Origin of the sequence: Leucobacter sp. G161, assembly GCF_001482305.1 — a bacterium.
Lineage (GTDB): Bacteria > Actinomycetota > Actinomycetes > Actinomycetales > Microbacteriaceae > Leucobacter.
The window spans coordinates 1-56725 of sequence record NZ_LOHP01000063.1 but is presented as its reverse complement, the minus strand read 5'-3'; the positions used below and the strand labels follow the sequence as shown (position 1 = coordinate 56725).

General features: G+C 66.2%; 51 protein-coding genes, 3 tRNA genes and 1 pseudogene (1 of these 55 cut by a window edge). 36 read left to right on the top strand and 19 right to left on the bottom strand.

Annotation, left to right across the window (positions count from 1 at the left end; translation table 11 throughout):
• On the top strand, positions 1-1690 hold the end of the coding sequence (locus tag AUL38_RS09790; RefSeq protein ID WP_059061594.1) for a pyruvate carboxylase. Its footprint begins 1709 nt before the window's first position; 1690 of the gene's 3399 nt are visible here — the last part of the coding sequence; its start codon lies beyond the left edge, outside the window; its stop codon occupies positions 1688-1690.
• A gap of 221 nt (positions 1691-1911) precedes the next feature.
• Here AUL38_RS09790 and AUL38_RS09785 read toward each other — a convergent pair whose 3' ends face one another.
• Together AUL38_RS09785 and AUL38_RS09780 are read right to left on the bottom strand one after the other, a co-directional pair.
• Positions 1912-2751, bottom strand: coding sequence for a Sir2 family NAD-dependent protein deacetylase (locus tag AUL38_RS09785; protein ID WP_059061592.1), 840 nt, complete (start codon positions 2749-2751; stop codon positions 1912-1914).
• A gap of 9 nt (positions 2752-2760) precedes the next feature.
• Positions 2761-4377, bottom strand: a complete 1617-nt coding sequence (locus AUL38_RS09780) for a CdaR family transcriptional regulator (RefSeq protein WP_059061590.1) — start codon at positions 4375-4377, stop codon at positions 2761-2763.
• A gap of 86 nt (positions 4378-4463) precedes the next feature.
• Between AUL38_RS09780 and lysA the strand changes: the two genes are divergently transcribed.
• The 5 genes from lysA (at position 4464) to pyrE (ending at position 9207) form a co-directional block, all read left to right on the top strand.
• Positions 4464-5792: a diaminopimelate decarboxylase gene (gene lysA / locus AUL38_RS09775; protein ID WP_059061588.1), complete on the top strand. Its 1329-nt coding sequence runs from the start codon at positions 4464-4466 to the stop codon at positions 5790-5792.
• 52 nt (positions 5793-5844) lie between these two features.
• Positions 5845-6765 carry a transporter substrate-binding domain-containing protein gene (locus tag AUL38_RS09770; protein ID WP_059061585.1) on the top strand — a complete coding sequence of 307 codons (921 nt, stop codon included), beginning with the start codon at positions 5845-5847 and terminating at the stop codon, positions 6763-6765.
• Positions 6765-7751 (top strand): amino acid ABC transporter permease, encoded by a 987-nt coding sequence (locus AUL38_RS09765; protein WP_059061583.1) that lies wholly within the window; start codon positions 6765-6767, stop codon positions 7749-7751. Before AUL38_RS09770 ends, AUL38_RS09765 begins: the two co-directional genes overlap by 1 nt.
• 2 nt (positions 7752-7753) lie before the next feature.
• Positions 7754-8563, top strand: coding sequence for an amino acid ABC transporter ATP-binding protein (locus AUL38_RS09760; protein ID WP_304438378.1), 810 nt, complete (start codon positions 7754-7756; stop codon positions 8561-8563).
• A gap of 89 nt (positions 8564-8652) precedes the next feature.
• Positions 8653-9207: an orotate phosphoribosyltransferase gene (gene pyrE / locus AUL38_RS09755; protein ID WP_059061581.1), complete on the top strand. Its 555-nt coding sequence runs from the start codon at positions 8653-8655 to the stop codon at positions 9205-9207.
• Between the two features lie 23 nt (positions 9208-9230).
• Here the strand turns inward: pyrE and AUL38_RS09750 are convergent, their stop codons facing one another.
• Together AUL38_RS09750 and AUL38_RS09745 are read right to left on the bottom strand one after the other, a co-directional pair.
• Entirely contained in the window at positions 9231-10178 is a 948-nt protein-coding gene (locus AUL38_RS09750) for an Lrp/AsnC family transcriptional regulator (RefSeq protein ID WP_059061579.1), read from the bottom strand.
• Positions 10179-10227: 49 nt separating this feature from the next.
• Positions 10228-11646, bottom strand: coding sequence for an amidase (locus AUL38_RS09745; protein ID WP_059061577.1), 1419 nt, complete (start codon positions 11644-11646; stop codon positions 10228-10230).
• Between the two features lie 209 nt (positions 11647-11855).
• Between AUL38_RS09745 and AUL38_RS09740 the strand changes: the two genes are divergently transcribed.
• The 5 genes from AUL38_RS09740 to AUL38_RS09720 are packed head-to-tail and all read left to right on the top strand — an operon-like array spanning position 11856 to position 17329.
• A complete protein-coding gene (locus AUL38_RS09740; RefSeq protein ID WP_059061574.1) occupies positions 11856-12605 on the top strand; it encodes a DUF5058 family protein in 750 nt (249 codons plus the stop codon).
• Between the two features lie 16 nt (positions 12606-12621).
• A complete protein-coding gene (locus AUL38_RS09735) occupies positions 12622-13353 on the top strand; it encodes a hypothetical protein (RefSeq protein ID WP_059061572.1) in 732 nt (243 codons plus the stop codon).
• A 21-nt stretch (positions 13354-13374) separates the two neighbouring features.
• Entirely contained in the window at positions 13375-14601 is a 1227-nt protein-coding gene (locus AUL38_RS09730; protein ID WP_059061569.1) for an amidohydrolase, read from the top strand.
• Positions 14598-15821, top strand: coding sequence for a CaiB/BaiF CoA-transferase family protein (locus AUL38_RS09725; protein WP_235590679.1), 1224 nt, complete (start codon positions 14598-14600; stop codon positions 15819-15821). Before AUL38_RS09730 ends, AUL38_RS09725 begins: the two co-directional genes overlap by 4 nt.
• Positions 15818-17329, top strand: coding sequence for a carboxyl transferase domain-containing protein (locus AUL38_RS09720; protein ID WP_059061567.1), 1512 nt, complete (start codon positions 15818-15820; stop codon positions 17327-17329). The genes AUL38_RS09725 and AUL38_RS09720 overlap by 4 nt, the downstream gene beginning before the upstream one ends.
• 23 nt (positions 17330-17352) lie before the next feature.
• Here AUL38_RS09720 and AUL38_RS09715 read toward each other — a convergent pair.
• A pseudogene (locus tag AUL38_RS09715) lies at positions 17353-18128 on the bottom strand (HAD-IIA family hydrolase).
• A gap of 74 nt (positions 18129-18202) precedes the next feature.
• Here AUL38_RS09715 and AUL38_RS09710 point away from each other — a divergent pair.
• Entirely contained in the window at positions 18203-19846 is a 1644-nt protein-coding gene (locus tag AUL38_RS09710; protein ID WP_059061564.1) for an alpha-D-glucose phosphate-specific phosphoglucomutase, read from the top strand.
• 98 nt (positions 19847-19944) lie between these two features.
• The gene (pheA, locus tag AUL38_RS09705) at positions 19945-20898 is read left to right on the top strand and encodes a prephenate dehydratase (RefSeq protein WP_059061562.1); all 954 of its coding nucleotides are present in this window, start codon (positions 19945-19947) and stop codon (positions 20896-20898) included.
• Between the two features lie 247 nt (positions 20899-21145).
• On the opposite strand, the gene AUL38_RS09700 is transcribed toward pheA, so the two are convergent.
• Positions 21146-21559 carry a hypothetical protein gene (locus tag AUL38_RS09700; RefSeq protein ID WP_059061560.1) on the bottom strand — a complete coding sequence of 138 codons (414 nt, stop codon included), beginning with the start codon at positions 21557-21559 and terminating at the stop codon, positions 21146-21148.
• 75 nt (positions 21560-21634) lie between these two features.
• Here AUL38_RS09700 and AUL38_RS09695 point away from each other — a divergent pair, with 75 nt between their 5' ends.
• Entirely contained in the window at positions 21635-22009 is a 375-nt protein-coding gene (locus tag AUL38_RS09695; RefSeq protein ID WP_059061558.1) for a PadR family transcriptional regulator, read from the top strand.
• On the top strand, positions 22006-23097 hold the full coding sequence (locus tag AUL38_RS09690) for a hypothetical protein (RefSeq protein ID WP_059061556.1): 1092 nt from the start codon (positions 22006-22008) through the stop codon (positions 23095-23097). Before AUL38_RS09695 ends, AUL38_RS09690 begins: the two co-directional genes overlap by 4 nt.
• A gap of 2 nt (positions 23098-23099) precedes the next feature.
• Here the strand turns inward: AUL38_RS09690 and AUL38_RS09685 are convergent, their stop codons facing one another.
• A complete protein-coding gene (locus AUL38_RS09685; RefSeq protein WP_059061555.1) occupies positions 23100-24113 on the bottom strand; it encodes a diacylglycerol kinase family protein in 1014 nt (337 codons plus the stop codon).
• 43 nt (positions 24114-24156) lie between these two features.
• Between AUL38_RS09685 and serS the strand changes: the two genes are divergently transcribed.
• The 3 genes from serS to AUL38_RS09670 all read left to right on the top strand — a co-directional run bounded on the left by serS (position 24157) and on the right by AUL38_RS09670 (position 26416).
• The gene (gene serS / locus AUL38_RS09680; protein WP_059061553.1) at positions 24157-25428 is read left to right on the top strand and encodes a serine--tRNA ligase; all 1272 of its coding nucleotides are present in this window, start codon (positions 24157-24159) and stop codon (positions 25426-25428) included.
• Between the two features lie 3 nt (positions 25429-25431).
• Positions 25432-26283, top strand: coding sequence for an HAD family hydrolase (locus AUL38_RS09675; RefSeq protein ID WP_059061551.1), 852 nt, complete (start codon positions 25432-25434; stop codon positions 26281-26283).
• Positions 26284-26325: 42 nt separating this feature from the next.
• A tRNA-Ser gene (locus tag AUL38_RS09670) sits at positions 26326-26416 on the top strand.
• A gap of 83 nt (positions 26417-26499) precedes the next feature.
• On the opposite strand, the gene xerC is transcribed toward AUL38_RS09670, so the two are convergent.
• Together xerC and AUL38_RS09660 are read right to left on the bottom strand one after the other, a co-directional pair.
• On the bottom strand, positions 26500-27717 hold the full coding sequence (gene xerC, locus AUL38_RS09665; protein WP_059061550.1) for a tyrosine recombinase XerC: 1218 nt from the start codon (positions 27715-27717) through the stop codon (positions 26500-26502).
• A complete protein-coding gene (locus tag AUL38_RS09660) occupies positions 27710-28390 on the bottom strand; it encodes a hypothetical protein (protein ID WP_059061548.1) in 681 nt (226 codons plus the stop codon). Before AUL38_RS09660 ends, xerC begins: the two co-directional genes overlap by 8 nt.
• A gap of 109 nt (positions 28391-28499) precedes the next feature.
• Here AUL38_RS09660 and AUL38_RS09655 point away from each other — a divergent pair, with 109 nt between their 5' ends.
• From AUL38_RS09655 to AUL38_RS09590, 14 genes are all read left to right on the top strand, one after another.
• Positions 28500-28715: a helix-turn-helix domain-containing protein gene (locus AUL38_RS09655; protein ID WP_059061545.1), complete on the top strand. Its 216-nt coding sequence runs from the start codon at positions 28500-28502 to the stop codon at positions 28713-28715.
• Between the two features lie 82 nt (positions 28716-28797).
• Complete coding sequence (locus AUL38_RS09650; protein WP_059061543.1) at positions 28798-29007, top strand: hypothetical protein; 210 nt, start codon at positions 28798-28800, stop codon at positions 29005-29007.
• Positions 29007-29348 (top strand): hypothetical protein, encoded by a 342-nt coding sequence (locus AUL38_RS09645; protein ID WP_153006549.1) that lies wholly within the window; start codon positions 29007-29009, stop codon positions 29346-29348. Before AUL38_RS09650 ends, AUL38_RS09645 begins: the two co-directional genes overlap by 1 nt.
• A 20-nt stretch (positions 29349-29368) precedes the next feature.
• On the top strand, positions 29369-29620 hold the full coding sequence (locus AUL38_RS09640; protein WP_153006548.1) for a hypothetical protein: 252 nt from the start codon (positions 29369-29371) through the stop codon (positions 29618-29620).
• Positions 29601-29936 (top strand): hypothetical protein, encoded by a 336-nt coding sequence (locus tag AUL38_RS09635; RefSeq protein ID WP_059061537.1) that lies wholly within the window; start codon positions 29601-29603, stop codon positions 29934-29936. Before AUL38_RS09640 ends, AUL38_RS09635 begins: the two co-directional genes overlap by 20 nt.
• A gap of 97 nt (positions 29937-30033) precedes the next feature.
• Complete coding sequence (locus AUL38_RS09630) at positions 30034-31200, top strand: DUF3987 domain-containing protein (RefSeq protein WP_161937431.1); 1167 nt, start codon at positions 30034-30036, stop codon at positions 31198-31200.
• Between the two features lie 77 nt (positions 31201-31277).
• Complete coding sequence (locus tag AUL38_RS09625) at positions 31278-31475, top strand: hypothetical protein (RefSeq protein WP_059061533.1); 198 nt, start codon at positions 31278-31280, stop codon at positions 31473-31475.
• A complete protein-coding gene (locus AUL38_RS09620; RefSeq protein ID WP_059061532.1) occupies positions 31472-31717 on the top strand; it encodes a hypothetical protein in 246 nt (81 codons plus the stop codon). Before AUL38_RS09625 ends, AUL38_RS09620 begins: the two co-directional genes overlap by 4 nt.
• The gene (locus AUL38_RS09615; RefSeq protein ID WP_059061529.1) at positions 31717-32172 is read left to right on the top strand and encodes a hypothetical protein; all 456 of its coding nucleotides are present in this window, start codon (positions 31717-31719) and stop codon (positions 32170-32172) included. Before AUL38_RS09620 ends, AUL38_RS09615 begins: the two co-directional genes overlap by 1 nt.
• A 177-nt stretch (positions 32173-32349) precedes the next feature.
• Entirely contained in the window at positions 32350-33192 is an 843-nt protein-coding gene (locus AUL38_RS09610) for a phage major capsid protein (protein ID WP_059061527.1), read from the top strand.
• A gap of 239 nt (positions 33193-33431) precedes the next feature.
• Entirely contained in the window at positions 33432-33767 is a 336-nt protein-coding gene (locus AUL38_RS09605; protein WP_059061525.1) for a hypothetical protein, read from the top strand.
• An 889-nt stretch (positions 33768-34656) separates the two neighbouring features.
• Positions 34657-35928 (top strand): LCP family protein, encoded by a 1272-nt coding sequence (locus AUL38_RS09600; protein ID WP_059061523.1) that lies wholly within the window; start codon positions 34657-34659, stop codon positions 35926-35928.
• Positions 35929-35986: 58 nt separating this feature from the next.
• Positions 35987-36078: transfer RNA gene (locus AUL38_RS09595), tRNA-Ser, on the top strand.
• 142 nt (positions 36079-36220) lie between these two features.
• Positions 36221-37336, top strand: coding sequence for a hypothetical protein (locus tag AUL38_RS09590; protein WP_059061521.1), 1116 nt, complete (start codon positions 36221-36223; stop codon positions 37334-37336).
• A 21-nt stretch (positions 37337-37357) separates the two neighbouring features.
• Here the strand turns inward: AUL38_RS09590 and AUL38_RS09585 are convergent, their stop codons facing one another.
• The 3 genes from AUL38_RS09585 to AUL38_RS09575 are packed head-to-tail and all read right to left on the bottom strand — an operon-like array spanning position 37358 to position 41625.
• On the bottom strand, positions 37358-37900 hold the full coding sequence (locus AUL38_RS09585; RefSeq protein ID WP_153006547.1) for an HPP family protein: 543 nt from the start codon (positions 37898-37900) through the stop codon (positions 37358-37360).
• Between the two features lie 9 nt (positions 37901-37909).
• Positions 37910-39736 (bottom strand): ABC transporter ATP-binding protein, encoded by a 1827-nt coding sequence (locus AUL38_RS09580; RefSeq protein WP_059061517.1) that lies wholly within the window; start codon positions 39734-39736, stop codon positions 37910-37912.
• Positions 39733-41625: an ABC transporter ATP-binding protein gene (locus AUL38_RS09575; protein ID WP_083506759.1), complete on the bottom strand. Its 1893-nt coding sequence runs from the start codon at positions 41623-41625 to the stop codon at positions 39733-39735. Before AUL38_RS09575 ends, AUL38_RS09580 begins: the two co-directional genes overlap by 4 nt.
• Before the next feature lie 345 nt (positions 41626-41970).
• Here AUL38_RS09575 and AUL38_RS09570 point away from each other — a divergent pair, with 345 nt between their 5' ends.
• Positions 41971-43287, top strand: a complete 1317-nt coding sequence (locus AUL38_RS09570; protein WP_059061515.1) for an acyltransferase — start codon at positions 41971-41973, stop codon at positions 43285-43287.
• On the opposite strand, the gene AUL38_RS09565 is transcribed toward AUL38_RS09570, so the two are convergent.
• The 4 genes from AUL38_RS09565 to AUL38_RS09550 form a co-directional block, all read right to left on the bottom strand.
• Positions 43251-44204: a 1,4-dihydroxy-2-naphthoate polyprenyltransferase gene (locus AUL38_RS09565; RefSeq protein WP_059061513.1), complete on the bottom strand. Its 954-nt coding sequence runs from the start codon at positions 44202-44204 to the stop codon at positions 43251-43253. The two genes, AUL38_RS09570 and AUL38_RS09565, sit on opposite strands and share 37 nt — an antisense overlap.
• Complete coding sequence (locus AUL38_RS09560) at positions 44201-45445, bottom strand: AMP-binding protein (RefSeq protein ID WP_235590678.1); 1245 nt, start codon at positions 45443-45445, stop codon at positions 44201-44203. Before AUL38_RS09560 ends, AUL38_RS09565 begins: the two co-directional genes overlap by 4 nt.
• 875 nt (positions 45446-46320) lie before the next feature.
• On the bottom strand, positions 46321-47235 hold the full coding sequence (locus tag AUL38_RS09555) for a 1,4-dihydroxy-2-naphthoyl-CoA synthase (RefSeq protein ID WP_059061511.1): 915 nt from the start codon (positions 47233-47235) through the stop codon (positions 46321-46323).
• 14 nt (positions 47236-47249) lie between these two features.
• Positions 47250-48044, bottom strand: a complete 795-nt coding sequence (locus AUL38_RS09550; protein ID WP_083506757.1) for a VIT family protein — start codon at positions 48042-48044, stop codon at positions 47250-47252.
• A 143-nt stretch (positions 48045-48187) separates the two neighbouring features.
• On the opposite strand from AUL38_RS09550, the gene AUL38_RS09545 reads away from it, so the two are divergent.
• Positions 48188-49213, top strand: a complete 1026-nt coding sequence (locus tag AUL38_RS09545; protein WP_059061509.1) for an o-succinylbenzoate synthase — start codon at positions 48188-48190, stop codon at positions 49211-49213.
• Here AUL38_RS09545 and AUL38_RS09540 read toward each other — a convergent pair.
• The 3 genes from AUL38_RS09540 to AUL38_RS09530 form a co-directional block, all read right to left on the bottom strand.
• Complete coding sequence (locus tag AUL38_RS09540) at positions 49210-50952, bottom strand: AMP-binding protein (RefSeq protein WP_235590677.1); 1743 nt, start codon at positions 50950-50952, stop codon at positions 49210-49212. The two genes, AUL38_RS09545 and AUL38_RS09540, sit on opposite strands and share 4 nt — an antisense overlap.
• Before the next feature lie 72 nt (positions 50953-51024).
• Positions 51025-54144 carry a DUF2207 domain-containing protein gene (locus AUL38_RS09535; protein WP_059061508.1) on the bottom strand — a complete coding sequence of 1040 codons (3120 nt, stop codon included), beginning with the start codon at positions 54142-54144 and terminating at the stop codon, positions 51025-51027.
• Positions 54141-54713 carry an adenine phosphoribosyltransferase gene (locus tag AUL38_RS09530; protein ID WP_235590682.1) on the bottom strand — a complete coding sequence of 191 codons (573 nt, stop codon included), beginning with the start codon at positions 54711-54713 and terminating at the stop codon, positions 54141-54143. Before AUL38_RS09530 ends, AUL38_RS09535 begins: the two co-directional genes overlap by 4 nt.
• 116 nt (positions 54714-54829) lie before the next feature.
• Between AUL38_RS09530 and AUL38_RS09525 the strand changes: the two genes are divergently transcribed.
• A complete protein-coding gene (locus AUL38_RS09525; protein WP_059061505.1) occupies positions 54830-56431 on the top strand; it encodes a fatty acyl-CoA synthetase in 1602 nt (533 codons plus the stop codon).
• Positions 56432-56480: 49 nt separating this feature from the next.
• Positions 56481-56554: transfer RNA gene (locus AUL38_RS09520), tRNA-Arg, on the top strand.
• The last annotated feature ends 171 nt before the right edge of the window (positions 56555-56725 follow it).

The following is a 56725-nucleotide window of genomic DNA, read 5'->3' as shown; positions in this document are numbered from 1 at the left end:
CGAGGCGTGGGGCGGTGCGACGTACGATGTCGCGCTCCGGTTCCTCGGCGAAGATCCCTGGGAGCGGCTCGCTGCGATGCGCGAGGCGCTGCCAAATGTGCCGATTCAGATGCTGCTCCGCGGCCAGAACACCGTCGGCTACACGCCGTACCCGCCGAAGGTCGCCCAGGCCTTCGTGCGTGAGGCTGCCGATACCGGCGTCGACGTGTTCCGCATCTTCGACGCGCTCAACGACGTGAACCAGATGCGCGTCGCGATCGACGCCGTGCGCGAGACCGGCTCAGCCGTCGCCGAGGTCGCCTTCTGCTACACCGGCGATCTACTCTCGCCAGCCGAGGACAAGTTCACGCTCGACTATTACCTGTCGCTCGCCGAGCGCATCGTTGACGCCGGCGCGCACGTGCTCGCGATCAAGGACATGGCTGGGCTGCTCCGCCCGGCCGCGGCAGCAAAGCTCGTCACCGCGCTGCGCGAACGCTTCGACCTGCCCGTGCACCTGCACACGCACGACACCCCGGGCGGCCAGCTCGCGACCCTCCTCGCAGCATCGGCCGCGGGCGTTGACGCGGTCGACGCGGCTTCGGCCCCGATGTCGGGCACCACGAGCCAACCGTCGCTCTCGGGCCTCGTCGCCTCGCTCGCCAACACCGAGCGCGACACCGGCATCGACCCCGACGCCGTGTACGAGCTCGAGCCGTACTGGGACGCCGTGCGCACCCTGTACAAGCCGTTCGAGTCTGGCCTCACCGCGCCGACGGGTCGCGTGTACACGCACGAGATCCCGGGCGGCCAGCTGTCGAACCTGCGCCAGCAGGCGATCGCGCTCGGCCTCTCCGAGAACTTCGAGAAGATCGAGGATATGTACGCCGCGGCGGATCGCATCCTCGGCCGCATCCCGAAGGTCACCCCATCGTCAAAGGTCGTCGGTGACCTCGCGCTGCACCTCGCAGCAGTCGACGCCGACCCGGCCGACTTCGAGGCGAACCCCGAGAAGTACGACGTACCTGATTCGGTCGTGGGCTTCCTCGCGGGCGAGCTCGGCGAGATCCCGGGTGGCTGGCCCGAGCCGTTCCGTTCACGCGTGCTCGAGGGCCGCGAGGTCTCTATCGAGGTCGCGCCCGTCGCGCCCGAGGACGAGGCGAAGCTCGACGGCGACAGCGCGTCACGCCGCAGCACGCTCAACCGGCTACTCTTCCCGGCGCCCACCGCGCAGTTCGAGGAGGCACGCGAGCGCTTCGGTGACCTCTCGGTCGTCGACACCGGCGACTACCTGTACGGGCTCGACCCCGCCGCGGAGCACGCGATCGACCTCAGCCGCGGCGTGCGCCTCTACGTTGGCCTCGAAGCCATCGGTGCCGCAGATGAGAAGGGCGTGCGCACCGTGATGGTGCGCGTCAACGGCCAGCTGCGTCCCGTGTTCGTGAAGGACGAGCGGATCACCGTCACGGCTGTCACCGCTGAGAAGGCAGACCGTACCGCGGCCGGCCAGATCGCCGCGCCCTTCTCGGGCACCGTCACCGTGAAGGTCGCCGAGGGCGACTCGGTCGCTGCGGGCCAGGCAATCGCGACGATCGAGGCAATGAAGATGGAGGCCGCGATCACCAGCCCCGTCGCCGGCGTCGTCAAGCGCCTCGCGTTCGACGGCACCCGCGGTGTCGAGGCAGGCGACCTCGTCCTCGTCATCGAGTAACGCGCGTGAGGGTGGTTGCCTGGGCTAGCCCAGGCAACCACCCTCTGTGCTGTCCCCGCAGGCAGGCCGCGCCCGCCTGTCTGCGCCCGCGCTTGCCTCCGCCCGCGCCTCGCTCAACTGCCATGTCGTCAGCGAAGTCAGGAGTTTTTTACCGTTAAAAGCTCCTGACTTCGCTGAGGTTATGGCACTTCGGCGGGGAGTTGCGCGAGAACGCCAGCCCGCTACGCTCCGAGTGCTGCGGCGAGCGCCGTGAGCGTTTCGGTGGTGCCGGCGTCGATGCGGACGGCGAGGGCGGGGCGACGGTCAACGGCGGTCGGCCCGCGGTTGATCACCGCGAGCGGGTTTCCCCGCCGTTCGGTCTTGTGCACGAGTCGCATCCCCGTGTTGACGGCGAGGGATGACCCGGCGATGAGCAGCGCCGTCGATCGCTCGACCAGCGATGCTGCGGCCTCAAACACGGGTACGGGGACGGTCTCCCCGAAGTACACGACGTCGGGCCGGAGCATGCCGCCGCAGCCCGGGCAGAGCGGTACCCGTACCGATTCCACTTCACCCACGAGTGCGTCGCCGTCGGGGGCGATCTCTGCGTCGGCGTTCCGCTCCGCGTAGCCGGGGTTGAGCGTGTCGAACCAGCTGAGGGTTTCCGCACGCGTCCATCGTTCGCCACACTGGAGGCAGCGCATGGTGCCGCCCCCTCCGTGGAGTTCGACGACGGTGCGGGTTCCGCCTCGCTTGTGCAGGCCGTCAACGTTTTGCGTAATGACGCCCTCGATGTGCCCGGCGGCTTCGAGCCGCGCGAGGGCGCGATGCCCGTCGTTGGGTTCGATTGTGCTCATGCTGTTCTGCCCGATCCGGGCTCCGGCCCAGAAGCGGCGCCGGTAATGGGCGTCCTCGGTGAACTGCGCGATGTTCATGGGCGTGCGCGGCGGCGTGCCAGCTCCGCGATAGTCGGGAATGCCTGAGTCGGTACTCATTCCGGCGCCGGTGAGCACCGCGACGGTGCCGCGCTCGAACAACGAGATGAGTTCGGCGAGCTGGGTTTCAGGGAGTGCTGCGTTCACGCCCCCAGCTTACGTTGGCGCCCCTGAGCGGGCCGCCCGCAGTTGCAGCCACACGGCGAGGAGGGTGTCGGGGTCTCCAAGAGAAACCCCAGTGAGCTCTTCCGCTTTCCGCAGTCGGTATCGGATGGTGTTTTCGTGCACTCCAGCTCCTGCCGCGGCGCGCGTGACGTTTCCAAAGGATTCGCACCACCAGAGCACGGCATCGGCTACGGACGCATGCTCCCTCGCGAGCCGGTCGAGCCGGGGGTCGACGAGTGTGGCGTCGGCAGCAAACAGGTCGCTCACCCGCGAGAGCAGGAGTTGTGGGCGGAGCGCTTCGACGGTGAGGACACGGTCGCCTGCTCGGAATGGCGACTGGGCGGCGGTGTCGAACAGCCAATCGGCTCGCTCGCGCAACTCTGCGACTCCACCCACCCTGTGCGTCCTGCCGGGCACTGCGATGACGATCCCCGCGCCGTCGTCGGTGCCGATGAGCCTATCGAGGATCGGTAGCAGTGGGTCGATGATGCGTGCGAGCGCTGCGGGCTCTTCAAACGAGATGAGGGCGTAGACGCGGCCGCGACGCACCACGGTCGCGGTCTCGGGGCGGTGAAGGGCGAGATGCCGCTGCACGGTCGTCCGGAGCTGTGCGAGCGTGGTCGGGTGTTCGTTGGCTCCGGGGGCGAACGCGAGCAGCTGCGCGCCGCGTTCCTCGGGGATGCCGAGCTCGACCAGTTCGGAACCCGCGACGCCCCTGCCCGAGAGCATGGTGCGCAGCAGCTCTTCGCGAGGCGCCTGCCCCGCCTCACGGACACGAATATCGTCGAGCATGTGTCCGGCAGCAAGCCCCGCCGCCCGTTTCACGTGCTCCACCTGCGTTGGTGTGAGTGCCTCCTCCCCCGAGGCGTCGATGGCCCAGATCGTACCGAGCGGTAGCGCGCCCGCGCGGATCGCACAGGCAATTCGCGGGAGTTCGTCGTCGAGCTGCGGATACTTGATGGGCTCATCGGAGCGGATCACTGAACGGTACTGGTCGTCATTGAACGGCGATTCGGGCACCCGACGCGCGAGAATACCGCGTGTGCGGAGGGAGTCAATGAGCTGGCCTGGGACGGATGAGTACGCGACGATTCTGCGCCCCAGGTCCTCGATCGCGACCGAACCCCCGAAGTGGCCCGCGAGTTCGTTGGCGAGCGCGAACAGGGGTTCCGAACCGTGATCTGGGCGCGCGCTCTCGGTGCTGCGCTGCTCACCCAGCAGGCCGCCGACAAGCGCCTCGAAGAGTCGCCAGCCAACGCGTTCAACCACGCGCAGGATCGGGATCCCGCTGGTCTCCGCGATCGCGGCAATGGTCGGAGCAGTGTCGTCAGCGCACTTGAGCGCAAGTGCCGCGTAGCGCAGTTCTGCTGCCTGGGCAGCGAGAGCGGACAGTGCGACGACGTCGAGGGTCGACCCCGAGGGCACGATGAGCAGCACGCCCGCCTGGTCGGGGAGCTCGTCCATCGCGTCATAGAACTCGGTGCCGAGCACGGGCACGTTGACGTTCAACGCGCCGAGGGCGGTCACTGTGCGTGGCCCTAGATGGTCGACGAGTTCCCCGAGCCGGAGCGACCTCGAGAGCAGTGTTGGCGGTTCTCCTGCATTCATTCGGCAAATCTATCCGATTTCCACAAAAAATGACCACGCACTCCGTCCTAGGCTGGCTTCGCAACGACGCGAACTGGAGGACACCTTTGTCGAACGAACTCACGACGGCTCAGCCCGCCCCGGCCAATACACGGCTCGGAGAACTGTGGAGCATACTCCCTGAGGAGTCCAGCAGGGTCGTAGGGCCCGAGGGTGGCGAGCTCGCCATCGGCGGTGTCGCGGTCAGCGAACTCGCCGAAGAATTCGGCACCCCACTGCACGTCATGGACGACGCGGGGCTGCGTCGCCAGATCCGCCGCTTCATCGATGGGCTGCGCGAGCGCTGGCCGAACTCCGAGGTGCTGTACGCATCGAAGTCGCTCCCCGCGGTCGGCATGTACCGCGTTGCGCAGGAGGAAGGCCTGTCGGTCGACGTGGCCGGCGGCGGTGAGATCAAGCTTGCCCTCGCTGCGGGCGTTGACCCCGAGCGGATTCACTTCCACGGAAACGCCAAAACCGACGCTGAGCTCCAGCTCGCGATCGACGCAGGCATCGGCACAATCATCGTCGATAACGAGGACGAGATCGATCGCCTCGAGCGACTCCTCACCTCACCTCAGAAGGTGCTGCTTCGCGTCATCCCCGGCGTTGAGGCCGAAACACACGCTTCGCAGGCCACGGGCGGCGCGCGGTCGAAGTTCGGGCTGCCCATGGACCAGGCCAAGTCCGCGATCGAACGCATGCGGGCGATGCCCCTCATCGATTTCGAGGGCGTTCACCTCCACATCGGCTCACAGATCTTGAACACGACCCAGTTCGCGCAGGCCGTTGAGAACATCTCCTCGACTGGCACCTTCCGTACCTACGATGTTGGCGGCGGACTCGGCGTGAAGTACACGTACGGGGAAGAAGCGCCCAGCGTCGAGGCGTACCTCGACGCTGTCGTCGCTGCGGCGAAGGCCCACCTTCCAGCCGACGCGAAGCTCATGATCGAGCCCGGGCGATCCGTCGTGGCGCGCGCCGGCGTGACGATCTACCGCGTCGTGTCCGTGAAGCGCACCGGCGAGGTCTTCGTCGCGGTCGACGGTGGGCTCGCGGACCAGATGGACATCGCGCTCACGCAGCAACGCTACGAGGCGGTCCTCGCGAACCGGATCGACGAGCCCTGGACCGACAGCGCTCAGGTCGTCGGGCGACAGTGCGAGTCGGGCGATCTGCTCGTCGACGGCGCCCCGATGCCGGCGCCGCGAGTCGGCGACCTCATCGTCATGCCCGTCACCGGCGCATACGCCTACACCATGTCAAACAACTACAACGGCGCACTCAAACCCGCGATCGTGTTCGTGCGTGACGGGGTTGCCCGCCTGGCGGCCCGCCGCGAAACCTACGACGACCTCCTCGCCACTCACGCACCCGTGCTCGCCTTCACCCGCTGACCCGCACTCGCGTCGGCAACACCCCCACCCTCCAATGATGAAGGACCCCCACATGAAGAAGACACCGATCATTGTCGCTGCAGTCGCAGCATTCACGCTACTGCTCGCCGGCTGCTCGCCCGCCGCTGACGCGGATGACGCTGCGGCCCAGACGGGCCCCAACGTGCCCACCGCCGATGAGGTCTCCACGACAGCGGACCCTGCGCTCACCGAACTCCTTCCCGCCGCAATCGCAGAAAAAGGCAAGCTGTCGATCGCCGTCGACATCCCGTTCCCGCCCATGGCGATGTACGACGACAAGAACCGGGAGGTCGGTTTCGATCCCGAACTCGGTCGGCTGCTCGGTCAGAAGCTCGGCGTCGACGTCGTCATCAACAAACAGGCATTCGACTCAGTGATCCCGGCGCTGCAAGCAGGCAAGAGCGACATGATCATGAGCGGGATGAACGACACGGAGGAACGCCAGCAGACGCTCTCCTTCGTTGACTACTCGCACGGTGGCTTCGCGATCGCGGTGAAGGCCGGAAATGAGGCTGGAATCGCCGAGCAGCAGGACCTGTGCGGCAAGACAGTGTCCGTGCAGAAGGCGACGATCCAGGGCGACCTGCTCCGCGCCATGAACTGCGACGTCTCGGTGATGGAGCTCCCCAGCGATCTTGATGCACAAACCGCGCTGCGCGCGGGCAAGAGCCAGGCGTATGTAGCCGACGCGGTGGTCGCCGAGTACGTGGTCGCGACGACCGACGACGGCAACGCATTCGAGATCGTACGCGACCCCAACAACCCGGCCGGTTTCAACCCGGTCTACTCGGGCATCGGCATCCTCAAGGACAACACCGAACTCGTTGCTGCGATCCAGGCTGCGCTGCAGGCACTCATCGACGAGGGCACGTACGAGCAGGTCCTCGAACGCAACCACATCGGCGCCTACGCGGTTGACGCTGCCGACGTGAACCAGGGTAAGGACGCCTGATGACCGCGTCTACCCTCGCGCCTCCCGCACCGCCCGTTGAGCAGCACACCGATGATGACGTGACGGCAGTTCCGCTGCGCAGGCCGTGGCGATGGATCAGCGCCGTCATCGTGCTCGCGCTTCTCGTCTGGTTCGTCACGACCATCGCGACCAACCCGAATCTCGACTTCACCACCGTTGGGGCGTTTCTGTTCGACGCCCGCATCCTCAGCGGCGTCTGGCTCACGATCCTCATCACCGTGATTTCGATGGTCGTCTCGACGGTCCTCTCGATCGTCATCGCGGCCATGCGGCTCTCCTCGAACCCAGTGCTCTCAAGCGTCGCCTGGTTTTACGTGTGGGCCTTCCGCGGCACCCCGCTGCTGGTGCAGATCGTGCTCTGGGGCTACCTCGGACTGCTCTTTGACCGGATCCGTGTCGGGATCCCGTTTACCGGCGTCGAGTTCTGGTCGGTCGACACGAACACGCTCGTCACGCCGCTCATCGCTGGCTTGCTCGCGCTCACCCTCAACCAGGCCGCCTACTCGTCTGAAATCGTGCGGGCTGGCATGGTGTCTGTCGATGAGGGCCAGCGCGAGGCCGCATACTCGCTCGGCATGTCGCCCCTGTACACGTTTAGGCGGGTACTGCTGCCGCAGGCGATGCGCGTCATCATTCCACCCATGGGCAACGAGCTCATCTCGATGCTGAAGAACACCTCGCTGCTCTCAGTGATCGCCGTGCTTGAGCTCTACACGCAAGCCTCGATTATCTCCTCGTCGAACCTCAAGCAGGTCGAGCTGCTCATCGTTGTGAGCGTCTGGTACCTCTTCATGACGAGCCTGCTCTCGATCCCGCAGTACTACCTTGAGCGCCGCTTCGGTCGCGGCAGCTCACGCAATATACCGCCGACCCCGTTTGAGCGGCTCCGCGCTGCGATGCACAAGCGGAAGCCAGGCCCCGCCCCTGCGCCACCCACACAGATGACAGAGGTGATCGGAGAATGACAATGATGACCGATGCAAGCCCGACCGCTCCTGCAGCGGAGCCCATCGCCTCCGACGCGCTCGTGCAGATCCGTCGCGTCCGCAAGAGCTTCGGCAACCACCAGGTGCTCCGCGACATCTCCCTCGCGGTTCCCGCGGGTACGGTGACCGTGCTCCTCGGACCGTCTGGCTCGGGAAAATCGACGCTGCTGCGTTGCGTGAACCACCTCGAGACCATTGACGGCGGGCGCATTCTCGTCGATGGTGATCTCATCGGTTACCGGCAGGCCGGGAACAAAACGCACGAGATGACGCCGCGCCAGATCGCGAAACAGCGTGCCAACATCGGGATGGTGTTTCAGAAGTTCAACCTGTTCCCGCACCTGACCGCTGTCGAGAATATCTGTGAGGCGCCCATCGGTGTCGCCGGACGGGCTCGCGGGGCTGCGAAGGCACGGGCCCTCGAACTGCTCGACCGTGTCGGGCTCACCGAGTTCGCGAATCACTACCCGGCGCAGCTCTCCGGCGGGCAGCAGCAGCGCGTCGCGATCGCGCGCGCACTCGCGATGGACCCGAAGCTCATGTTGTTTGACGAGCCGACGAGCGCGCTCGACCCCGAGCTCGTTGGCGACGTGCTCGACGTGATGCGGGAGCTCGCGAACGACGGCATGACGATGATCGTCGTCACCCACGAGATCGGGTTCGCCCGGGGCGTCGCAGATCAGGTCGCGTTCATGGACGGCGGCGTTGTCGTTGAGGTGGGCCCGCCGAGCGAGGTACTCGACAACCCGCAGCGACAGCGCACGCGGAACTTCTTGGAGAGCGTGCAATAGTTCGCTTCGGCGCGCAACCGCGGGCGGGGTGGGGCTTCGGCGCCACCCCGCCCGCTGCGTGGCACCGGCCTTCTCACTAGAATCAAAGCATGACCACCGCGCGCGAACAGCTCATCGAACTCATCAAATCGGAGGCCGTCTTCCACGGCGACTTCACGCTCACGAGCGGTAAGAAGGCCACGTACTACATCGATCTGCGCAAGCTGTCGCTCGACCACCGTGCGGCCCCGCTCATCGGACAGGTCATGCTTGACCTCATCGAGGATATTGACGGCGTCGTCGCCGTCGGCGGGCTGACGATGGGCGCGGACCCGATCGCGTCGGCGATCATGCACCAGGGCGTCGCCCGCGGTCAGGTCTATGACTCGTTCGTCGTGCGCAAGGAGCCGAAGGATCACGGCCGCGGCCGACAGGTCGAGGGCCCGGATCTCGACGGCAAGCGCGTCGTCGTCGTCGAGGACACCTCGACGACCGGCGGCTCGCCACTCGCCGCGATCGAGGCGCTGAAGAAGGTGGGCGCTGAGGTCGTCGCGGTCGCCGTCGTGGTGGATCGACAGGCCCCCGCGAAGGCGCGCATCGAGGAGGCGGGCTACGAGTACCGTTTCGCGATCGGCCTCGAGGATCTCGGGCTCGCCCCGCAGTAGCGACTGCGACGCTAGCCGCTGCGCTACATCGATCTCCCGCCGCGCTTGCGTGACTCGAAGATGAGGTCGGTGCTCACGTGCGTGCCGTGCTCCTCCCAGAGGGCGCGTGACAGCAACCGGTACAGCTCGAGGTGCGTGGTGACCGTCACGTTGACGATGAGTTGCGCGTCGCCGGCGATCGCCGCCGCGTAGCGCACCTCGGGCCACTGTCGCAGCTCACGCCCGAGCGCCTCGACGCTGTGTGAGGGCGCGCGCACCCAGAGCAGGGCCTCGACGTCAAAGCCCACGAGCGCCGGGTCGACGAGCGCCCTGATTGAAAATTGGCCGGAGCCGAGCAACCATTCGACGCGGCGAGCGACTGACGTTTCGCTCATCTTGGTGCGCCGCGCGAGCGCCTCAACGCTGACCCGACCGTCCTCCTGCAGCGCGCCGATGATGTCGTCGTCTTTGGGCCCGCGCGTCTCCGGGATGGTCCACTCGGTACGGTCGGGGCCGGTGCGCGAGAGCATCGCCTGCTCCTCGGCTTCGGTGAGTGCGCCGGTGCGCCACCCGCGGATCGTCTTGAAGTACTTCAAGATCGGGAACGCGGTGAGGCTCTGCAGGCCCGCCGTTGCCGGGAGCTGCAGGGTGAGCAGCTCCTTCAGGTTCTCGCGATAGCCGATCTCAGCGACAACATCTGCCGAGCCCGTAGTGAGGTAGCAGAAGGTCACGTCGGGGCGCTGCGCGAGCGCCTCGCCGTTCAGCCGGGCCGTTCCCGAGGCGCTCTTGCAGGCGAGCACCATCGAATGCTCAGAGTGGCTCACCGCGGCCACCACGACCCGGCCGTTCTCGATCAGACCGGTGCCGTAGCGGGCGACAGTGCGCTCAGGTTCGCCGAGGGTGTCGGCGATCTTCCGCCACGGAGCTCTCCCGTCGACCTGCAACGCGGCAGCGATGCGCCGCTGCAGGTCGTTCAAGCTGTCTGCGGGCATCAGGGCGTCCTCTCTGACTGGCGGCCGAGCGAGAGGCGCCGCTCGTATTCTACCGGCTGGCGGCGATGAGCTGCGGGGGCTGCTTCGCGAACCCGGTTGCCTGCTCGTAAGCTGCAGCCCAGCGCAGCAGGTCGGGATCGCGGTAGTGGTTCGCGGCAAGCTGCCAGCCGACAGGCAACCCCGCTGGCGTAAAGCCGCCCGGCATCGCGAGCACGGGGAGGCTCGTCGCCGAGAGCACGCACGCCGACCGCATCCAGTCGAGGTAGGTTTCTGCGGGCGTGCCCGCGATATCCTTCGGCCAACGCCAGCTCGCGTCGAACGGGAGTACCTGGGCGGCGGGGCTCAGGAACGCGTCGTACTTCGAGAAGAACTGCTGCACGCCGGCTTCAAGTCGCGTGCGCGCGGCCTGGGCGGAGATCATCTTCGCGCCGTCGAGGTCGAGTCCCTTCTGCACGTTCCAGATCACCTCGGGCTTGATGACGTCGCCGAAGTCGGCGAGCAGCGGGCCGATTCCGGTCGCGAAGTCGTATGCCCGCGTCACCTGGAACACCTCGTCGGCGTCACTGAAGTCGATCGTCGCCTCTTCAAGGATCGCGCCGGCGTCCTCGAACACCTGCAGCTGCGCGCGCAGCACCTCGATCACCTCGGGCTCGATCGGCATGTCGATGCCGAAGTCGAAGCTGTACCCGATGCGCACGCCCGCGAGGTCTGGCAGCGGGGTTCCGAAATCCTCAGGGGTGAGCGGGCTCGGGTTCGGCAGACTCGTCGCTCCGGTGCTCGCGCGCATGAACAGCGCGATGTCTTCGACCGTTCGTGCCATCGGTCCGGAGCGCCCGAGCCACGAGTAGGCGTTCGCTGCGCTCTGCATGGGGATCACTCCGTAGGAGGGACGCAGGCCGAACACGTTGCAGAAGGAGGCAGGGATCCGTAGGGAGCCGCCCATGTCCGAGCCGTCGCCGAAGGCCTGAATGCGTGCGGCCACGACCGCGGCGACTCCGCCGGAGGATCCGCCCGCGGAGCGCGTCGGGTCGTAGGGGTTCGTCGTCGTACCGAACAGGTCATTGAACGTATGCGATCCGGCGCCGAACTCGGGGACGTTCGTCTTCCCGGTGCGGATCGCGCCGGCCGCGGCGAGCCGGGCAATCTGCAGGTCATCCTGCTGCGGCACGTTGTGCTCGAGCGCCTTCGATCCCTGTGTGGATCGGAGCCCCGCGGTGTTGAACGTGTCCTTGTGGGTCATGGGCAGCCCGTGCAGGATCCCCGTGGGGGCGCCCTGTGCCGTTCGCTCGTCTGCCGCGGCCGCGAGCTCTGTCGCCCGTTCAAAGTCGGTCGTGATCACGGCGTTGATAGGGCCGTTGTGTGCGTCGATCGCCGCGATGTGGCTCTCGAGTGCCTCCCGAGCTGAGAGGTCGCGTCGCCGGATGAGGTGTGTGACCTCCACTGCGCTGAACTGCTGGATCTCGTCCATAAGCCTGACCTTTCGCCGTTGAAGTGCTTATAAGAGAGCTTCCCCCGCTTCACTGCCCACGAGAAGCGCATTCAAGGCTTCCGCAGGAAAATGGGGGATCTCGCCAGATCCGTGGCGGCATCGCGCAGCCCCTTGTCCGGGGGCCGTCTGTCCCTCAGGGTGAGTGCGAGAGTAGATCTCTCAACGCATGAGATGCAAAGGAGCACGGCATGCAATACACCTCACTCATCCGCGCAGCTAACCCAGCCTCGACTGATATCTGGGCCCTCGCGAATTCCCCCATTCTCTGGCTGTGCGCGCTCGGCGTCTTCGCCGTGATCTTCATCCAGACCATCCTCTATGTCCGCGCCGCCAAACAGGCCGCACCGGGCATCGAGATGCCCATGCGCGAGGTCAAGGAGTCGTTCCGCGCTGGCGCGGTTGCCTCGATTGGCCCCTCGCTTGCTGTGGTCATCGTCGCGATCTCGCTGCTCGCGCTGTTTGGCACCCCCGCGGTGCTCGTGCGGATCGGCCTCATCGGTTCCGCCGCGACCGAGACCGCATCGGCCGGCATCGCAGCCACGTCGATGGGCGCCGAACTCGGTGCTGCCTCGTACACGCAGCAGGTCTTCGCGGTCGCATTCCTTGCGATGAGCCTCTCCGGCGGCATGTGGATGCTCTCCACGCTGATCATGACCCCGCTGCTCAAGCGCGGCAGCGCCACGCTCGCGAAGCGCAACCCGGCAGTGATGGCCCTCATCCCGACCGCCGCCCTCATCGGCGCGTTCTCGATGCTCGCGGTCGCCGAGACCGCGAAGACACCCACCCACCTGATCGTCGTGTTGATCTCGGCAGCAACCATGGGCCTGTGCCTCTTCGCTTCCCACCTCCTCAAGGCGCGCTGGTTGAAGGAGTGGGCGCTGGGCATCGCCATCATCGTCGCCCTCATCTGCGCCTTCCTCATCCACACCGCCTCGTAACCTCACAGGAGTTCTCATGTCTGCAACGACTACCACCCCCTCAGTGAGCACCGCCGACGCTGCCATGCAGCTCTTCGAACGGCAGACCACGCGTTACGGTTCACTCACAATGCTCGCCGGTCTTGTGCTCTCGCTCGCCGGCCCGCTCTACCTGGTGTTCTTCACCGAGCTCTACATCACCCCAACGATGGTCTGGGTCGCCTTCGCCGCCGTCGCAGCCACATTCGCGGTGTTCTGGATCGTCGAGCCCCTCACCTATTTCCCCGTACTCGGATCCGCCGCGATGTACCAGGCGTTCATGATCGGCAACATTTCGAACAAGCTCCTGCCCGCCGCGATCGTCGCGCAGTCAAGCATCAACGCAAAGCCGGGAACCAAGCGCGGCGACATCTCCGCGGTCATGGCGATCGGCGGGGCGGCAACCGTTCACCTCGTGAGCCTGCTCGTCTTCGTTGGTCTCCTCGGCACATGGCTCGTGTCACTCATCCCGGCCGAGTTCGTCGAGGTTGCCCGCCTCTACATCCTGCCCTCGCTCATGGGCGCCGTGCTCGTGCAGTGCATCGTGTCGATGAAGCAGTTCCGCGCGACAGTCGTGGCGATCGCCGTCGCTCTGCTGCTGCAGTTCGTCGTCGTGCCGCTCGTGCCGCAGCTCGCCATCTTTGCGACCGCCCTCGCGGTTATCAGCTCAATCGTCATCTCGTGGTTCGTCCGCGACCGTAGCCAGCGCGACGCCGTGCTGGTCAACTAACGAGCACCAAAGGAGTCCCCCATGCTTTCCGCCACTCTCACCGACTCGGCACTCGACCGGCTGCACGAGACGTACAAGCGCCTCCATCGCACCCCCGAGCTGTCGATGCAAGAGCATCGCACTGCCGAGTTCATCGAGGCCAGGCTCACCGAGCTCGGCATCGAGCACTTCCGCTGCGGCGGCACCGGCGTCGTCGGGGTGCTCCGCAACGGCGACGGCCCGGTTGTCGGGTTCCGCGCGGACACAGACGGGCTCCCGATCCAGGAAGACACCGGGGCAGATTACGCTTCGACGGCGACGGGCACCCTGAAGGACGGCACCGACGTGCCCGTCATGCACGGCTGTGGCCACGACACCCACGTCGCGGCCGCTCTCGCCGCCGCAGAGCTGTTCACCGAGCAGCGGGGCGACTGGGCCGGCACGATCGTGTGGATCTTCCAGCCCGGTGAGGAAACTGCCGAGGGTGCGGTCGCGATGGTCGACGATGGCCTCTGGGATCGCGCGCCGAAACCGCAGGTCGTACTCGGACAACACGTCTTCCCGGCAGCGCCTGCCGGCAGCATTGGGCTCGCCTCCGGCCCGACGATGGCGCTCGCTGATTCGCTCAGGATCACCCTGCACGGCAAGCAGTCGCACGGCTCACAGCCGCAGGACTCGATCGACCCGATCGTGCTCGGCGCGCACATCGTTACGCGACTCCAGACGATCGTGTCGCGCGAGCTGCCCCCGCAGACTCCGGCGGTGGTGACGTGCGGCACCTTCCATGCGGGCCTGAAAGAGAACATCATCCCTGCAAGCGCTGAGATCACGCTGAACATCCGAACGCTCACGCCCGAGGTGCGCGAGCAGGTGCTCGCCGCGATCACTCGCATCGTCAACGCTGAGGCAGCGGCCTCTGCGGCGCCCGCGCCAGAGATCGATGAGCTCACTCGCTTCCCGCGGCTCTACAACGACCCGGAGCACACGACGCTCGTCCGTGCAGCCCTCGTCGCTGAGCTCGGCGACGCCCAGGTTGAGACCATGCCGACCGCGATGGGTTCGGAGGATTTCGGCCACCTTGCCGACAGCATCGGCGTGCCGGGCGTCTATTGGTTCTTCGGGGCCTACCCCGCCGACCATCCCGCGCCGCCAGTCAACCACTCGCCGTTCTTCCTGCCGGACCTCGAGCCCACCCTCACCACCGGCGTACGCGCCGCGGTGAGCACGCTCGGCCACTACCTCTCGAAAGGAGGGAGGAGCACGCCGTGATCCCCCCGACAACACCCCCTTCGCTGCCTGAGGGCGCCCCGCTCACCGGGCTGCTCGTCGTCGATCTGTCCCGAGCGCTCGCGGGCCCACACGCTGGGCAGATGCTCGGCGACCTCGGCGCCCGAGTTACCAAGGTGGAATCCCCCGGAACCGGCGACGATACGCGCTCGTGGGGGCCGCCCTTCGTCACCGGCAACGACGGCGAAAACTACTCGACCTACTTCCTCTCCTGCAACCGGAACAAGGAGTCGATCGCACTCGATCTCAAGAGCGACGACGGGCGTGCGGTGCTCACCGATCTCATCGCGCGGGCCGACATTCTCGTCGAGAACTTCCGCACGGGCGTGATGGACAGGCTCGGCTTCAGCACCACCGCGCTCGCCGAACTCAACCCGCGCCTCATCCAGCTGTCGATCACCGGCTTCGGCCACGACGGCCCGGAGGGCGGCCGAGCCGGCTACGACCAGATCGTGCAGGGTGAGGCTGGACTGATGTCGATCACCGGGCCTGGCCCCGACGATCCGCAGCGCGTCGGCACCCCGATTGCGGATCTCCTCGGCGGGATCCACGGCGTCGTCGGCGTACTCGCAGCACTCCACGAGCGCGCGACCACCGGCAGGGGGCGCGTCGTCCGCGCGTCACTGCTCTCCTCACTCATCGGCGTGCACGCGTTCCAGGGCACCCGGGTCACGGTCGCGGACCAAACCCCGGAGGCGCAGGGTAACCATCATCCGTCGATCGCGCCGTACGGCCTGTTCCGCTGCCGCGACAGCCAGGTGCAGATCTCTGTCGCGAACGACAGGCTCTGGCAGGCCTTCTGCTCTGAGTTTGGTCTCGATCCGCGCACCCCCGGGCTCGAATCGAACCCAGACAGGGTCGCGAACCGGCAGGCAACGATCGCATTCGTCGAACAGGCGTTCGCGAGCGTCGACGCGGCCGAGCTGCTTGCGCGACTCAGCGCCGCGGGCATCCCCGCGGGCAAGGTTCGCAACCTCACTGAAGTCTACGAGTGGGATCAGGTGCGCTCGCAGGGGCTCATCGTCGACGTCGAGCACTCGGCGCTTGGGGAGATTTCACTGCCCGGGCCCGTGCTCAGGTTCTTCGACGTTGACGCAGACGGCGAGCAGGAGCGCGCACGCACCAGCCACGACGCGCCCCCGATGCTCGATGAGCACGGTGCCGCGATCCGCGAGTGGCTGCAGACGGAGGTAGTCCGATGACCGCGACCCGCCGCTACAGCGCCGCCGAACTCATCGAGCTCGTTGCCGACCCACAGAGCTTCCAGTCGTGGGATACGCCGCCCGAGCAGCCGCTCGCGAACCCCGAGTACCTCGCCGAGCTCGCGGCGGCCGCCGAGAAATCGGGCGTCGACGAGTCAATCGTGTCGGGCGAGGCCCTCATCGATGGCCGCCGCGTCGCGCTCATTGCCTGCGAGTTCCGGTTCCTCGCGGGTTCCGTCGGGCTCGCCGCAGCAGAACGCTTCGTGCGGGCCATGGAGCGTGCCACTTCGGAGGGGCTCCCCGTGCTCGCATCCACCGCATCGGGCGGCACCCGCATGCAGGAGGGCACGCTCGCGTTCGTCGCCATGGTGAAGATCGCGGCCGCGGTCGCGGTGCACCAGGCCGAGGGCCTGCCGTACTTCACCTACCTCAGGCACCCGTCAACGGGCGGGGCCCTCGCCTCCTTCGGCTCGCTCGGACAGGTCACCGTCGCCGAGCCGGGCGCACTGGTCGGCTTCCTCGGGCCGCGCGTCTACGAGGCGCTCTACGACGAGCCGTTTCCGGAGGGCGTCCAGTCGGCCGAGAACCTCGCGCATCACGGCATCATCGACGGCGTGCTGCCGCCGGAGGGCCTCAGGGACGTCATCTCGCGCACACTCCGGCTGCTCGAACCGCCAACCCACGCGGACCTCGTCGCCCGTGCCGCGAACCCTGGCACCGCCGACGACCTGCATCGTGGGTCGGCCGACACCTGGGATTCGGTGACCCGGTCGCGCAACCCCCGTCGGCCGGGGCTTCGTGAACTACTCCGTTTCGCCGCGACCGACGTGGTGCCGCTGTCGGGTACCGGCCAGGGCGAGCGCGACCCCGGGTTGTCCCTCTGCCTCGCCCGCTTCGGCGGGGTGCCGGCTGTCGTCGTCGGGCAGGATCGGCGCGCGCAGCGCTCGCACGCGCCCCTCGGGCCGGGCGCACTGCGAGCCGCACGCCGGGCGATGCACCTTGCCGAGGAACTGCGGCTCCCGCTCGTTACCGTCATCGATACGCCGGGCGCCGCGCTCTCCCAGGACGCTGAGGAGGGTGGGCTCGCCCGCGAGATCGCGCACTGCCTCGCCGACCTCACCACGCACCGCGGCGCAACGCTCTCCGTGATCCTCGGCGAAGGCACCGGTGGTGGGGCGCTCGCGATCCTGCCGGCCGATCGCACGATCGCAGCCGAGCACGCCTGGCTGTCGCCGCTGCCGCCCGAGGGCGCTTCAGCGATCGTCTACCGCGACATCGCGCACGCCGCCGAACTCGCCGAGCAGCAGGGCGTCGCCTCGGGCAAGCTGCTCGCGAACGGGATCGTGGATCGCGTCGTCGCGGAGCTGCCAGACGCAACCGACGAGGCGCGCGAGTTCTGCGCACGGATGGGCGATGCGATCTCGCAGGAGCTCGCTACGCTGCAGTTGCAGCGCGCACCGCACCGCCGGTCGCGCCGGTTCGAGCGCTACCGCAAGATCGGGGCGTAGCCCGAGCGGGAGACCCGTTTCGGCTAGTCGAGCAGCTCAGCCACCGAGCCGAGCACCTCGACCGGCCGGAACGGGAACTTCTCGATCTCTGCCTGGTCGGCGATGCCGGTCATCACGAGCACCGTGTGCAGGCCAGCCTCCATGCCCGCGACAATGTCGGTGTCCATCCGGTCGCCGATCATGCCGGTGTTGTGCGAGTGCGCGCCGATCTTGTTCATCGCCGAGCGGAACATCATCGGGTTCGGCTTGCCAACAATGTACGGCTCCTTGCCGGTGACCTTCGTGATGAGTGCGTTGATCGCACCGGTCGCGGGCAGCACCCCGTCGGGGCTCGGGCCCGTCGCGTCCGGGTTCGTCGAGATGAAGCGGGCACCGTTATTGATGAGCCGGATCGCCTTCGTGATCGCGTCGAACGAATAGTTGCGGGTCTCACCGACAACCACGTAGTCAGGGTTCGTCTCGGTCATGACGTAGCCGGCGTCGTGCAGCGCCGTGAGGATCCCCGCCTCGCCGAGCACGAACGCCGATCCGCCTGGCTTCTGCTGCTTGAGGAAGGCGGCCGTCGCGAGCGCGCTCGTCCAGATCCGATCCTCCGGCACCTGATGCCGCTCGCCGCGAGCCTCGCAGACAGGTCGCGGGCGGTGAAAATCGAGTTGTTCGTGAGCACGAGGTACGGCTGGTCCTTCGCCTCCCACTGCGCGATCAGCTCGGCAGCCCCGGGAATGGCACGGTTTTCGTGCACGAGCACTCCGTCCATATCGGTCAGCCAGCACTCAATTGACGGACGGCCCTGCTGCATCTCGCTCATGCCTCACAGACTACTCGTAGTAGGTAAACGAGACGTAGCGTCCCGGCCCTGGCAGACTGAGGGGTATGGACGTTCGCGCTGGTTTGCTTCCCCGCCCCGAAGATCTCATCGATGTGGCGGCCCTCACCCGCGCCTACTCGGAGCTCGTGCCAGACCCCAACGTCGCCGTCCAGCGCGTCGTCTTCGGCACCTCCGGACACCGCGGCTCAGCCCTCACCGCTTCGTTCAACGAAGCGCACATCGCGGCCATCGCCGCCGCAATCGCCGAGCACCGTGCCGCAGCCGGGATCCGCGGCCCGCTGTTCATTGGCGCTGACACGCACGCCCTCTCCGGCCCGGCCGAGCACACGGCGATCGAGGTACTCGCGGCCGCTGGCGTGCACGTGCTCGCAAACGCGGGCAGCGGTGACGAGGCCTTCGTGCCGACGCCCGCGCTGAGCCACGCGATCCTCACCCATAACCGTGGTCGCGCACACGACGACCCGGAGCGCGCCGACGGCATCATCGTCACCCCGAGCCATAACCCGCCCGCTGACGGCGGCATCAAGTACAACCCGCCGCACGGTGGCCCCGCCGACAGCGATGTCACCGGGCGGATCGCTGCCCGTGCGAACGAGCTGCTCGAGAGCGGCGCCTGGCGCGAGCTCGCGCACCACGAGTCGCCCGCCCCGGCAACCCCGGGCGCCTACGACTTCCTCGGCGCCTACGTCGAGGGGCTCGCGAACGTCATCAATGTGGCAGCGATCCGCGACTCCGGTCTGCGCTTCGCAGCGCACCCGCTCGGCGGCGCGAGCGTCGCCTACTGGCCGGCGATCCGCGACCGCTACGAGCTCGATCTCGCGGTGCTCGGCGCTGGCGTCGACCCGCAGTTCGGCTTCTTGCACCTCGATTGGGACGGGAAAATTCGTATGGACCCTTCCTCAGCGCAGGTCATGTCGACCGTCGCCTCGTACCGCGACGAGTACCCGATCGTCACGAGCAACGACGCCGACGCCGACAGGCACGGCATCCTCACGCGCGACGGTGGGCTCATGAACCCGAACCACTTCCTCGCGGTCGCAATCGACTACCTGCTCGAGCACCGCCCCGACTGGCCCGTGAGCGCCGGCATCGGCAAGACCCTCGTATCGTCGGCAATGATCGACCGCGTCGTCGCCGCGCACGGCCGCCGGCTCGACGAGGTGCCCGTGGGCTTCAAGTGGTTCGTGCCCGGTCTCTCCGACGGCACCGTCGTGTTCGGTGGAGAGGAAAGCGCAGGCGCGTCCTTCCAGCGCTTCGATGGCACCGCGTGGAGCACCGACAAGGACGGGATCCTGCTCTGCCTGCTCGCCGCCGAGATCCAGGCCGTCACCGGCCAGTCGCCGTCTGAGCGCTACGCCGCCCTCGTCGAGCGCTTCGGCGAGCCAGCCTACGCGCGCATCGACGCCCCGGCGACCGCCGAACAGAAGGCGCGGCTCGCGGCGCTCTCCGCGGCGGACGTCGCCGAGACCGAGCTCGCCGGTGACCCGATCGTTGCGATCCTCACCGAAGCGTCGAACGGTGCGGCGATCGGCGGACTCAAGGTGGAGACCGCGCGCGCCTGGTTCGCGGCGCGGCCGTCTGGCACCGAAGACGTGATGAAGGTGTACGCAGAGTCGTTCGCGGGCCCCGAGCACCTCGTCGAGGTGCAGTCGGCGGCGCAGGCGCTCGTCGCTCGCGCTCTCGGGTAGCGAGCGTTCCGGGCAGCGGGCGTTCGCTTCGCGGGCTTCGTGCGCGGGTACAGACGTCCGGCTAGGGCACGCTGGTCCACCGCGATACGCTTGGGCACATGTCACAGCGCCCAGAACGTCTCCGCCGGTACTCCTACCTGGGACCCGCGGGGACGTTTACCGAAGCTGCGCTCAAGCAGGTCGAGGAGGCGCGGGGCCAGGACTGGAATCCCGTCACGAACCTCGGCGAGGCGCTGAATGATGTCGTGACCGGCGCGAGCGACGCCGCGATGATCGCGATCGAGAATTCGATCGACGGCGGCGTTACCGTCGCACAAGATCTGCTTGCGACCATCCCGGGGCTCCGCATCATCGGCGAGTATCTCGTGCCCGTCGACTTCGTGCTCGTCGCGCGCCCCGGCGTCACGCTCGAGGACATCTCGGTCGTCGCTGGCCATCCCGTCGCGTATGCGCAGTGCCGCACGTGGCTCGACGGGGCACGCCCCGCGCACCTGCACCTGCCGGCAACCTCGAACGTACAGGCCGCCGCCGATCTCTTCGACGACGCCAAACACATCGACGCCGCGATCGCGCCCCCCGGCATCGAAGACCACTACGACGTTGAGGTGCTCGCCCATAGCCTTGCCGACAATCCTGACGCTGTCACTCGCTTCGTGCTCGTGAGCCGGGTCGTGCCGATTGGCGAACCGACCGGAGCCGACAAGACATCCCTGATCGCTGAGCTCTCCGAGGACCGTTCGGGCGCACTGCTCGACCTCCTCGAACAGTTCGCGACCCGCGGTGTGAACCTCACGCTGCTTGCCTCCAGGCCCATCGGTGATCAGATGGGGCGGTACCGCTTCGTCATTGACGCCGAGGGGCACATTAAGGACGAGCGCGTCGCCGACGCCCTGCTCGGGGTGAAGCGGTCGAGCCCGAACGTCGTATTCCTCGGGTCCTACCCGCGGGCCGACAAGATCTCGGCAGAGTTCCGCCCGGTGCACGACAACGACCGTTTCCGCGACGCCCGCGACTGGCTGCGCGAGGTCATCGAGGGCGTCGAAGAGAGCTGAGGTGTTGAGGTGCTGCGGGGCTGAGGTACTGCGGTGCTGAGGCCCCCGGCCGCACCTCCGCCTGCCCATGCCTCTTGACCGCGCTCTGCGCTGTTGCTCCCCGCGCACGCGCTCAGTCGCTCAGTCGCTCAGTCGCTCAGTCGCCATTGTTTCAGCGAAGTCAGGAGTGATTTACGGCTGAGAACTCCTTGTTTCGTTGAGTTGCCATGACCTGAGCGCCGTGGCGCGGGCGCAGCGGGGCGGGTGCTTAAAAATCGAGACCCGCGACCCGGCGGTTGTGGGCCGCACGCATGCCGACCCAGATCAAGAAGTTGAAAACGAGGAATGGGGCAAGTACCCATTTCTGCGGCTGGTCGAGCAGCGCACCGCCCACAATCACGAGCAGGACCCCGATCACCTGCATCCACCCCGCGTGCGGCGCCACCGGATCGACGTCCCATATCTTGACGGGGGACTCTGGGGCTGCCCGGAGGCTGAGAGCCCCCGAGAACAAACACCCAAAGACGCCCAGCACCGCGAGCGCCCATCCGATGAAGACCATGCCTCCAGTGAACGCTGCAAGCGCCGAATCGTCAAGCGTCGTAACGGCAAGCGCAGCGGCTGACTCGACTCCGTGCGCGGCCCCATCCGTCGTTGGACGATGCTTCGTTCTACGACGCACACGCGGTGTTCTTGACACCGCACTATTACGTAATACACACTAGTGCGTAACAGGGAATGGTGAAGGAGGGTCCGCGTGGACGGGACGCAACTACTGAAGGGCGTGCTTGATGCCGCCGTACTCGCGGTGGTGGACCACGAAGACGGCTACGGCTACGACGTCGTGCGCCGCCTGCGCGACGCCGGGCTTGAGGAAGTCGGTGACGCATCCGTCTACGGCACACTGCGCAGGCTGTACGCGGCTGGTGCACTCTCGACCTACGTCGTCCCCTCGGAGGGCGGCCCGCACCGCAAGTACTACAGCATTACACCGAACGGGCAAGAGCTGCTCGGCGAGCAGCGGATCGGCTGGCAGCGCTTCTCCGAGACGCTCACCGCGCTGATCTCCCCGCAGTCGCAGCCACAGCCAGTACCCGAAAGCCCTACGAGCAGCGAAGGACCCGCAGCATGAACGCCACCGATTCACTCACCAACGCGCAGCGCGCTGAGGGCTTCGCTGCTGAGGTGCGCTCTCACCTTAGCGACCTCCCGGCTGACGAACTCGATGACCTCCTCGACGGCCTCGGCGCGGATCTCACCGAACGGCTCGATGACGGCGGTGAGCTCGGCGATGCTGCGCACTACGCCGAAGAGCTGCGGCAGGCGGCCGGGCTGCCAGAGCGCGCCCCGGGCGATGCACCGCGCGTCACCTTCCGGGAGCGGATCGCGAGTGTCGAGCAGCGCGCCGCGGGCTGGCTTGCCGCCACCCCTGGCCGCCGCGGCTTCCGTGACTTCGCGGTTTCCGTGCGCCCGCTGTGGTGGGTGCTCCGGGCAGTCATCGTCGCCTGGGCTGCCTTCGTCGTGTTCAACCACCCGCTGGTGAACGGCTGGCCGATCTCGTTCTGGTCCCTAGTGTTTACGCTCGCGCTCATCGTGCTCAGCGTGCAGTGGGGCCGGGGCAGGTGGCTGCCACGCCCCTGGATCGAGGTGCTACGGACGATCGGGAACGTCGCGGCCGTGGTGCTCCTGCTCCCGTTTCTCTTCAGCAGCTGGGCAAATGCCACTTCGCCGAGCGTCGAGTACGTCCACGAGGACTTCTCTGCGGACGGCATTGTCCAGAACGGCGAGCAGGTGACGAACATCTTCGCCTACGACTGTGAGGGCAACCCGCTCGAGTCGGTACGCCTCTACGACCAGCGCGGCAATCCGCTCACGACCCTCGGCGAGGATGCATCCGAGCCACCCGAGTCCTGGGAAGAGAACAGCGGGTTCGGCATTCAGCACGATTTCAACCCTCTCGCGAAGGACGCCGAGGCATGGAACGTCTTCCCGCTCTCCGCGGCCGAGGTCGACGGGACCACCGGCGAGCCCGGCAAGATGGAGCCGGCGACGCCACCCTCGGGATACTTTCCACCGCTGTCCCGCGACTGCACGCCAGGAGCAACGGCAGACGGCGCCTCCCCCACCGCCGAAGGCGAGTCGGGAGATGCTACCGAGAAGAAAACAGAAGCCACGGGAGACGCAGAGGCAGCCGACACGAAGGCGACGGATGCGCCGTGACGCTATTCAGGGAGATGCCATCCCGGAAGCACGCGGACGATCAGGGCACCAGGGTCCACCCGCCCGCGGACCTCGACCGCAAGACCGAAATCGTCGCCATCGAGCTGGATCGGCTCCGGGCTCGCAACGGTAAGCGCGTACTTTCGAGCGCGGAGATAGGTGACGTTCTTCGTGTCGTTTACGAGGTCGATGATGCGTCTGCCGGTCTTCGTCTTCCGAAGCACGCCGTTCTCCCACCCAATCTTGTTCCAGATGCGCAGCCACGAGAACGGGCCGAGCGGCCGGAGCGAGACGACGTCGAGTAACCCGTCATCGATCTTCGCGTCGGGGATGAGCAGCACGCCGCCGGGGAGCAGCCCGCAGTTGCCAATCATCACCGTGTAGACGGTGAGCGGCTTCAGCTCGGAACCGTCCATGGAGTAGTGGAGCTCGAGTGGCTTGTCCTTCATCATCGTGCGGACCCCCGCATCGACGTAGGCGAGCCAGCCGAGCCGCTTCTTCAGCGTCGACCGTGTCGAACGGATCACCCGCGCATCGAGCCCCATCCCGGCGAGCACGAGGAACGCGTGCTCGTCTTCGGCGACATGACCGGCCTCATCCGCGGGGCGCACGATCGTCATGAGCCCGAGATCGATGGGCTGGTTCCGCCCGAAAAAGCCCGCCTCGACGGCCTTGCCGAGATCGCCAAGCGGCATGCCAATGTTGCGTGCCAGCAGGTTGCCTGTGCCCTGCGGGACAATTCCGAGCGGGATGCCGCTGCCGCGAATAGACTCGGCGATCGCGCGGATCGTGCCGTCGCCGCCCGAACCAAATACCACGCCTGCCCCGTCGGCGATTGCCTGGCGGGCAGCGCCGGTCCCACGATCCTCCGCTGCGGTCTCGTACCAACGCGTGGCGGCCCAGCCGGCCTTGAGCTCGGCCGCGCGCACGGCCGTGCGCAACCCGGCGAGGTCTGTTTTCAACGGGTGGTACACAACTGCGGCGTGAGGCAGCGCGCGCGTAGGGACCATAGTCATGGGTCAATCGTAGTCGCCAGCTGGGCGCGGTAGGCTTAGCGATGTGATCGATCCAGTACTCCTCCGCAACGATCCCGATGTCGTCAAGCGCTCACAGCGCGCCCGAGGGAACGATGAGTCGGTGGTGGACGAGGCGCTTGCCGCCGACGCCGCCCGCCGCTCAGCGCTCGGTGAGTTCGAACAGTTGCGTGCCTCGCAGAAGTCGATGGGTGACCGCGTGAAGGCGGCCTCGAAAGAAGAGAAGCCCGCACTGATCGCCGAGGCGCAGGAATTTGCTGCCGCGGTGAAGGCCGCTGACGCCCGCGCGAAGGACGCCGGGGCGGAGTTCGACAGGATCGCCTCCCGCATCGAGAACATCGTCATTGAGGGCGTTCCCGAAGGCGGCGAAGAGAACTTCGTCACGCTCCGCACCGTCGGCGATGTGCCCACATTCGACTTCGAGCCCCGCGACCACCTTGAGCTCGGCGAGATGCTCGGCGCGATCGACATGGAGCGCGGCGCGAAGGTCTCTGGCGCACGCTTCTACTTCCTCCGCGGCGTCGGCGCACGCCTCGAGATCGCGCTCATGAACATGGCGCTCGACCTCGCGATGCGCAACGACTTCACCCCGCTCATCACGCCGACGCTCGTGAAGCCCGAGATCATGGCAGGCACCGGCTTCCTCGGCGAGCACGCCGACGAGGTCTACCACCTGCAGGATCAGGATCTGTACCTCACCGGCACGAGCGAGGTCGCCCTCGCGGGCTACCACTCAGACGAGATCCTGAACGTCGAGAAGGGCCCGATCCGCTACGCCGGCTGGTCGACCTGCTACCGCAGCGAGGCCGGCTCGCACGGCAAGGACACCCGCGGCATCCTCCGCGTGCACCAGTTCAACAAGCTCGAAATGTTCGTGTACACCGACCCGGTGAACGCCGAGGCCGAACACGACCGCCTCGTCGGCTGGCAGGAAGAAATGCTGCAGGCCCTCGGTCTGAGCTACCGCGTCATCGACGTCGCCGCCGGTGATCTCGGATCCAGCGCGGCCCGCAAGTTCGATATCGAGGCGTGGGTGCCGACGCAGGGCACGTACCGCGAGCTCACCTCCACCTCGAACTGCACGACCTTCCAGTCGCGCAGGCTCCAGACCCGCTTCCGCACCGAGAGCGGCAAGACCGCGCCCGTTGCGACGCTCAACGGCACGCTCGCCACCACCCGGTGGATCGTCGCCATTCTCGAAACCCATCAGAACGCAGACGGCAGCGTCACCGTACCCGAGGCGCTTCGGCCATACCTCGGCGGACTCGAAGTACTCAGCCCGGTAGAAGGAACATAAACAATGCAGGATCGCCACATCATCGCCCTCGATCTCGACGGAACCGTACTTCGTCACGGATTTGAAGGCGCGGGTGACCATGCCGCGGGAGGGATCATTGATCCCGAACTCGCGGAGGCGATCCGCACGCTGCACGAATCGGGTCACGAGGTCATCGTGTCGACCGGCCGCTCGGTCGACGCGACGCTGCCCATCGTGGAGCGACTCGGGATCCGCCCCGAGTGGGTCGTCACCGCGAACGGCGCGGTCACGCTCAAGCGTGACCCGTTCGGCACCCACGGCTACCGCCGCGAGTACGTCGAGGCCTTCAACCCAGCCGACGCGCTGCTGAAGATCCGACCCCAGCTCACGACAGCGCACTTCTCGGTCGAGCTTGCAGACGGCGCGTTCCTCTACACCAAAGCGATTCCCGCTGGCACGCTGCCGTCAAACCAGCGTCAGGTTGCGTTCGAGGATCTCCTCGGCGTGCAGGCAGCCCGCGTGATCGTGTTCTCCCCCGACTACCGTGTCGAGGAGTTCCTCACCGCAATCGAGTCGCTCGGCCTCACCCATGTCTCGTACGCCGTCGGCACCACCTCGTGGCTCGATATCGCGCCCGACGGCGTCACAAAAGCGAGTGCTCTCGAAGTGCTGCGCGCGAAGCTCGACATTCACCCGTCGAACGTATTTGCCGCGGGTGACGGGCGCAACGACATCGAAATGCTCGAGTGGGCAGGGCGCGTCGGCGTATCCGTCGCGATGGGGCAGGCGGTGCCGGAAGTGAAGGCCGCAGCCACCGATGTGACCGCCTCTGCAGAGGACGGCGGGCTGCTGCTCGCGCTCCGTAAGCGCTTCCCGGAGCTGCTCGGCGCCTAAATTTGGCAAGAACAGCCTCATTTATTTGCTAGGCTCGTTCGCGGAGGGTTGTCCGAGCGGCCGAAGGAACTTGTCTTGAAAACAAGCAGGCGGTGATCCCGTCTCAGGAGTTCAAATCTCCTACCCTCCGCCAGTAAGAACTAGCCCCCGATCAGGTAGTTTACTACCGAGGTCGGGGGCTTTTTCGCGTCTATGGGGCGAAATATGGGGCAGGGGCTATCCGTCGACGTGTTTTGCGAGCCTGTCGATTGCGCTGCGCTGCATCGTCGGGGTGACGTGCGAATAGATATTCATGGTCGTGGCGATGGTCGAATGCCCGAGCCGTTCCTGAACAATCTTCGGATGCTCCCCTAGTTCCAGCAGCACTGTGGCGTGTGTGTGGCGGAGTTCCTTGAGGGTAATGCGCGGAAGTCCTGGAATTGCGCCGGTTGCGTATTTCATGAGTGTCCCCCAACGCTTGCTCACCTTGTCAGGGTTGCGGAGTCCACCATCGAGGCCGGCGAAGATGTACGCCTCCGGCCTCGCGAGATCCAGCGAGATCGAACCGCGCAGCGCCTTGAGTGACTTGAGCGCCTGCAGTGTCTCAGCGTCCAGCTCGAGCGAGCGGGCTGAGCCGGTCTTGGTCTTCTTGGTGTGCTGCCTGTCCGCGATATTGACGGCACGCCGCAAGCTGAGCTTGGCGGTCTTTTGGTGCACGTCTTCCCAGCGCAGCGCGAGCGCTTCTGAACGGCGCAACCCAGTGAACGCGATCACACGCCACAACGTGAAGAGCTCGTCTTCGTGAACATCGCGATCCCACCGGAGGAAGGCATGCAACTGGGCTGCAGTCCAGGTCTGAATATCAGGCTTCGCGGCACGAATATCGCGGCCTGTGGGCGCATTCACGGTGCGCTTCTTCTTGGCAGGGTTTGAAGAGATCAGGCCGTCATCTAGTGCCGCCTCGAGCAGTGCGCCGAGCGCGATGTGAACCTTGTTGACCGTGTTCGCAGACAACCCTTGCCCGAGGCCACGCGCATCCTTGCGTCCGTGCTTCTCAAGATCCCGATAGTGGCGCGCAATGCGTGTTGGCGTGAGCTTGTCGATCGGCAGCGTCTCGAAGTAGGGCGCGATGTGGTTGCGGATCAATCGCCGGTAGCTATCGACTGTCGAGGCTTCGAGGCGCAGTGATTCGAGCCATTGGGTCGCGTACTCGCTGACAGTCGGCACCGACTTGTGGAAGGCCTCTTGAGCGCGTCGCTTCTTGAGCGCGTCCTGCATGGCATCGTCGGCATCGTTGCTCGTCATGAATCCGGCACGGCTGTGCTTCTTGTCTCCGAGTTCGGGCTTCTCGTGATCGACGGGCACCCAGATTTGGAACCGCCAACGCACACCGGCTTTGGTCTGGTAGCTCTGCAGCGAGCCCTTGCCGCGGCGGCGGGAGCGCTTCTCAGTCATTTCGCTTGCCTTGAACTGCCGGAGGCAGCAACCCGCGTTTGCGCGCCCGAGTCACCCATCGTTGCACGCTACTCCGAGCCGCGCTGTTTATTCTCATCATTTCTTCCACAGGCGACAGCTCAGGGTGCTGCCTTTCGATCTCGATGTACTGCCGCGAAACGCGGGCACTAAACACGTCGCTAGATTCCGCCGGAGGGAGGGGTGACATGGGGTCCTCGTCCAGTTCCCCCATGAGCAATAGTGAGCGCATGAGGTTCGCGTTTCCCTCGTCTTCGTGCGCCGAATATGCAGCGGTTATTGCCTGGATGGGGACGCTTCGAAGGTCGGCACCAGTTAGATCCTTGTCCGGGTTGAAGGGGAGCACCACCGAACTCACCCGTACGGAAGGCTGCTCTGGCGTGACGCGTTGTTGCAGCCGGAGAAAGGCGACAGTGCCTGTTTCCGTGTTGCGCACGCGCACCCACCGGCGGCCTAGTACGTAAGCTGCGCGAGGTGTCCTCAGCTCTCCACGCTTCTCGCCCTCAGTCAGATCTTCAATCCAGAGGTCCATGCCCGCGACTGATTCGATGGCGTCGCGTCGTCCGGCGTCCAAGAGCCCTTCCTCGACCCAGGGGTCGGGGAGCTTTGGTTTGGCTCGCTCAAGTTCTTCCGGTGTGAGTATTTGACCCGTCATGCCCCAAGCATAGCAAGGCACCTCGATGTTTGGTGAGGTAGTTGCATGAACCTCACCGACCGTGTACGCTCATGGTGAGGCAGGTCGAAGTGCCTCACGAAAGGAAAAAATGACTAGCCCTAAACCCATCGGGACGCTGGCCGAAGCCCGCGAATCAACCCTCGCCGCGATTACTCGAGCGGAGGCCGGCGCGATTGCGGGGGTGGACCCGCGAACCATCACGGCGGGAATTAAAGACGGGACGATTCCCGCGATCAAGCTAGGTCGGCGCGTGCTAATCCCACGCGAGAAGTTCATCAAGCTTTTCGAGGTCGAAGATGACTAGCCCAGAAATGAAGAAAGCCCCGCGGCCAGGCGGGGCAATCAGAAACCGAAACCAATTCCACTTGCAAGAAGAAGGAGCATCGATGCTTACAACAGTAGCCGTTCAGGCTGAGAAGTTCGATACCGATATTCACGTCGGCAACAAGACCGTGTTCGCCACAGACAACAGTGTCTGGGTACACACCGAGCTCGGAGCACTCGAGTTCAGCCCGGAACAGGCCTGCGCCTTCGCAGCAGCCCTGCAGGCCGTCGCGGTGCACATCCTTGAACAGCAGAGCGAGGTGGCAGCATAATGAGCGCGAACACTTGCCCCGAACGCTCGTGGTGCGAAGAAGACCACACCAACCCTCGCGGGTGCCCCAACTTCCACATGAAGCACGACCGCCGCAAAACCGGTGTCGCGGTCCTGCGCCATGACCTCGTGCTCGACGAGGGCTCACCGTCAATAGACATTTGCGAGTCCATCGACTGGAGTATCCCCCTCGCTCAGATGCCCGCGTTCATCCAGAACATGCGCGCCGAGCTCGACAAGATCGAGGCCGCAGCCGTCGGATTCATGGTCACCATGAACCCGCTCGTACGCCACACCGAGCCAGGCGAGCCCGACCAGCACGGAATCGGGGGTGGACTGTGAACTGCAACCATGACTCGCGCATGACCGCGAACGATTACGTCGTACCTGTGTTCCCCGGCGAACACGACGAACGCACCTGCGCGGCTGGGTTTCTCTCCGACGACGGCGACAAGCTCGTGCTCTCGATCCACGAGCCGGACGTGATAGATGCTGTCGCTTCCAGACTCCACGAGATCGCCCACGAGATCCGTTACGGCAAGACCGTGCCTTACTCGTTCGACAACGTCGTGCGAGGAGTGGACTGGGGCAGCAATGACTCGCCAGAGCATTAGCGAGATCGCTGACCGTCACCTCGAAGTGTGGCTTGATCGACTGATGAGGGGGGAGCTCCTTCTCGGAGAACTCCCCCTCTCGGTCGAAGCGTTCTATCACGCGGGGTGGGCGGCAGCGGCCAGTGTGGCACAGCAGCAGGCCCGCGAGTACGAGCACAAGCTCGACCTCGCCTACCTCCAGGCATACGCACCGAAAGACCGTGCAGAGGTCTACCAGCGCCGCCTCGATCATCATTTCAAACTTCAAGAGGCCGCCTTCTTCGCGGCAGATGTGGAAGATACCAATGACAGCAACAGCATCAGGGTTGCCGCGTGAGTTCTGGGAATCACGCCCAGTGCTCGCCCAAATCAGACAACAAGCACAAGCCCGCAGAGTGGCGCCAACGGCCATGCTTGCCGGTGTGCTCGCCCGAGTGGCAACAGCAGTCCCACCGGAGGTGGTTACGCCCGAGTTCGTGGGAAGCGTCGCGAGCATTAACCCGTTCTTTACAATCGTCGCAAGATCAGGTGGCGGCAAAGGGGCATCTCAAGGGGCCGCTGGATCATGGTTTCGGGTGACAAACTGTCTGCTCAGGTTTACAGAAACCACCATCGGTTCCGGTGAAGGCATCGCGGCAGCATTCGCTAAACCAGGGAAAGCTGACGACGGCACCCCGATCACCGAGATCCACACCGACAGCGCGTTGATCGACATAGCCGAGGTGGACACGCTCGGAGCCATTGCAGGCCGCAGCGGCTCCACCACAACGAGTGAGCTCCGCAAAGCGTGGGATGGGGCACCGCTCGGGTTTCGCAACCGAACTGCTGAACGGTCAATCATCGTGCCTGCACACAGTTACCGAATGGCCGTGGTTATGGGTGTGCAGCCTGAGCGCTCCGGAACCCTGCTCGATGAATCGGCAGGTGGGTTTCCGCAGCGGTTCGTGTGGTTCACGGCATCCGACCCAGACGCGCCAGCACAACCCCCGGCACCGCTCGAGCCCCACGAGTGGACACCACCCCAGGTGCCCGCCCGAGAGGACGGTAAGCGAGTGCTCAAGGTGTGCGCCACCGCAGCAACCACGATCACCACGGCAGCAGTCGCAAGGCTCCGAGGTGAAGGCGACGCGCTCGACGGTCACGCGCTACTTGCTCGCTTGAAGATTGCGGCACTGCTCGCGCTGCTCGACGGCAAGACCGGCGTCAATGAGGAGGACTGGCGACTGTCTGGTCTCGTGATGGAAGAGTCCGACCGGGTGAGGCAGTCATGTGTGGACGCGCTCCGTGACGCTACGCAAGCCCGCAGCCGCGCCTCAGCCGTGCTGCGAGGTGAAGCCGAGGTTGAGACCGACGTGAGGGCTGCTGACGTGGCAATAGCAAAGGTCAAGGAGCGCATAATCAAGACCATCGGCACGGACTCAGTCGCCAAGGGTCGCATCCAAGCCGGGCTCTCTCGTCGGCTTCGTGAGTACCTCGACGCCGCCCTCTATGACCTCGAGGACGACGGGCAGGTCATCATTCGCGAGGAAGTCTACCGAGGTCAAAGGACCGAGCGAATCTCTCTAATTGGCTCTAGCGCTGGGCAAACGGCCAACGCTTAGATCGTTGAAATCATGCGGATGTGAGCGTTGGTCAAAACGCCAGCGCTCACACCCTCAACGCAAGAAATGGGCATCACATGCACCAAAAGTTTTCAGGCTTCAAAGCCCGAGATTACGAGTTCAGAAACGACGACGGCACAACCGACCGACACGTCATCGTCATCTACATGGGAGTCAAACGGGCCGGGTTCATGGAATACGCCGATGCGTACAAATTCGTGAATCGAATCCACGACCTCACCGAAGCACACGAACGAAGGGACACCCAACCGTGACAGAGACGTTCACTCTCGAGTACGTGCAAAGGCTCAGGCGCGAAGCCGCCACATCACGAGTCAAAGCCAAAGACGGCGACCGCGACAGACAAGTAGCAGTTCGGCTGTCCGCAGAAAACATCGCACTTCGCGACCGCGTCACGCGCGCCGAAGCGGCGGCACGAACCGCTCAACAACAAGTCGCCCGACGCGACCAAACCATCAACGCGCTGCGAATGCAGCTCAACGAAAGGAACAAATAATGACCGAGGAAACCGTGACCGAGAACCCGACCGACACCACGACAGAGGCCACACTGGAACCTCCCACTACCGAGACGCCAGACGACACCAGCAAGCCCGGACGGGAGGCCGCGAAATACCGTCGCCAGTTGCGAGACACCGAAACCGAACGCGACACACTCAAAAACTCGCTACACGCAGCACGCACCGAACTTCTCCGCGCCCACCTCACTGCACACGCAATCGGGGGCAAACAGTTCAACCTCGACGCCCTCCAGGACGCCGGGATCGACACCGAGGAAATCTTCACCAACGGCGGCACCCTCGACCCCGAAGCCTTCGAAACGCTCATGAGTGGACTCCTGGAACACAAGCCCTACATGTTCACCGAGCTACCGAAGATACGCGCAGGAGCCGAGTCCGCCGCATTCGTCCCACAGGCCGACTTCGACACGGCATTCGCCCCCAAGAGGTAAAAGTCCCCGGTCTGCGGTAGAATCATTAGTGCAGGTTCTACCGCAGGCCCGAGGCCGCGACTATCTGCAAGGAAGCCCCAGACAGGGGCAACCCGGACAGGCCAGAGGCCACCGGCGAAACACACTCGTTTTCGTTGGTGGCCTTCTTCTATTCAGGCCACCGGACAGGAGCCCACAATGGCTACCCAGACAACCCTCACCGCGTCCAAGGCATGGCGACCGGATCAGAGCATCTTCAACCCCGCCGAGGTCGTCCCCGACGCGCTCATCCTCCAGCACTCCACCGTTGCCGGTGTGATCGAGGGAGACGCACCCGCACTGCGAGTCGCATACGTCACCGACGACACCGCCCAGTTCACCGCCGAGGCAGCCGAGATCCCCGAGGCAAACCCGACGCTTGACGAGGTGCTCGTCTACACGGCGAAGATCACCCAGCTCGTTCGTCTCTCCCAGGAGCAGTACCACCAGCAGGGCACCGCGGGGGAACTCTCGCTGAGTGTGCAGCGTGCGATCACGAAGAAGGGCAACGAGGCATTCCTCACCCAGCCCAAGCCCACCGGCAGCAACACCGCACCCCCTGCAGGCATCCTGAACATTCCGGGCATCGTTCAGGGCGACCCCATCACCGCGAACCTTGACCCCCTCATCGATCTGGTGGCGGGCCTGGAATCCAACGGGGGCACCCCCACCGGCATCCTCCTCGACCCCCTCGCATGGGCCGCCCTCCGCAAGATCAAGACCGGCACCGGCGCACAGACCGCACTACTCGGAGCAGGCACCAACGACAGCGTGAAGATGCTGCTCGATCTGCCAGTCACAGTCACCAGCGCACTCAGCGCCAACAGCGGAATCGTTCTCGACTCCAGCGCGATCGCATCAGCAGTCGGACCAGTGAAGGTCGCAACCGACGAAAGCATCTACTTCACCAGCGACAGCGTTGCACTTCGCGCGACTTGGCGAATCGGTTGGAACGTCGTCAAGGCAAACCGAATCGGAAAGTTCTCACTCACAAGCGAGTGACACAAGCAGGCGTCAACAGGCATCCTTTCGCCTGAAGGTAGCGAGCGGGTTTCAGTGAATTGACGTGAAGACCTACCTGCGCCACCGAGGCCCGCAACTCCACACCAGGAGCGGCGGGCCTCACCCATACCAACAGAAGGGTGGGGAGGGGAGCCCCCTATGCCACTCAGGTTCGCCCCCGCGGCATAGCGATCGCTCCCTCCGAGCTTTGAAATGAATGACCCTTGAAAGGATTGATTATGAGTGAAACACGTGCCCCTAGGGGGCTTGGTGATGGTGGTAAGCGGCTTTGGAGGTCGGTTACTGGTGAGTTTGATTTGGCGGAGCATGAGCTTGCGCAGTTGGAGCAGGCGTGTCGTGTGCGTGACCGGATTGGTGATTTGGATGGTCTGGTGTCGGATGAGGGTCTGATGCTTGCGTCGTCGCAGGGTGCGAGGTTGCATCCGGCTGTGGCTGAGGCTCGGCAGCAGCGGCTTGCTTTGGCTCGGTTGTTGGTGACGTTGGGTGTGCCTGATGCGAATGATGATTTGCCGGCGGCGGGTAAGGCTCGTGGAGTGTATGGGGGCAAGCGGTGAGGCGTAAGAAGGTGGACCGGCTGGAGGGCGTGCCGGTGGAGTTGGTGCGGTTTGATGAGTCGGTGTGGGGTTCGTTCGATGAGTGGAAGGCGGCGCGGTCTGTGTGGGCTGAGTCGAATTCTTGGCCTGGTGGTTTGTTGGCGAAGATTGTGGAGGAGCGAGAGGTTCGTCTTGGTTTGAGGGGGCTTGCTGCTCCTGACCGCCGTTCTCGGTAGGTTCGCTTTGCACGTGCCCACTGTGCTTGATCGGGTGCGGCAGCGGCGTGGAGCTCGAGCGGCATCGCCTGTGTGATGCAGGTCATGGGGTACTCACTTCTGAGTACCCTTGGCGATCATGTTGTTGAGCTCAACGAAGTGGTCACCTGTAAAGGTCTTTACACCTGGGGTAAGTTTTGAGAACGGGTCCTTTTCCCCGGTTCGGGGGTAAAGATGACCGGATTTGAGATCCGACCATGTGGACAGTTCTGTCTGTGTCGATGACCTCTGCAGCAGAGAGGCCATCTTGTGTGTGTTCGGCTCAGGTGTAACAAATGTGACACCTGGTGCGCGCAATCTCAGAATTGCGTGAGCTCAGACGTTTCCATGGGGCAAACGATGGGGCACCGCTGGCGCATCATCATGTTTCTGGGTGCAGGTGCTACATGTGTAGCACCCGCAGATCGTTGCTATCATGCCATTTAGTGCACCGTGAGGCTTGCTGGAGTTGGGTGGAGCTTGAAAGTTCAAATCTCCTACCCTCCGCCACGAGATGCCCCGCGCGATTCGCTCGGGGCATCTTTCGTTCTTCAAGAACTCTTCGCCGGCTCCAGGCTCCGCCCAGAAGCATCGGGTAAATTAGCAAGATCGCGCGGCATGTTTGCGTGCCGCTTCGACGAACAGGGAGTTACCGCATGGCGAGAAAGACGCAGCCAGAGCAGCCGCGCCGATCAGTCGTACGCCACGGAAAGCTCCCACGCTCTTCCTCCGTGAAGAACGTCAGCCGGTTCCTACTCACGACGCTGCTCGTCGTAGCGTTCTCCGGTGTCGCAACCGCAGCGTACGCCGTGTGGGGATTCGTCAACAGCGCAAAGACCGTCGATCTCGGCGGAAACACCTCCGCGGTCGGGGCAGGTACGCAGTCAATCGACGGCGAGCTGACGATCCTCCTCGCGGGCTCAGACACCCGCGTTGGCCAGGGATACGACGACGGCGAGGAGGGCGAGCTCAACGATGTGAACCTCCTGCTGCACGTCTCCGCCGACCACAAGAACGCGACCGTCGTCAGCTTCCCGCGTGACCTCATGGTGCCGATCCCGAGCTGCCCCAGCGAGGACGGCGAGGAAGACTTTTACCCGGCGATGAGTGAGCAGCAGCTCAACACGGCCATGGGATATGGCGGACTGCCATGCGTGGCTCGCACCATCTCCGAGCTCACCGGCATGGACATCCCCTACGCCGCGGTCATCACGTTCGACGGCGTCGTTGGCATTTCGGAAGCTGTCGGCGGCGTCGACGTCTGCCTTACCGAACCCCTCGTTGACCCGAAGACGAACCTTGATCTCCCCGCGGGCATGAACACGCTCGAGGGCTGGGACGCGCTGCAGTTCCTCCGCACCCGCTACGGCGTCGGGGACGGCAGCGACATCTCGCGCATCAACAATCAGCAGGTCTTCATGTCCTCGCTCATGCGAAAGCTCAAGAGCGCGGAGACGCTGACCGACCCGTTCAAGGTGTGGAACCTGGCCAAGGCCGCCGTCGACAACATGCTGCTCTCAGAGAGCATGAAGAGCATGCAGTTCATGCAGGCAGCTGCTGGGACGGTGCGCGACATCGACCTCGGGAACATCAACTTCGTGCAGTACCCAACGGTCGACCACCCATACGAGTCGGGTCGCCTCCTTCCCAATTCGGAGCTCGCCACGATCCTCTTCGACACGCTCGAGAGTGGCGCCGCATTCGACGTCACCGGCACAGGCGGGGCAGTAGCCACGCCACCCGCTGAGGGAGCCGCAGAAGTGCCAGCAACGCCTGAGGCACCCGCCACGGAAACGCCCGAGGGCGAGGCTCCGCCAGCCGAGACCGGGGCCCCACAGGGCGAGGACGGGCGCTACAAGCTTCCCCCTGAGATCACCGGGTTGAAGCCCGATGTCGAATCGTGTGTGGTCGGGCGCACAAACTACTAGCGCGAGGATTTCCGAGCACAGGTTTTTCCCGTTAGACTAAATGGCGTTGCCTGCTCATGGAGACGTGCCGGAGCGGCCGAACGGACTTCACTGCTAATGAAGGGTCGGGGTTAAACTCGACCGGGGGTTCAAATCCCCCCGTCTCCGCCATAGACAAGCAACACACTGAGCCCCACTCTTCGGAGTGGGGCTCAGTGCTTTCCCTGCATCGCCCCTGTGCATCCCCTGCATGCCCTCGACGGCCTGGCCCCGTGTCCGGTAGCGTGGGCAACTCGCACCGCAAAGGGGGAGCATGCGCAGAACGGCCATCGGCGCCGCGGCAGTTGCCGCTGCGGTCGTCGGCTCTGCGCTGCCGGTCGGCGCGACCGCCGCGCAAGCGGACCACCCGAACACGGTTTGCTCGCACTGGTCGCCTGCGGGAGAGAACTCACATCACGTTCAGGTGGACTGGATGGCAGGCCGGAGCTTCCGGGTGTCCATCACTGATTTCACGCTGCACGCAGCTGAGCGCGAGGCTGGGGACAGTTTCGTCAAGCTCCCCCTCGATCCGAACCTCCGGTTGAGCACGAACACGGTGTCGGTCGGCGACGGTCTCACTGTTTCCGATGTGTCGATCTCGCAGGGCGTTGCGGTCGGCGGGGCGGGCGACGACCACGCTCCGATCGACAATTACCGCAAGCTTCCCAGCGCACCGTGGGAATCGGCGACCGTGTCGGGCAGCACGATCACGTGGCTGCACGATGTCGACGCGCTCAGCGATGCAGACGGCACGCAGATCCACCCGAGCGACAGCCCAACCGCCGCCCGCGCCGCAGACTCGGCGGGCGTACTCGACTTCACGGTCACGGTGCCCGACAGTGTCGGTGGTGACGTCCCGCTCATCGCAGGCATGACCTCGGAGGTCACGGCGGGCGTGCTCAGCACTGAGACAACGGAGTGGACACCAGGGCAGGTGCTGGCGCGGGCCGTCCAGGGCTGCACGGTGTCCGTGGAGCCGGTCGGCTCCCCCGACGAGAAGCCAGCGTCGACACCGGAGGATGGGGATCAAGGGCAGCAGCCACATTCCCCGAACACGCCAGATCGCGGCTCGGAGAAGCAGTCGCGGGATCAGGAGGGACAGCCGAAGACGCCCAAGCCGCGCACCGATCCAGACCCACAGGATGCGCGTGAGCCCACCGGCCCCGGACACACCGCGCCCGGCAACACGTCAACGCGCTCACCCGATGACCCGGCGCCCACCAGGGGTTCCGGCACGAGCGAAGCTGCAGACGTCGCCAGCACTGGCGGGTTCAACCCGACCCCGTGGATCGTAGGCGCAGGGGCGACCGCGGCGCTCGGCATCGCACTCGCTGTGGCGGCGCGACGGTCCACGCGCGCCAAGCGCGGCCAGCCTGACAACACTGAGTGACGGCGGCCGAGCGGGTCCGGTCTACCGAATCGTCGACCGGTGCGGGTACGTTCCGCCGCTGAAGCGGTGCCAGATCATCGCCGCAGCCACGATCACGATAGAGCTCAACAGTACCGGCGCGAACAGGTAGCTCCAGCCGGCCCCCGTCACGCACACGACGACCGCGTTCGCCACCGCGGGCGGATGCAGCACCCGGAGCACGAGCATCGCGACAACCGACAGGGCAGCCGCGAGCGCGCCGGCGAGCGCTGAGGCGAGCTCACCATCCCACCAGCCGGAGTGCGGAATCGCCCCGATGCCGAGTCCGATCGCGGCGGAGACCATGTGTCCGCCAACGACCGCGGTCGGCTGCGAGACAGGCGCCTCGGGCAGCGCGAACACGAGCAGGCAGCTCGGGGCGAAGCCGAGAAACAGGAGCGTGAGATCCATCGAGGAGCCGAGCGCTCCGAGTACCGCGACCGCTCCCCCTGTGCCGATGGCCGCTAGCGCGATCCGGCGCCAGGGTAGCCGAGGCTGCGTGCTTGTCACGAGCGCACGCAGCTCGGCTCCCAACCCTTTTCGCACGGTCCCACTCTACGCCAGCGAGTCCTCCCAGGCCGCGTGGAGACCTGCGAAGCGGCCGCCGGCGGCGATGAGCTCAGCTGGAGTCCCGTCTTCCACGACGCGACCGTGCTCCATGACGAGCACGCGATCAGCAATGGCCACTGTCGACAACCGGTGCGCGATGATGATCGCGGTACGGTCGGCGAGGAGCGTCTGCAGCGCATCCTGCACAAGTCGCTCGCTCGGTAGGTCGAGTGAGGCGGTGGCCTCGTCGAGGATGAGCACTGCGGGGTCCGCGAGGAACGCGCGCGCGAACGAGATGAGCTGGCGCTGCCCGGCGGACACGCGCCCACCACGCTTGTTCACGTCAGTGTCGTAGCCGTCGGGCAGCGCCGAGATGAACTCGTCGGCACCCACGGCGACGGCCGCCGCACGGATCTGCTCGGGCGTCGCGTCGGGCTCCCCGAGCGCGATGTTCTCCGCGACAGTGCCACTAAAGAGGTAGGCCTCCTGCGTGACCATCACGATCGCGCGCCGCATGTCGGCGGGGTCGAGTTCGCGCAGGTCGATGCCGTCGAGCGTGAGCCTGCCCTCGGTTGGGTCGTAGAACCTGGCGACGAGCTTCGCGAGCGTCGACTTGCCTGCACCCGTGGTGCCGACGAGCGCGATTGTCTGCCCCGCTGGGATGTCGAGGTTGCAGTCGTCGAGCACGACCCGTGGGTCGTCGGCGCCACCGTAGCGGAAGCTCACGTCGGTGAAGCGCAGCGCACCGCGCGCTGCGGCCAGGGCGACCGGACGCTCCGGATCCTGCACCGTCGGCTCCTCCTCGAGCACACCCGAGACCTTTTCGAGTGCCGCGACGGCCGACTGGTACGAGTTCAGGAACATCGCAATGTCCTCGAGCGGTCCGAAGAAGTTGCGCACGTGCAGCACGGCCGCGAGCAGCACACCCACCGCGAGCGCATTGTCGGTCACTCGGAAGGCGCCCCAGAGCAGCACGAGCGCGACGGTGATGTTACCGAGCAGCACCAGGCCGGGATCGAGCACGCCGAAGAGGTTGACGACGCGCAGGTTCGCGCGACGGTAGTCGTCAGACACCTTCGCGAACGCCTTGTCGTTGCGCTTCTCACGGCGGAACGCCTGGACGGCACGGATGCCGGTCATCGTCTCAACGAACTGCACGATGAGCCGTGCGGAGACGGTGCGGGTCGCGCGGAACCCCTTCTGGGATTCGATGACGAACCACCACATGAGCAGCGCCAGCGGCACGCCCATACAGACCAGCAGCACGCCGCTGCGCCAGTCGATGAGGAACAGTGCGATGAGCGTGAACGTCCCAAGTAGCACCGCGTCGATGAGCTCCGAGAGGCTGCCAGAGAGCAGCTCCTGGATCGACTCGAGATCACTCGTCTGGCGCGAGATGATGCGGCCAGACGTGTAGCCCTCGTGGAATTCAAGGCTGAGTCGCTGCGTGTGCCGGAAGATGCGCAGCCGCAGCTCAAGCATGACTGCCTGCGTGAGCTTCGCGATGAGCACGACGTACCAGCCGACCAGCGCGGCACCCCCGCCGCCGATCGCGAGGTAGGCGAGCGAGATACCGATCGCCGGCCCCCAGTCGCCGTGGTTCACGGCACGCGGCAGCGCCTCGTCGATGCCGAACGCGATGAGCGACGGCCCGATTGCGCGGAACAACGCGGAAATGACGACGACGCCAGCGGTGAGAATGATGAGCCGGCGGAGCGGCTTCAGCAGTGAGCCGAGGAGCCTGAGCGACCGCTGCCTGATGGCACGGCTCTCCTCGCGGGTGTAGTTGCTGCGGTCTTCGCCGCGCGTGCCGCGCACGCTCTCGGAACTCATCGTGCCACCTCCTCGGTGCTGGTCGTGGTGTCAGGGGTATCTGTGGGGTGTGGCGGGCCGCCGGCCACCGGGCTGCCGACTGCCGGATCGGCGGCGGCGGGAGCCTCCTCGCCTGGCTCGAGCGAGGAAATGAGGTAGCGGTAGTGATCGCTCGTGCGGAGCAGCTCGCTGTGCGTACCGACTGCGGTGACGCGGCCGCGCTCCATCACGGCGACGCGGTCGGCCATCGACACGGTCGAGGGTCGGTGCGCGACGATGAGGGCGGTCGTGGTTGCGAGCACGCGTCGAAGCGCGGCTTCCGCGAGCGCCTCGGTGTCGACGTCGAGCGCGGACAGTGGATCGTCGAGCACGAGCACGTCTGGTCCCGCGGCGACAACGCGCGCGAGCGCGAGCCGCTGTCGCTGGCCACCGGAGAGGCTCATACCCTCTTCACCCACTTCGGTGTTCAGCCCCTCGGGCAGGTCGTAGGCGAAGTGCGCCTGCGCGACATCGATCGCCTCGCGGATCACGCGATCCGCCTCGGCACTCTCAGGGTCGAGGTCTTCACGCCCGAGCAGCACGTTCTCGCGCACGCTTGCCGAGAACAGGATCGGATCCTCAAACGCGACGCCGATGCGGCCCCGAAGCTCCTCGAGTGTGAGGTCTCGGACGTCAACGCCGTCGAGTTCGACGGCGCCGGCGGTCACGTCGTACAGCCGGGTCGGCAGTGCGGTGAGTGTCGTCTTGCCCGAGCCGGTCGCGCCAACCAGCGCCATCGTCTCGCCTGGACGCAGCACGAGGTCGAGGCCGTCGACGAGATCACGTTCGTGCTCGCGCGCATCGGGGAAGCGGAAGTGCACGCCGCGGAACGCGAGCTCGCCGCGTGGCTCTTCGACGGTGCGCGGGTGCTCCGGGTCCGTGATCGTGATCTCGGCATCGAAGACCTCGAACACGCGATCGGTCGCGGTGCGCGCGTCGATGAGGAAGGAGAACAGGAAGCCGAGCGAGTTCATTGGCCAGCGCACCGCGGCGGCGAGCGCGAAGAAGCCGAAGAGCTCGCCAACGGTGAGCTGTCCCATCGCGGCGAGGACGATGCCGGTGAAGAGGCATGCGGCGAGCGCGAGGAACGGTACGAGGTCGTACCAGAACCACATGATCCCGACCTCGCGGGCCTTGCCCATCTCGGTGCCGCGCAGCGTCTCGGCCTGCTTACGGAAGTTCGCGAGCGAGTGCCCGCCGCGACCGAATGCTTTGAGCACGCGGATGCCGTGCACGCTCTCCTCGACCGCGGTCGCGAGATCGCCTGACTGGTCTTGGCTCTTGCGCGACAGCGCACCGTACTTCTGTTCGAAGCGGTAGCCGACGACCCAGATGGGGAGCGAGCAGACGAAGAACACGGTGCCGAGTACCCAGTGCCAGCGGAACAACAGCCCAATGCCGATGAGCATGGTGAGGACGTTCACGATGAGCATGATGAGGCCGAAGGTGAGCCAGCGGCGAATCAGCCCGATGTCCTGCATCATGCGGCTGAGTAGCTGCCCCGACTGCCACCGGTCGTGGAACGCGACGGGGAGGCGCTGCAGCCGCTCGTAGAAGGTTTGCCGGATCGTGAACTCGACCTCGGTCATGGGGCGCAGCACGAAGCGGCGGCGCAGGAAGATGAAGAGTGCTTCGGCGATGCCGAGCCCGAGCACGGCAGCGACGCCCCAGAGGATCGCGGTGCGATCTCCCGTGCGGAGCGGGCCGTCAACGACCTCCTGCAGCACGATGGGGATGATGAGGCTCGCGACGGATCCGGCGAGCGCGACGATGAGGCCCGCAAGCAGCCACCACTTGGCGGGCTTGGCGAACGGGATGAGCCTGCCGAGTGCCCGGGGCAACGACAGTGATACTGAAGATGAGGAAGACATGATCCCTAAACGAGAGGATTGCGCCAGTGGCGCGAGTGCGGTGATGGAAGAGCAGGCCGAAAATGGCCCAGAACTAATGTCCGGTCAGCGCGCTGCCCGGACGAGCAGCTGCTGTGAATGCGATGACGCGAGTCATGAACTGCTCCTTTCCGGGTCGTGGGGATTCCAAGAAGTCACCCTATCCGTTCTGATCGAACCGGCGCAAGGTTTATTTTGCGCGACCGGCGCGTCCCGGCCGTGAGATCCCCGCGTAGTCCCCCGGTAGGGGTAGGGATTCGCTCCTGAAGGTGACGCGCCACAGTGCTCCATGCCGAGATGCTGGTGTTCCACCCGGAAGGATCCACTATGTCGCTCATCAGCTCCCCATCCGCGCCGTCTGCCGCCTCGTCTGGCCGCACACCGCGTGCGAGTACCGGCACCCGGGACGCCGCGGTGGATCTCGTGCGCGCCGCCTCCCTCATCGCGGTCGTCGTCGTGCACGCGCTCATGGTCGGCGTGAGCGTGCAGGGCGGCAAGGCCGTGCTCGAGAACGCGCTTGAACCGTGGGATGGCTTCACCGTGTTCTCGTGGTTTGCCCAGATGATGCCACTGTTCTTCATCGCAGGCGGCTTCGCTTCGGCGACCCACTACCGCAGACAGCGTGGCCGCGGGGTGACCGCGCCCGGCTACGTCGCCTCCAGGCTCGGCAGGCTCCTCCCGATACCGCTCCTCGCAGCGGGGGCAACGACACTCGTGCTCGGCGTGCTCACGCTCAGCGGGGTGGACCCCTCGATCGTCGCTACCGCGGGCTGGCGGATGAGTCAGCCCCTCTGGTTCCTCGGCGTGTACGTGCTGTGCTCCGCGCTCGTCCCGGCCCTGCTCACGCTGCACGAGCGCGCCCCGCGAACCACGCTCGCGCTGCTCGGCGTCGGAATCCTGCTCGTCGATGGCCTACGCTTTGTCACCGGTGTCGACGCGATCGGCTTCGCGAATCTGCTGCTCGTGTGGCTGTTCGTGCAGCAGCTCGGGTTCTTCCTCTCCGACGGCATCGTGCCAGGGCCCCGGCTCGCGCTTGCCTCGCTCGGCTGTGGCGCCGCGCTCATCGCGGTGGGGGCTTCACCGGCAAACCTTTTCGAGGCGTTGAACCCGCCCACCGCTGTGCTCGCGCTGCTCGGGGTCGTGCAGCTCGCGGTGTTCGCCGCGCTCAGGCCGCACCTTGCACGCCTCGCGAGCGTGCCAGCAGTGCGGGATATTGCGCAGGCCCTGAATGCGCGGTCGATGACGATTTACTCGTGGCACATGCCGGTGACGGTGCTGCTCGCTGGCCTGCTGCTCACCGCGACTGGCGCACTCGGCGGCACGCTCCCGCTGCCGCTCGGCAGCGAATGGTGGCTGTCACGCCCGGCCTGGCTCGCCGCGGTGGCGGTTGTCGTGACGCTCACCGTGCTCGGCGCGTGCCGGCTCGAGCGACGGGCCCTCGCCTGGGTGCGCACCGCGGCCACCCCGTCGCCCGCTCGCGCCGCGGCAGCGGCCCTCACGGGTGGCGCCGGCGTCCTCGTCATCCTCGCGGGCACGGGAGCCGTCTGGGCGTGGATCGCCGGGTCAGCGCTCCTCGCGGCCGCGCTCCTCACGAGCTGCGAGTGGCGTCAGAACGCGAAGGCAATCCCGAGCAGCACGCCGTAGGCAAGCGCCGCAAAGCTCGTGAGCTGCAGCACGAGGATGAGCTCGCGTGCGGTGCGCGCGGTGATCGTGATGATGACCGCGGGAATGACCGCAGCGAGCACAAACCAAACCAGGATCATGCCCGAGTATGCCCAGCCGTACAGCAGCGGGACGCCAAACGGCAGCACCATGCACACGACGTAGAGCACCCGAGTCCAGCGCTCACCGATCCGCACCGCGAGCGTGCGTTTGCCGGCCGCGCGGTCGGTCGGGATATCGCGCAGGTTGTTAACGATGAGCACGGCGACGGCAAAGAGCCCGACACCGGCGCCAGCAACCCACATTTCCTGGTTCGCGATCTCGGTCTGCAACCACACCGTTCCCACGGTCGCGACGAGCCCGAAGAAGATGAACACGACAAGCTCGCCGAGCCCCGCGTAGCCGTACGGGCGCTTACCGCCCGTGTAGAACCAGGCGGCGACGATCGCGACCGCTCCCACGGCGAGGAACCACCAGCGTTCGCTGATGACCACGGCCGTGATTCCAGCGACCGCTGCGAGCCCGAAGAACACGAGCGCGGTGGTGAGCACCCGCTTCGGGTTCACCCTGCCGGAACCGGTGAGCCGGGCAGGGCCGACCCGAAACGCGTCGGTGCCGCGAATGCCGTCGGAGTAGGCGTTCGCGTAGTTCACGCCGATCTGCAGCAGCAGGGCCACCGCGAGCGCGAGCAACGAGAGGGTAAGCGAGAACTCGTGCAGCATGTTCGCGATGCCTGCGCCGGCGGCGACGGGGGCAATCGCGAGCGGCAGCGTACGCAGCCGCGCCCCTGACACCCAATCGCGCCACGTCACTCTGCCGGTCTCGCCGGCCGCGATCAGCTCGTCGGCGACGGCGCGCAGGGCGGGGTTACCCGATCGTTTCGGGTTCTTCGTGCTCACGCTGTCTCCTCGTTCTCGGCCGGTGGGGTTGCGTCGCGTATAGTCCCGCCAAGCTGGACCAGGCTTTGGCGCAGCGAGCGGATCCACGTGTCAATGGCGGCATAGTCTGGCTTGCCGCCCGCGAGGCGCGGCAGCTGCTCGGCCTCGGTCGCCCACTCGGGCGCTGCGGCGGCTCCGAGCCTCGCCCGCACGCCCTCGCGTACCTCGTCGAACGGTGCGGCGCCCGCCGTCGTTTCGACGACGAGCCCAGGGCGGGATCCCCACTCCGGGTGATCGGTGGCGAGCGCGACCGCGCTCTCCCACCCGGCATACTCGCGGGCGACGCGCTCGATTTCGTCGAGCGACACGTTCACCCCGCCCGAGATCACGACGCGATCGAGCCGCCCGGTCACCGTGAGCATGCCGCCCAGCAGTTCGCCAGCATCGCCGGTGCGATACCAGCGCACTGGCACACCATCGCGGTCGGGCTCGACCACGAACCGGTCGTTGGTCTGCGCGTCGTCGCCGAGGTATCCGAGCGCGAGCGTCGGCCCAGCCAGCTGCACCTCGCCGCCGCGGATACGCACGAGCGTGTCCCCGATCTCGACGCCGTCGTACACGCAGCCGCCCGCCGTCTCGGTCATACCGTACGACCGGCGCAGGCTCACGCCGAGGGCGTGGGCGCGGCGGCGCAGTTCGAGCGACACCGCCTGCCCGCCGACGAGCACTGCGTCGAAGCGGCGGAGCGTCTCTGCCGCGTCCTCGTCGGCTTCGGCGACATCGAGCAGCCGGGCGAGCTGCACAGGTACGAGCGACACGTAGCGCCGGTCGTGCGCAAGCTGATCCGCCGCGTCGAGCAGCGCACGCGCGTCGGCACCCGCGGGCGCGAACACGGGCTCGATGCCGCTGGCGGCGCTGCGCACGAGCATCTGCAGTCCCGAGATCAGCTGCGTCGGGAGGGCGACCAGCCACTGGCCGGGCCCACCGAGGGTCTCGGCGGTCGCCGCAGCGCTCGCCACGATCGCGTCGCGGGACAGCGCGACGGCTTTGGGCGTCCCGCTCGATCCTGAGGTGCGCACCACCACCGCGGTGCCCTCGGGCAGCGCGAGCGCGCGGATCGCTTCGATCTCGGGGTCTCCCGGGTCGAGCCCGGGAGCGAGCGGAAGAATTGGGGCGCCGCCAGCGAGGGCGTCGTCGAGTGCGGCGATGAGCCAGGCGCGATCCTCAACCGGAATCGTGCGGAGAACGTGGGGTGCGGTCACCCATCCAGGGTACCGCGCCCCGGTGAAAGGAGGCGCGCCCCTCCCCCACCCCCCATTTTTCTATTCCGAGGCATTTGCAGCCTGCATCAGGCTCAGCAAAGAAAACTCGGGGCGGAGCAGGTGCGATGGGCGGTGCCGGACGCTCGCCCCCAATCGCATGTGGCTCTTCACATTCGGGGTGTGGGGGCTCCCGGTGCTGGCGAATGGACGTGGCGAGTGAGGCATTTCTGGAACCACCGGAAGGCCATAACCACCAGGCCCGACGAACGCGTCTCGACTACTGCGACATGCGCGCGACCCGGGCCCGCCTGCCCTCCACGGCACGGGCGCGAAGCGCCCGCGGCAGCTCCGCGCACAGATGCCAGCAGGTGCGTCGCGTTCCCGCGGTGAAGCCGGGTGGCCCGGGTCTGAGCGCTGCGGGGCTCCCACTGCCGGCGAGCAGCTGGCGGCGCCCGATTGCGCTGAGCGGTTTCCTCCGGCCCGCTGGGTCCACTGTGAAGCCCTCCCGCTCACCACGGCTGCTACACCTGCACAGCAAAGAACGCCCCTGAATAGCGCTCAGAAGACATGTCCTCAGCGAAGTCAGGATTGATCAGCAGCGAAAACACCCTGACTTTGCTCAGGGCATGTCTGTTCGGCGCTCCTGCTTGCCGAGGCCTACACGCTCAACCGTGAAGAACCCCTCATATCAGTTTGCGGCCCCAACTGACCCGCCCCAGTATCCTTCCGAGCCCCAGTTTTTCGTTCTGTGCCTTACACAGGCCGTATAAGGCTCAGAACGGAAAAACGGGGCCGGGTTGCTGGGCAGAGCGCAACGGGCCTCCGTCGTGACCCCGCGGCGCGGCAGCGCAGCAGCGCAGCAGCGCAGCCAGTTCCTAGTAGTGGTACGGGAACGGCGACCAGTCGGGGTCGCGCTTCTCGAGGAACGAGTCGCGTCCCTCAACAGCCTCGTCGGTGCCGTAGGCGAGGCGCGTCGTCTCACCGGCGAAGAGCTGCTGCCCGACGATGCCGTCGTCGACGGCGTTCATCGCGTACTTGAGCATGCGGATCGCGGTCGGCGACTTCCCGAGGATCTCGCGCGCCCACTCGATGCCGGTCGACTCGAGCTCAGCGTGCGGTACGACCTCGTTCACGGCGCCGATCTCGCGGGCGCGCTCGGCGTCGTATTCGCGGGCGAGGAAGAAGATCTCGCGGGCGTTCTTCTGGCCGACCTGCTTCGCGAAGTAGGCGCTGCCGTACCCGGCGTCGAAGGAGCCAACGTCGGCATCGGTCTGCTTGAACTTCGCGTGCTCGCGGCTCGCAATCGTGAGATCGCACACCACGTTGAGCGAGTGCCCGCCGCCTGCCGCCCACCCCGGAACGAGCGCGATGACGACCTTCGGCATGAAGCGGATGAGTCGCTGCACCTCGAGGATGTGCAGTCGGCCGGCGCGCGCGAGCGCCTCGGGGCCAACTGCCGTCTCGGAGTCGGAGTACTTGTAGCCGTCGCGGCCGCGGATGCGCTGGTCGCCGCCCGAGCAGAACGCCCAGCCGCCGTCTTTCTGGCTCGGCCCGTTGCCGGTGAGCAGCACGACGCCGACCTTCGGGTTCACGCGCACCCGGTCGAGCGCGTCGAACAGCTCGTCGACGGTGTGCGGCCGGAAGGCGTTGCGCACCTCTGGCCGCTCGACCGCGATGCGCGCGATGCGGCCGTCGAGGCTCAGGTGCGCGGTGATGTCGGTGTAGCCCTCGGCGCCGGGGGCGACCTCCCACACGCTCGGATCAAAGATGTCAGAAACCTGCTTGGTCATGCCCCCCAGCCTAGCTATCCGACGGCGACGCCGAACAGCAATCCGATGAGGTAGGTCGCGATCATCGTCGCGCCACCCATAAGCACGTTCCGCAAGACGGCACGCGCCCGTGGCGCCTCGCCGAGCTTGGCCGAGATCCACCCGGTGAGCACGAGCCCAACGAGCACCGCGAGGCCCGCTGCCGGGATACGACCAGCGCCGAGCGGAAGCAGGATCATGATGAGCGGCAACAGCCCGCCGACCGTGAACGCGACGAACGAGGAGATCGCTGCTGCCCACGGGCTCGTGTACTCATCAGGGTCGATGCCGAGTTCGACCTCAGCGTGTGCGGCAAGTGCGTCGTGGGCGCTGAGCTCCTCGGCGACCTGCGTCGCGAGAGCCGCGGACACCCCGCGCCTGCGGTAGAACCCGGCGAGGCCGCGCAGCTCAACCGCTGGCTGTTCGGCGAGCGAGCGGCGTTTCTGGTCGATGAGCGCCTTCTCGGTGTCGCGCTGTGTGCTCACTGAGACGTATTCGCCGCCGGCCATCGAGAAGGCGCCGGCGACGAGCGCGGCAACACCAGCGGTCGCGACCGCGACAGTGTTGCCCGGGGTGGCCGCGGCGACGCCGATGACGACGCCGGCGACGGAGACGATGCCGTCGTTCGCGCCGAGCACGCCGGCGCGGAGCCAGTTGAGCTTCTGACCGATGCGCGCCGAGCGCGGTTCTGGCCCGCCGTCACCCGCGGCGAGCGCGTCGGTTCCGGTCTGGGACTGCCCAGCGGGCTCCCCCAGCTGCGTCGTGGTGGTGCGTGTTGCTTCGAGTGTCATGGGATCCCCTTCCCCCAGTTCGGGGTGTTTCTTCCCCCAGTGTGCGCCTCTTTTTCGGGTACCGCAAGCAAGGTTAGGCTTGCCTTTACCCTGGTCAGAGCTACTTTTTTAGGTAAGCCTAACCAAGGTGAGACAATCGGGGCATGGCAATAGATGGGCTGCGCAGCACCGCGATTCCACCGCTGAGGGAGCTCCTCGATAGCGCGCGCGTGGTCGCGATTCCCACCCGCACGAGATTCCGCGGCATCACCGAACGCGAAGCCGTGATCTTCGAGTCGCCAGCTGGCGCGAGCGAGTTCTCTCCCTTCCCCGAGTACGGTGACGCGGAGAGCTCTCGCTGGCTGGCGGCCGCGATCGAGTTCGGGTGGAGCGAGGTGCCGCGCACGCTGCGGGAGCGCATCGCGGTGAACGCGACGGTGCCGGCGGTGCTCGCCGCCGAGGTCCCTGGCGTGCTCGCCAGGTTCCCCGGCTGTCGCACCGCGAAGGTGAAGGTCGCCGAGCGCGGCCAGACGCTCGCCGACGACATCGCGCGGGTCGCTGCGGTCCGCGCGGCGCTCGGAGATGACGCGCACGTGCGTGTGGATGCGAACGGTGGCTGGTCCGTCGCCGACGCATTCGCGGCGCTCACGCAGCTCGCGGTGTTCGATCTCGACTACGCCGAGCAACCGTGCGCGAGCGTGCCGGAACTCGCCGAGCTGCGCGAACGGCTCGCGGACGCGGGAGTCGCACTGCGGATCGCGGCCGACGAGAGCGTGCGCAAAGCGGAGGATCCGCTCGCTGTCGCGCGCGCAGGCGCCGCGGATCTGCTCGTGGTGAAGGCGCAGCCGCTCGGGGGCATCGCCCCGGCCCTGCGGATCATTGCGGAGGCCCAGCTACCGGTGATCGTATCGAGCGCGCTCGACACCTCGGTCGGCGTCTCCATGGGGCTGCACCTTGCCGCGGCCCTCCCCGAGGGCGTGCTCGCCGGCGCGTGCGGGCTCGGCACGGTCGCGCTCCTCGCCGGCGACGTCGTCGACCGGCCGCTCCTCCCCGAGGGCGGCGAGCTGCCGGTGCGCCGTATGACGCTTGACGCCGCAGCGCTCGATCGTTTCAGGGCCACACCGGAGCGCGAACGCTGGTGGCGCGAGCGGATCGAGCGCTGCTACGCGGAGCTGTCTGCGGCCGGCTAGGCGTCCTTGAGGTCGGGGAAGTCTTCCTCGCGCCACCCGGAGACGATGCGTTCGCCAGCCGAGTGCGCGACCTCCTCGCGCTGCCGCAGTTCGACGCGGCGGATCTTGCCCGAGGTCGTCTTCGGGAGCGCGAAGAACTCGACCCTGCGCACGCGCATGTAGGCGGGCAACGCCTTGCGGGCGTGCACGAGAATCGCGCGCGCGGTCTCCTCAGTTGCCGCAACATCGGCGGGAAGCGAGACGTACGCCTTCGTCACGTTCAGGCGCGTATCGTCGGGACACCCCACGACGGCCGCCTCGGCGACGAAGTCGTGCTCGAGGAGCACGCTCTCGACCTCGAACGGCGACACCTTGAAGTCGCTCGCCTTGAAAATATCGTCGGTGCGCCCAACGAAGGTGAGTGAGCCGTGCTCGTCGCGCTGCGCGACATCGCCGGTGTGGTAGAAACCGCCGGCCATCGCGTCCGCCGTCGCCTCGGGGTTGCCGTAGTAGCCGGTCATGAGGTTCACCGGTCGTGCCGCACCCTTACCGCCGTCCTCGGGCCCGAGCCGCAGGCAGGCTTCGCCCTCATCGCTCTCTTCGCCGGTCATCGGGTCGATGAGTACGATATCGACGCCGGGCAGCGGCTTACCCATGGCTCCGGGAACCACAGTTTCACCAGGCATGTTGCCGATCGTCGCGGTCGTCTCGGTTTGGCCGTAGCCGTCGCGGAGCACGAGCCCCCAGCTCTCCTCGATGCGCGAAATCACCTCGGGGTTGAGCGGCTCACCGGCCGATACGACCTCACGCAGCGCGGCGGGCTTCGCGCCCAGTTCGCTCTGGATAAGCATCCGCCAGACCGTCGGTGGCGCACAGAAGCTCGTCACGCCAACGCGATCGAGCTCGGCGATGATGCGCTCGGCCTTGAACTTCGCGTAGTTCGCGACGTACACGGTTGCGCCAACGTTCCAGGGGCCGAAGAAGCTCGACCAGGCGTGCTTCGCCCAGCCGGGGGCGCTGATGACCGAGTGAACGTCACCCGGACGAACACCCAGCCACGCCATTGTGGTGAAGTGCCCGAGCGGGTAGCTCGTGTGCGAGTGCACGGCGATCTTCGGCAACTTCGTCGTGCCAGAGGTGAAGTACAACAGCGCTGGGTCAGTGCTCGCCGTCAGCTTCGCGACGGGCGCGACCGACGCAGAACGGGACTCCTCGAAGCGGGCCCAGTTGTATAGCGCGGCGCGCTGATCCATCGTGCCTTCTTCGAGCCGCACCCCGATCCCAAGGAAGTCGCCTGGAATGGAGGCGAACTTCACCGCGTCCTCGGGGCCCGCGAACACCCACCGCACATTGCCGCGCTCGACGCGGTCGACGAGCTCCTGCGGCCCAAGCACGACCGACGTGGGGAGGATCACGACGCCCAGCTTCATCGCCGCGAGCATGATCTCCCACAGCTCGACATGGTTGCCGAGCATGAGCATCGCGATGTCGCCACGCTTGGCACCGATGCCACGCAGCCAGTTCGCAACCTGGTCGGAACGTCGCTTCAGCTCTCGGAAGCTGCGCTTGTACTCCCGTCCGGTCTCCTCAGCGATCCACAGCGCTGTCGTGTCGTTGTCCTCGGCAATGAGGTCGAACACGTCGTGCGCCCAGTTGAAGTTGTCCCCGACATCGGGCCAGCGGAACTCGGCCCGAGCCCGCTCCGGGTCGCCCTGCAGGGTCAACAATTGGTCTCTTGCGGCAAAAAAGCTCTCAGTCACGATCCCAGTCTCGCTCACGAAGGCCAGAAATGCACCACCCCTCGCACAACCTGAGGAGTTAACAGGCGATAACTATGACTTCGTCCGCTGCGCGGCGGTGTCGCGCGTCGTTGCTCGGTTCGGGGCCGTCGCCGCGCCACGGACGACCGCGATCCACTGCGCGGCGATCGCAGCCCACATCACGAGCGAGGCGACGATCAGGCCAGCGGCTGCCCCTTCGCTTCCCGCCATCGGGCCGGTCACCCACCAGAAGACGACCGCCTGGGCGGTGGCGAGCAGCGGAAGCGTGACGAACGAGGTGAGCACGATCGAAGGCCCAGCGGCGCCGGCGCGACGCAGCGCGAACACGAACAGCCCAGCCGCGGCAGCGAACACGAGCCCCGTGAACCCGGCCAGGCCTGCTAGCGGCGCTGCACGCTCGGCACGGTAGGCCTTCGCCGCCCCCTCAGTGACATTTGTGAAGGTGCCGTCGGCAAAGTTCAACACTGCGCCGAGGTCACTGCCCAGACCGAGCTCGTGCTGGCCGAGGCCCGCGTTGAGCGTTGCGTCGACGACGTACTCGGCGTCGCCTGCGCTCGCCGCTTCCCCGGGCGGAGGCGCGGGGCGGGATTGCACCTCATCGGCGTCGACCGTCACAACAAGCGCGCCGTCAGCCGCCAGTTCCTGAGCCCCGACGAGGAGCTCTATCCGCCCCGCATCGGTGTACATGTCGCGTTCGGTGCGCCAGTCGTTCAGACCTGTTCCGCTTTCCATCGGAATCTTCTTGGGGTCGCCGTGCCCGATCCACCCGCCCGACTGAACCTGCTCGACGAGCTCCGGCGCGATCGTGAGCTGCACCCTGATCGGCCGCACGGGCTCGGAGCCCGCGTATGGGTTGGCCAGTTCGGCGTAAAAGGTGTCATCCCAGAACCAGTGCATCGCGGTCCAGCGGAGTTGCTGTGCAACGCCACCACCGTCGCGCACTTCGACCGCAGGGCTCGCCAGCGAGTACCGCACCTCGACGGGAAGTGTGCCGTTACGTACCTCGCTCAGCTTGGTCGTGATCTTCGTCGTCGACGAGCCAGCGGATTCCGTGAACGGAACCTCTGCGCCGTCGACGAGCACCGCTTCCACCTCAAGACCGAGATCCTGCCCCTGCCGCTCCCGCGGCCACTCGCGCTCGAACTGTGGAACGGACGCACCGCCGGCAGCGAAGCCTGCGGTAATGTGCTCGGTCACGGCGAGCTTGGCGCCACCAGTCGAGTCTCGCGTGAGCTCAGCTTCGATGCTGAACCCCTCGGTCTGCGACCAAATCGAGCCGCGCGACTCAGATGACGGCCAGGTGAGAAACTCGTCCTGCCCATACGGCGCCGGTTGCGTGCTCACGAGCACAATCGAGCCCGCGAAGAGCGCGCCCGCGGCGACAAGCGAGAGTAGCGCCGGGATCGACAGGAAGTGTTCACCGCGCCACCCCGCCGCAAGCCCCCGCTCACCAGCGTCACGCTCAGCGTGCGCGGTGATCACATTGCCAGCCGTGCGCGGAGAACTAAACAACACGGCATACGGCAGCAGCGGATCAGTCACCGGGCCGCGGTCAAGCAGGCGCGTCGTGCGGGCGAAGACGTCGATCCCGCGCAGCTGCTGCACCGCGAGCGCACCCTTGCGCGTCAGCGGGCGAGGACGGGCGACCGCCCAGAGCGCGACAGCGGCGATCACGGTCGAGGCGAGCACAAACAGCGCGGGCCACCACACGACAAGCAGGATGACCTGGTGTGACAGCTGCCTGAGCAGGCCCCACTGCAGCAGCGTGACCGCAATTGGCGCGAGAATAAACGTATCTCTGACGTAGCTGTCAGGGCGCCACCGCAGCCGCTGCTCGACGGCGGTTTCCTGCCGCGCCCAGCGGGATCGCCACCGGAAAACCGCTGGGAGGTTTCCGAGCCTGCCGGCGCGACGGCCAGCTTGGGCGATGGCGCGCAGCCACAGGCCGTGTAGCGAGCCTCCGACGCCGCTGTGCTCAGGGGGCCCCGCGGCGAGCTCCGCGACGAGTTCTGCGTGTCGGGGCTTCTCCATGAGTTCCGCTGCCAGCATCGGGCTGAGCTGCGACGGCGGCTCGTCGCGGGCGGTGAACCACGGCTCGCCAGCAGAATCAGCCCAGACGATCCAGCGTGCGGCGAGCGCGAACAGCATGAGCAGCGCGAGCGCCCCGAGCGGGAGCAACGGACCCCAAGTCTGCACCCAGAACAGCGCAGTCTTCTGGGGCTGCGCGAACGTGCCCTCGGCGAAGGAGAACTCCACCCAGACGTCAGCGTGCGGCGGCAACGAATCAGTGTTCTCAAAGGCGTAACTGACGGTTTCGGCGGTTTCCGTGTTGGGCGTGAGCCACACGTTCCCAGAGACGAGAAGCCAGCCGACAGTCGCATGCGGCTGCCGTACCAGCGCTTCATCGAGAACGCGCGGCAGCGTCACCGACACTTCAAGGCCTTTGGTTGCCTGCGGCCAGCTCGGCGCGAAGAGCGGCCAGTTCCACTCGTCGATAGCCTCGCCCGTTGCGCGATCGTTCGCGGGGCGCGCGAGGTGATGGAGTTCGTACTCAAGCACGATCTCGCGTTCGCCGTCGAGCCGCTCCCCGCCTGGGGCGCGCATCGTGACGTCAGTTGTGATCGGATGCCGTTTCACCGTGGTGTCGGCTGGCACGCCGTCAATCAGCGCCCCGAGCAGTGCGAACTCGGCGTCGTTTCCATTGACCTCGGTGACGAGTGTGCGAACCACGTCAGGCTCGGGCCCGTTGGCGAAGTTCGCGAGGAAGCGCTCCGTGACGCGCGCAGAGAACGTGCCGTCAGGCGCGCGATCCACCTCGTAGTCGATTGCCGCGTCGCGCGCGATCCAGTCAACGTCCGAGACATTGGCGGCGGCAATAACGTCGTCAAAGCTCATGGGCTTGTTCAGCACCGGGCCGACGAGCAGGAAGACACCGATGGCGGCGAGCAGCCCCCAGAATAGGCGGATCCCGGTGCGCAGACCCTTCCCGCCACGTGCGCGCAGAAACTGTTCGATACCGTCGAGTCTGCCCGCGAGCCATCTGAAGAGCGGCGTGTGCTCGGGCTGCGGATCGGGAATTCGCCCTGAGCTCAGCGGGTTGAAATCGCTCCCCGGCAGCTCAGCGGCCGCCGCGGCATCCGAGCCGCTCCGTTTCTTCGCCCGCGGACTCACACGCCGCTGGTGAACACTGTGTGGAGGTTCGGATCCGCAACCGCGGCACGGCCGCCAAGGCCATTGATCTCGAAGAGCACCGCGGTACCGGCGACGGTGTAGCCGAGCATCTCGAGCAGCTCACGGGCCGCTTCGAGCGTGCCTCCGGTAGCGAGCACGTCGTCAATGAGCAGAACGCGGCTGCCAGCGGGAAGATCATCGTGCGCCTCGACCTCGGCCACACCGTACTCGAGTTCGTAGCCGACGGACGCCGCGGGGCGGGGCAGCTTGCCAGCCTTCCGGATGGGCAGGAGGCCAGTACCTGTCGAGTACGCTGCGGCACTCGCAAGTAGGAAGCCGCGGGCCTCAAGCCCCGCGATCACATCGAAGGTGCCGAGGAAAGGAGCGATGAGCGCGTCAACCGTCGCCCGCAACGCTCGACCGTCCGCGAGCAGCGGCATGATGTCCCGGAAGATGATCCCGGGAGCCGGGTAATCGGGAATTCCCAGGATGAGCTTCTCTGCTCGCGCGAGCTCTGCGCTCGGCTCGGGAAAGTGCGGCATCGCGAGCTCGTCGCTATCAGTGTTCATAGGCACGTACTTCATCGTACCTCCCGAAGGAGGGTAGAGGTCTGCCGCTGTCATTGCTATCGTTACGTTCACCCGCACTGCGGGTGATTTGCTTTACAACGAGGTGAGGTATCACGATGCTGTTCGATCAGGCACTCTCCGCGACCGTTTCCACGGCCCGGGCTGACACGATCGGGGAACACCTGCGGCGCACAGCAGCACGGCACCCCAACAAGCCGGCGCTGATTGATGGTGAGACGACGCTGAGCTTCGCCGAGTTCGACAGGTTCGCGAACCGTTTTGCGAACGCGCTCACCGACGCTGGCGTCAAGCCAGGCGACCGGGTCGTGCTGCTCAGCCGCAACTGCTGGCAGTTCGCCGTCACCGCGTACGGGGCCGCCCGCGCCGGGGCAATCCTGGTGCCGCTGAACTTCGTGCTCACCCCCAGTGAAATCGGGCCGCTCATCGCGGCATCATCGCCAACGATGCTCATCGTGCAATCCGCGCTCGTGCCGACCGCAGAAGCCGCGCTGGCGCACTCAGGTGTGGGCGCCGACACGCTCGTCGAGATCACAAGCGACCTCGCGACCGCGCCAACGTGCGGCTGGATACCCTTCGAGGAGCTGCTCGCAACGGCGACCGACGTCGAGCCCCCAGCGACGCTTGGGCCTGACGATCCGCTGCGCATCATGTTCACGAGCGGCACCGAATCGCGGCCGAAGGGCGCCGTGCACTCGAGCCGCTCGCTGAGCTCCGAGTACCTGAGCGCCGTCGTCGAGGGAGGCATGTCGGGCGACGACGTCGAACTCCACGCGCTGCCCCTCTACCACTGCGCCCAGCTCGACTGCTTCCTCGGGCCGGACATCATGCTCGGCGCGACAAGCATCCTGCTGCCTGCGCCCGAACCAACGACCGTCTTGCGCATGATCGCTGAACACCGCGTCACCAAGTTCTTCGCACCGCCCACCGTATGGATTTCACTGCTGCGCTCCCCCGATTTCGACACCGCAGACCTGTCCAGCCTGAAGAAGGGCTACTACGGCGCAGCTGCGATGCCCGTCGAGGTGCTCCACGAGCTCCAGCAGCGACTTCCCGGGCTGCAACTGTGGAACTTCTACGGCCAGACCGAGCTTGCTCCCGTGGCGACGATCCTCCCGCCGCACGAGCAGCTCAGCCACGCTGGCTCCGCGGGCCGGCCGGTGCTGCACGTCGAAACCCGCGTGGTCGACGAGGCAGGCAACTCGGTCCCCGTCGGCGAGGTCGGCGAGATCGTGCACCGCAGCCCCCAGCTCGCGCTCGGCTACTGGAATGCCCCGGAGCAGACCGCCGAGGCGTTCCGCGGCGGCTGGTTCCACTCGGGCGACCTCGGAGTGTTTGACGAAGACGGCCGGCTGCGCATCGTCGACCGCAACAAGGACATGATCAACACCGGCGGCGAGAACGTCGCAAGCCGAGAGGTCGAGGAGGCACTATACGAGCACGCAGCGATCGCCGAGTGTGCAGTGTTCGCCACACCGCACCCGAAGTGGGTCGAGACCGTTACCGCGGCCGTCGTGCTCGTCGCAGGAACCTCCGCCACGCAGGAAGAGCTCCGCGCCCACACGCGCGAGCGACTCGCGGCGTTCAAAGTGCCGACAATCGTCCACATCGTTGAGATTCTGCCAAAAAACCCGAGTGGAAAGATCCTCAAACGTGAGCTTCGGGAGCAATTCGCGCAGGCGGCTCCCACCCCGTTTTGAACATGGCCCAACTTTCGTGTAATGTATTTCAAGTTGAGAGTTTAACACTGCGCCCCTAGCTCAGCTGGATAGAGCATCTGACTACGGATCAGAAGGTCAGGGGTTCGAATCCCTTGGGGCGCACAACATCACCAGAAACCCCCGTCGCGGAAGCGGCGGGGGTTTCTGCGTTCTCCGGGTGAGGCCGCGGGTTACCGGCCAGAATGTGTGTAACGGGGCTTATAGGACAAAACGTGTGGATGGTTCCGGGAGTGTCAGTCCCTCCCCACCCATCCAGCACGTAGCCAGAGCCCC

What these genes read in the sequence shown, in the direction of transcription:
- AUL38_RS09780 (WP_059061590.1), bottom strand. Translation starts at nt 4,377, where the DNA reads ATGAATGCAGGAGAACCGCCAACACTGCTCTCGAGGTCGCTCCGGCTC.
- AUL38_RS09770 (WP_059061585.1), top strand. Translation starts at nt 5,845, where the DNA reads ATGAAGAAGACACCGATCATTGTCGCTGCAGTCGCAGCATTCACGCTA.
- AUL38_RS09765 (WP_059061583.1), top strand. Translation starts at nt 6,765, where the DNA reads ATGACCGCGTCTACCCTCGCGCCTCCCGCACCGCCCGTTGAGCAGCAC.
- AUL38_RS09760 (WP_304438378.1), top strand. Translation starts at nt 7,754, where the DNA reads ATGATGACCGATGCAAGCCCGACCGCTCCTGCAGCGGAGCCCATCGCC.
- pyrE (WP_059061581.1), top strand. Translation starts at nt 8,653, where the DNA reads ATGACCACCGCGCGCGAACAGCTCATCGAACTCATCAAATCGGAGGCC.
- AUL38_RS09750 (WP_059061579.1), bottom strand. Translation starts at nt 10,178, where the DNA reads ATGCCCGCAGACAGCTTGAACGACCTGCAGCGGCGCATCGCTGCCGCG.
- AUL38_RS09745 (WP_059061577.1), bottom strand. Translation starts at nt 11,646, where the DNA reads ATGGACGAGATCCAGCAGTTCAGCGCAGTGGAGGTCACACACCTCATC.
- AUL38_RS09740 (WP_059061574.1), top strand. Translation starts at nt 11,856, where the DNA reads ATGCAATACACCTCACTCATCCGCGCAGCTAACCCAGCCTCGACTGAT.
- AUL38_RS09735 (WP_059061572.1), top strand. Translation starts at nt 12,622, where the DNA reads ATGTCTGCAACGACTACCACCCCCTCAGTGAGCACCGCCGACGCTGCC.
- AUL38_RS09730 (WP_059061569.1), top strand. Translation starts at nt 13,375, where the DNA reads ATGCTTTCCGCCACTCTCACCGACTCGGCACTCGACCGGCTGCACGAG.
- AUL38_RS09720 (WP_059061567.1), top strand. Translation starts at nt 15,818, where the DNA reads ATGACCGCGACCCGCCGCTACAGCGCCGCCGAACTCATCGAGCTCGTT.
- AUL38_RS09710 (WP_059061564.1), top strand. Translation starts at nt 18,203, where the DNA reads ATGGACGTTCGCGCTGGTTTGCTTCCCCGCCCCGAAGATCTCATCGAT.
- pheA (WP_059061562.1), top strand. Translation starts at nt 19,945, where the DNA reads ATGTCACAGCGCCCAGAACGTCTCCGCCGGTACTCCTACCTGGGACCC.
- AUL38_RS09690 (WP_059061556.1), top strand. Translation starts at nt 22,006, where the DNA reads ATGAACGCCACCGATTCACTCACCAACGCGCAGCGCGCTGAGGGCTTC.
- AUL38_RS09685 (WP_059061555.1), bottom strand. Translation starts at nt 24,113, where the DNA reads ATGACTATGGTCCCTACGCGCGCGCTGCCTCACGCCGCAGTTGTGTAC.
- AUL38_RS09675 (WP_059061551.1), top strand. Translation starts at nt 25,432, where the DNA reads ATGCAGGATCGCCACATCATCGCCCTCGATCTCGACGGAACCGTACTT.
- xerC (WP_059061550.1), bottom strand. Translation starts at nt 27,717, where the DNA reads ATGACTGAGAAGCGCTCCCGCCGCCGCGGCAAGGGCTCGCTGCAGAGC.
- AUL38_RS09660 (WP_059061548.1), bottom strand. Translation starts at nt 28,390, where the DNA reads ATGACGGGTCAAATACTCACACCGGAAGAACTTGAGCGAGCCAAACCA.
- AUL38_RS09655 (WP_059061545.1), top strand. Translation starts at nt 28,500, where the DNA reads ATGACTAGCCCTAAACCCATCGGGACGCTGGCCGAAGCCCGCGAATCA.
- AUL38_RS09650 (WP_059061543.1), top strand. Translation starts at nt 28,798, where the DNA reads ATGCTTACAACAGTAGCCGTTCAGGCTGAGAAGTTCGATACCGATATT.
- AUL38_RS09645 (WP_153006549.1), top strand. Translation starts at nt 29,007, where the DNA reads ATGAGCGCGAACACTTGCCCCGAACGCTCGTGGTGCGAAGAAGACCAC.
- AUL38_RS09640 (WP_153006548.1), top strand. Translation starts at nt 29,369, where the DNA reads ATGACCGCGAACGATTACGTCGTACCTGTGTTCCCCGGCGAACACGAC.
- AUL38_RS09635 (WP_059061537.1), top strand. Translation starts at nt 29,601, where the DNA reads ATGACTCGCCAGAGCATTAGCGAGATCGCTGACCGTCACCTCGAAGTG.
- AUL38_RS09625 (WP_059061533.1), top strand. Translation starts at nt 31,278, where the DNA reads ATGCACCAAAAGTTTTCAGGCTTCAAAGCCCGAGATTACGAGTTCAGA.
- AUL38_RS09615 (WP_059061529.1), top strand. Translation starts at nt 31,717, where the DNA reads ATGACCGAGGAAACCGTGACCGAGAACCCGACCGACACCACGACAGAG.
- AUL38_RS09610 (WP_059061527.1), top strand. Translation starts at nt 32,350, where the DNA reads ATGGCTACCCAGACAACCCTCACCGCGTCCAAGGCATGGCGACCGGAT.
- AUL38_RS09605 (WP_059061525.1), top strand. Translation starts at nt 33,432, where the DNA reads ATGAGTGAAACACGTGCCCCTAGGGGGCTTGGTGATGGTGGTAAGCGG.
- AUL38_RS09600 (WP_059061523.1), top strand. Translation starts at nt 34,657, where the DNA reads ATGGCGAGAAAGACGCAGCCAGAGCAGCCGCGCCGATCAGTCGTACGC.
- AUL38_RS09590 (WP_059061521.1), top strand. Translation starts at nt 36,221, where the DNA reads ATGCGCAGAACGGCCATCGGCGCCGCGGCAGTTGCCGCTGCGGTCGTC.
- AUL38_RS09580 (WP_059061517.1), bottom strand. Translation starts at nt 39,736, where the DNA reads ATGAGTTCCGAGAGCGTGCGCGGCACGCGCGGCGAAGACCGCAGCAAC.
- AUL38_RS09575 (WP_083506759.1), bottom strand. Translation starts at nt 41,625, where the DNA reads ATGTCTTCCTCATCTTCAGTATCACTGTCGTTGCCCCGGGCACTCGGC.
- AUL38_RS09570 (WP_059061515.1), top strand. Translation starts at nt 41,971, where the DNA reads ATGTCGCTCATCAGCTCCCCATCCGCGCCGTCTGCCGCCTCGTCTGGC.
- AUL38_RS09555 (WP_059061511.1), bottom strand. Translation starts at nt 47,235, where the DNA reads ATGACCAAGCAGGTTTCTGACATCTTTGATCCGAGCGTGTGGGAGGTC.
- AUL38_RS09550 (WP_083506757.1), bottom strand. Translation starts at nt 48,044, where the DNA reads ATGACACTCGAAGCAACACGCACCACCACGACGCAGCTGGGGGAGCCC.
- AUL38_RS09545 (WP_059061509.1), top strand. Translation starts at nt 48,188, where the DNA reads ATGGCAATAGATGGGCTGCGCAGCACCGCGATTCCACCGCTGAGGGAG.
- AUL38_RS09530 (WP_235590682.1), bottom strand. Translation starts at nt 54,713, where the DNA reads ATGAACACTGATAGCGACGAGCTCGCGATGCCGCACTTTCCCGAGCCG.
- AUL38_RS09525 (WP_059061505.1), top strand. Translation starts at nt 54,830, where the DNA reads ATGCTGTTCGATCAGGCACTCTCCGCGACCGTTTCCACGGCCCGGGCT.